Raw genomic sequence first — 49,884 nt, forward strand, 5'->3', positions numbered from 1 at the left:
CAAATATTATTAGAGCTTTCATTAATTAAATTTTAAAAATAACAAAATTAGTTTAATATCGTGAAGTCCACTTAAGATAAATCTTCTCTTGCCATAATAAAAAACAGCATAAACAGCGGCTTATCTAAGCTTATATGTTTAAATTATCTCCATAACTTTATTTTATCAGGGTATATAAGGTTGATATTCATCATGTTAAGGGCAGATTGTCATTCTGTAATTCATTGTTTTTAAATGATATTTTTTATTTGACTGCTTTGTATGCAATTGATGGTCGAGTATTTGTGAGTCAAGCCACATAACATCGGTATCACTATTCGTTATGATCTGCGGCATGGAAATTAATTAGGCGCAGAACTTCATGGACAATAATACATTACCTAAAACACAACAGTTGCTTGTCTTTCAGGAAGTGGTGAGGAGTGGTTCATTTGGTTCTGCTGCAAAACAACTTAGTCTGACTCAGCCTGCGGTCAGCAAAATTATTAGTGATATGGAAGCCTATTTTGGCTTAGAACTTATCATCAGAAAAAATACCGGTGTAAAATTAACCGAAGCAGGCAAAGTTCTACTGACTTACTCAGAGTCCATCACACGTGAGTTGAGAAATCTGTGTAGTGAAATGAATCAAATGGTCGGCAACGGTGTGGTCGATGTTTCATTCGGTTACCCCTCTCTGATTGGTTTTACTTTTTTGCCAGGGATGATGAAAGAGTTTAAAGAAGTTTTCCCACAGGCTCAGGTTTCGATGTTCGAAGCTCAACTGTCCTCTTTCTTACCTGCAATCCGCGATGGTCGTCTGGATTTTGCGATTGGTACATTGAGCGACGAGATGTTGTTACAGGATCTGCATATCGAACCATTGTTTGAGTCAGAGTTCATTCTGGTAGCGAACCGAACCCGGAAGATTCAAGGGACAACAACGCTTAGCGATCTGACGCAAGAACAATGGGTGTTGCCGCAAACGGAAATGGGATATTACAGTGAACTTCTCACCACGCTGCAAAAAAATAATATTAAGAGTGAAAACATCGTTAAAACAGACTCAGTCGTCACGATTTATAATCTCGTATTGAATGCTGATTTCCTGACGGTCATTCCACGAGATATGATTTCTCCATTTGGCTCCAACTCATTTATTAAAATCCCTGTGGAAGATAAATTACCCATCGCTCGTTATGCCGCCGTATGGTCTAAAAATTATCGAATTACTCAATCGGCAGCAACATTAGTTGAGCTTGCGAAAAAACATTCATTACGTACTCGGTTTCAATTTAATCAATTAACTGAAGTAGCTTAATTAAACTCAGTAATTGAACTGAATTCTATAAACAATTCCCAGTGATAATTTGATTATATTATCACCGCCTATATTTCTGTTTTTAAAATGTTGAGGTCAACATGCATATCGACTATGAACTTCCTGTCACTATTATTGATGTACTAGAAGCAAAGAAAAGACTTGCTGGTTATATCTATAAAACAGGAATGCCACGCTCAAATTATCTTAGCGAATGCTGCAAGGGCGAAATATTTTTAAAGTTTGAAAATATGCAGCGTACCGGTTCATTTAAAATACGCGGTGCCTTTAATAAGCTGAGTTCTTTAACCGAAGAAGAAAAAAGCAAAGGGGTAGTAGCGTGTTCTGCAGGTAACCACGCGCAGGGTGTTTCACTATCTTGTGCCATCCTTGGTATTAACGGCAAAGTTGTGATGCCTAATGGCGCACCAAAATCTAAAGTTGCCGCAACCTCTGACTACTCTGCCGAAGTTGTGATGCACGGCGATAACTTCAACGACACTATCGCCAAAGTGAGTGAAATCGTTGAGATGGAAGGACGTATCTTCATTCCACCGTATGACGATGAAAAAGTGATTGCTGGTCAGGGGACTATCGGCCTCGAAATCCTCGAAGATTTATACGACGTCGATAACGTGATTGTACCTATTGGCGGCGGTGGTTTAATTGCCGGTATTGCGCTGGCGATTAAATCCATTAACCCGACAATTAATATCATCGGCGTTCAGGCTGAAAACGTGCATGGTATGGCAGCCTCGTTCTATAAAGGTGAGCTTATGTCGCATCGTACATCAGGTACTTTAGCTGATGGTTGTGATGTTGCGCGCCCTGGCCGAATCACTTATGAAATTGTCAAGAAATTAGTGACTGATATTGTATTAGTGAGTGAAGATGATATTCGTAATAGCATGGTGGCACTGATTCAACGTAATAAAGTCGTCACTGAAGGTGCTGGCGCATTAGCCACTGCGGCATTATTAAGCGGCAAGTTAGATCACTATATTAAAGGGCGTAAGACAGTCAGTATTATTTCTGGCGGGAACATCGACCTTTCGCGTGTTTCGCAGATTACAGGCTCAGTAGATTAATCCCCCTAATAATTAAAGCTGCATCACAGATAATAGCGATGCAGCTTGAAATATAACGCGTATAAAATTACTTAAAGGAATTTTATTATGAGTAATACAGATGCAACACTTGTTGGTCAAAAAGTTACATCGCAATGGCGCAAATCTGACACTACCTGGACATTAGGCTTATTTGGAACGGCCATCGGTGCCGGGGTTTTATTTTTCCCTATTCGTGCCGGTTATGGCGGTTTAATTCCAATTCTCATCATGTTGTTTCTTGCCTTTCCGATAGCATTCTATTGCCACCGGGCGCTCGCGCGTTTGTGTCTTTCAGGCAGCAATCCCTCCGGAAATATCACTGAAACAGTTGAAGAACATTTTGGTAAAACAGGTGGTGTGGTCATTACCTTCCTGTACTTTTTCGCCATCTGCCCATTGTTGTGGATATACGGTGTCACCATCACCAACACCTTCATGACATTCTGGGAAAACCAGCTCCAGCTCATGCCGCTTAACCGTGGTGTGGTGGCACTGTTCCTGCTGCTGTTAATGGCTTTTGTTATCTACTTTGGCAAAGACCTGATGGTCAAAGTGATGAGCTATTTGGTGTTCCCTTTCATTGCCTGCTTAATCTTGATCTCCGTGTCGCTGATTCCTTACTGGAACTCTGCGGTTATCGATCAAGTCAGTCTAAGTGATATTTCGTTTACCGGCAGTGATGGCATTCTGGTGACCGTATGGCTGGGTATTTCCATCATGGTCTTCTCCTTTAACTTCTCACCGATTGTCTCTTCGTTCGTGGTTTCCAAACGTGAAGAGTATGAGCAAGATTTTGGCAAGCAGTACACTGAAGACAAATGTTCGAAGATTATCTCTCGCGCCAGCATGCTGATGGTTGCCGTCGTGATGTTCTTCGCCTTTAGCTGTCTGTTCACGCTTTCTCCACAAAATATGGCGGAAGCCAAAGCGCAAAACATTCCTGTGCTTTCATACCTGGCGAACCACTTCTCCTCAATGTCTGGCACAAAATCGACTTTCGCCACCACGCTTGAATATGGCGCATCGATTATTGCTCTGGTGGCAATTTTCAAATCCTTCTTTGGTCACTATCTTGGCACCCTCGAAGGGCTCAATGGCCTGGTCCTCAAGTTTGGCTACAAAGGGGATAAAACCAAAGTATCCGGTGGGAAGCTCAACCTCATCAGCATGGTGTTTATCATGGGGTCGACCTGGGTTGTGGCTTACGCAAACCCGAACATCCTCGATTTAATCGAAGCCATGGGGGCACCGATTATCGCTTCACTGCTTTGCCTGCTGCCAATGTATGCGATTCGCAAAACACCTGCGCTGGCGAAATATAAAGGAAAAACTGAAAACATTTTTGTCACAGTAATTGGTTTGCTGACCATTCTTAATATTGTTTACAAGCTTATCTAATTATTTTCGATACCCGTCATACTTCAAGCTGCATGTGCGTTGGCTTTCTCGCTCACCCCAGTCACTTACTCAAGTAAGTTTCTGGGGATTCCCTGCGTCGCCGCCTTCCTGCAACTCGAATTATTTTGGGTATATTGGCTCAGGATGAGTGGGATTTAAAAATGAATGATTATCCGGTAGTGTTGACGATTAACTGTGGTTCTTCTTCGGTTAAGTTCTCAGTATTAGATGCAGAAACTTGCGATGTACTTTTAGCCGGAATTTGTGAGGGTATTAATACTGAGAAAGCTTTTTTAACGGTCAATGATGGAGAGCCAGTTATTCTGGCTCACCAGAATTATGAAGAAGCGCTTTCTGCAATAGCCGCTGAACTTGAAATACGGAATTTAATCGATAGTGTGGCTTTTGTCGGTCACCGTATTGCCCACGGTGGATCTTTATTTAGTGAGTCAGTCTTAATTACCGATGAGGTTATAGAACAGATTCGCCAGGTTTCACCGTTGGCACCATTGCACAATTACGCCAATTTACACGGGGTGGAATCTGCGCGGACTCGTTTCCCGGATGTTCCACAGGTCGCGGTATTTGATACCAGTTTCCATCAGACATTAAAGCCTGAAGCTTATCTGTACGGCCTGCCATACCGCTATTTTGAAGAGTACGGGGTTCGCCGTTATGGGTTCCACGGCACGTCGCATCGCTATGTCTCCCAGCAAGCGGGTGAGTTACCTGGCTTGAACCCAGTAAATTCAGGGTTGGTGATTGCTCACTTAGGAAATGGAGCTTCGGTTTGTGCGGTTCAAAATGGTGAAAGCGTTGATACCTCAATGGGTATGACACCGCTCGAGGGGCTGATTATGGGCACCCGTTGCGGAGACGTGGATTTTGGCGCAATGGCCTGGCTTGCTCGTCAGACCCAGCAATCGATGGACGACCTTGAACAAGTCGTCAATAAAGAGTCCGGCCTGCTGGGTCTTTCGGGTTTATCGTCAGATTTGCGCACTCTGGAAAAAGCCTGGCATGATGGCGATGTGCGTGCGCAATTAGCGATTAAAACTTTTGTTCACCGCATTGCCCGAACCATAGGCGCCCATGCTGCTTCGTTAAATAATTTTGATGGCGTTATTTTTACCGGCGGTATTGGTGAGAATTCAATACTGATTCGTCGCCTGGTGGCAGAACGGTTGCGTGTATTTGGTATCGACCTGGATATTGAAAGAAATAACCAACCTAATCGTATCGGGCAGCGAATTATTTCCAGCGACAGCTCTGCCATCGTTTGCGCGGTCATTCCGACTAACGAAGAAAAAATGATTGCGCTTGATGCCCTGCATTTAGGAAAAGAATGTCGTATCACGGAATACGCCTGAATTAATAATGTTGTACAGAGGATGAAGTAATGAAAGTGGATGTTGATATTACCAACGAAAATTATTCCCATGCCTGGCAGCAATTCTCGGGCGTTGAATGGAAAACGGCAATTAATGTTCGGGATTTTATCCAGCAGAACTATACGCCGTATGAGGGTGATGAATCATTCTTAGCGGGCGCAACTCCGGCGACCACCGCACTGTGGGAAAAGGTGATGGATGGCATTCGCATCGAAAATGCTACCCATGCGCCAGTCGATTTCGATACCAATATTGCCACGACGATTACTGCGCATGCTCCGGGTTACATCGTCAAAGAACATGAAAAAATCGTCGGTTTGCAAACCGACAAGCCGCTGAAACGCGCCTTACATCCGTATGGCGGCATCAACATGATCAAAAGCTCGTTTGAAGCTTATGGTCGTGAAATGGACTCAGACTTCGAATACCAGTTTACTTCGTTGCGTAAGACACATAATCAGGGTGTGTTTGACGTCTACTCACCAGATATTTTGCGCTGCCGCAAATCGGGTGTTTTGACCGGCCTGCCGGACGGTTATGGGCGCGGTCGCATTATTGGCGACTATCGCCGCGTGGCGTTGTACGGCATCGCTTATTTAGTGCGCGAACGTGAGTTGCAGTTTGCTGACTTGCAAAATCAACTGGAGCGCGGAGAAAAGCTTGAGGATGTCATCCGTCTGCGCGAGGAGCTGTCGGAACATCGCCGTGCTTTGTTGCAAATTCAGGAAATGGCGGCAAATTACGGCTTTGATATTTCTCGTCCGGCAGGCAATGCGCAGGAAGCATTGCAGTGGCTCTATTTTGCCTACCTGGCCGCGGTGAAATCACAAAATGGTGGCGCGATGTCACTGGGCCGCACTACCTCGTTTATCGATATTTATATCGAGCGTGACCTTAAAGCGGGTGTGCTGACAGAGCTTCAGGCACAAGAGTTAGTCGATCATTTCATTATGAAGATCCGTATGGTGCGTTTCCTGCGTACCCCGGAATTTGACTCTCTGTTCTCCGGCGACCCAATTTGGGCGACAGAAGTTATCGGCGGTATGGGGCTTGATGGGCGCACAATGGTCACCAAAAACGCCTACCGCTATTTGAACACGCTTTACACCATGGGGCCGGCACCAGAACCGAATCTGACTATCCTGTGGTCGGAAGCTTTACCGAAGCCGTTCAAGGTTTATGCGGCCAAAGTGTCCATCGAAACTTCATCGTTACAGTACGAAAACGACGATCTGATGCGCTGTGATTTTGACAGTGATGACTACGCTATTGCCTGCTGCGTCAGCCCAATGGTGATCGGCAAACAGATGCAGTTCTTCGGGGCACGTGCCAACCTGGCAAAAACGCTGTTGTATTGCATCAACGGCGGTATGGACGAAAAGCTAAAAATCCAGGTTGGGCCGAAAATGCCGATGTTGCTGGATGACGTGCTGGACTATGACAAGGTGATGAATAGCCTCGATCACTTTATGGACTGGCTGGCGACGCAATACGTGACTGCGCTCAATCTTATTCACTACATGCACGACAAATACAGCTACGAAGCGTCGCTGATGGCACTGCACGACAGAGATGTTTATCGCACTATGGCGTGTGGAATTGCCGGTTTGTCAGTCGCGGTGGATTCGCTTTCTGCGATTAAGTACGCCACGGTAAAACCGGTGCGTGACCAGACTGGGCTGGCGGTTGATTTCGTTATTGAAGGTGAATATCCGCAATATGGTAATAATGACGATCGCGTTGATGCCATTGCCTGCGATCTGGTTGAGCGCTTTATGAAGAAGATCCAGGCGCTGCCAACCTATCGCAATGCGGTGCCGACACAATCGATCCTGACGATCACCTCAAACGTGGTGTATGGACAGAAAACCGGTAACACGCCAGATGGCCGTCGTGCCGGAATGCCATTTGCCCCGGGCGCAAATCCGATGCACGGCAGGGATCGTAAAGGTGCGGTCGCGTCATTAACCTCTGTCGCTAAACTTCCGTTCAGTTATGCGAAAGATGGCATCTCTTACACTTTCTCAATTGTGCCTGCCGCGCTGGGACGAGATGACGCAGTGCGCCAGTTAAACCTGGTGGGTCTGCTGGATGGATATTTCCATCACGATGTAAGAACCGAGGGCGGGCAGCACTTGAACGTTAACGTGATGAACCGTGAAATGCTGATGGATGCCGTCGAGCACCCAGAAAATTACCCGACGCTGACCATTCGCGTTTCTGGATACGCGGTGCGCTTTAATGCGTTAACGCGTGAACAGCAGCAGGATGTGATTTCTCGTACCTTTACGCACTCGATTTAATCTCTCATCCTGAAATCGCAGAGAAGTGAGTGCCATTTTAAACCCCGCCTTGTGCGGGGTTTGAGACTGATGACAAACGTCTTCGTAGGTCGGATAAGCGCAGCGTCATCCGACACAACTGGCGTAAATGGTGGATGACGCTAACGCTTATCCACCCTACAAAACACATTTATCACCCTTTGTCAGCAATCTGAAACCCTGCCTTGTGCGGGGTTTGAGACTGATGACAAACGTCTTCGTAGGTCGGATAAGCGCAGCGTCATCCGACATAACTGGCGTAAATGGTGGATGACGCTAACGCTTATCCACCCTACAAAACACATTTATCACCCTTTGTCAGCAATCTGAAACCCCACCTTGTGCGGGGTTTTTTGCATTTTTGTGGCAAAATTGTGACTAAGTTGGCATATTCTATTGTTTTGTTTAATCTTTAAAGTCTCTGTTGTGCCTTTGAGGCGCAGAATTTTGGTAATGACAAGGAACAGTGAATGGAAGATCTCAACGTAGTAGACAGTATTAATAATGCCGGAGGCTGGTTGGTGCGCAACCAGGCGTTACTGCTGAGCTATGCCGTCAACATTGTGGCGGCACTGGCGATTATTATCGTCGGGATGATTGTCGCTCGCGTGGTTTCCAATACCATCAACCGCGTGATGGTAGCGCGTAGTATTGATGCCACTGTAGCTGATTTCCTTTGTGCTCTGGTGCGTTACGGCATCATCGCTTTCACTTTAATTGCCGCTTTAGGGCGCGTGGGGGTCCAGACTGCGTCCGTCATCGCGGTGTTGGGTGCCGCAGGTTTGGCCATCGGCCTGGCGCTGCAAGGTTCGCTCTCTAACCTGGCGGCTGGCGTACTGCTGGTTACCTTCCGTCCATTCCGTGCGGGCGAGTATGTCGATCTCGGCGGTATTGCAGGCTCGGTACTGAATGTGCAGATTTTCTCCACCACGTTACGCACACTGGATGGCAAGATTGTCGTCGTGCCAAACGGCAAAATTATCGCCGGGAATATCATTAACTTCTCCCGCGAACCGGTGCGCCGCAACGAATTCATCATCGGTGTGGCATACGATTCGGATATCGACAAGGTTAAACAAATTCTGACCGACATCATCACTAGTGATGAGCGTGTGCTGAAAGACCGGGATATTACCGTGCGACTTAATGAGCTTGGGCCTTCTGCGATTAATTTTGTGGTGCGTGCCTGGAGCAACAGCAGCGATCTGCAAAACGTCTATTGGGATGTGCTGGAACGTGTTAAACGTGAGTTTGATGCGCAAGGGATCAGCTTCCCTTACCCGCAAATGGATGTGAATTTCAAACGCGTGAAAGAACCTGCGCAAGAGTGATTTTTCTGGGCCAGCTTCGGCTGGCCCCTGTTTTATTAGTTCTGCTTATAAACCATTAAAATTATCCATTTCCTCTAATAATATTTCCCCACTAAACTCTTCTTCAATTGATACAAATTGAAGAGTAAATCACCGTGTTATCTTATTTCTTTCAAGGTCTTACATTGGGTGCTGCGTTAATTCTGCCTCTCGGGCCGCAAAACGCTTTTGTTATGAACCAGGGGATTCGTCGCCAATACCATCTGATGATTGCTTCGCTTTGTGCAATCAGCGATTTGCTGCTGATTTGTGCTGGTATCTTTGGCGGTAGCGCGCTGTTGATGCAGTCACCGTGGTTGCTGGCCATTGTGACCTGGGGCGGCGTGGCATTTTTGCTGTGGTACGGTTGGGGCGCGTTGCGTACCGCGATGAGCAGCAGCGTGGAACTGGCTTCAGCGGAAGTTCTGAAACAGGGACGCTGGAAAATTGTCGCCACTGTGCTGGCTGTCACCTGGCTTAATCCGCATGTTTATCTGGATACTTTTGTAGTGCTCGGTAGCCTCGGTGGGCAACTGGCCGATGAACCAAAGCGTTGGTTTGCGTTGGGTACCGTGAGTGCATCAATTCTGTGGTTCTACGGCCTGGCCCTTCTCGCCGCCTGGCTTGCTCCCCGGTTACGCACTGCTAAAGCGCAGCGTATTATTAACGGCGTTGTCGGGTTGGTGATGTGGTTTATCGCATTGCAACTGGCGGCGGATGGGGTGCACCATATTTCTTCGCTGATAGGCTAATTCGCCTTAATCCGATAGACAAGTTACCATTGCAGGCTAAGCTTGCTGCCAGACGCCCGTGGATTTTACGGGCGGAATGACAGTGGAATGTAGCATGGAGGTATTACAGTGAAGTTGAAAACTCTGGCATTAGCCGCTTTAGTTGGATTTGGTTCGGTTCCGGCATTGGCCGATGAGTTGCCAAATGGCCCGCATATCGTAACATCCGGCACTGCAAGCGTGGATGCTGTTCCTGACATTGCCACGCTCGCCATTGAAGTCAATGTGTCTGCTAAAGATGCGGTATCCGCTAAGAAACAAGCTGACGATCGCGTTGCACAGTATCTGACCTTCTTGCAGCAAAGTGGTGTCGAGAAGAAAGACATCAATGCCGCCAACCTGCGCACTCAACCAGAATACGAATATCTGAAAGATGGCAAAACGCAGCTGAAAGGCTATCGTGCCGTGCGTCAGGTTGAAGTCACACTGCGTAAACTCGACAAAATGAACGAGTTGCTTGATGGCGCGCTGAAAGCGGGTCTGAACGAAATTCGTTCCGTATCGCTTGGTGTAGCAAACCCAGAACAATACAAAGATAAAGCGCGTAAAGCGGCTATCGACGATGCATCTCGTCAGGCGAAACTGTTAGCCGAAGGCTTCAACAGTAAGCTGGGGCCGGTATATAGCGTGCGTTATCATGTTTCTAACTATCAGCCGGCGCCGATGGTGCGGATGATGAAAGCTGACGCAGCTGCACCAGTTTCTGCTCAGGATACCTACGATCAGCAGACTATTCAGTTTGATGACCAGGTTGATGTGGTGTTTGAACTGGGAGCGGCTTCCGCTCCGGCTACAGCCCCAGCAGCACAGTAAGACATTGATAGATGGTGGATGACGCTTGCGCTTATCCACCCTACAAAAGCGCAAAATTGTTGGTCGGATGATGCTTGCGCTTATCCACCCTACAAAAGCGCAAAATTGTTGGTCGGATGATGCTTGCGTTTATCCACCCTACAAAATCGTAAAATCGTAAAATCGTAAAATCGTAAAATCGTAAAATCGTAGGTCGGATAAGCGTTAGCGCCATCCGACAAAAAAAAGGCCGCTATTGGATTGCGGCCTTTTTCTATTCTGCGTCCTGCCGTAGAACTTTATGCCCGTACTCAAGCAGCGCGTCGGTGACATTTCTCATCATGCGGCTTTCTGGTGCGAAGCGGTGCCAGTACAGCATGCGGCGCTGCATCAAGCCTGGCGTCAGGTCGATCAATTCGCCGTTTTTCAGCTCTCTTTCGATTTGCAGATGCGGGATCATGCAGCATGTGGTGCCCTGACGCGCCAATTGTACAAACGCTTCCGATGAGTTAACGATGTGGCACGGGACGCTACCCGGCGACAGATCGAAGTTCTGTTGTAAGAACGCCTGGTGCATATCATCGAGATGGTCGAACGCCACGGCAGGGGCTTTTAACAGTGCCGAGCGGGTAACTCCGTTCGGGAAATAACGTGCGGCAAAGTCTTTCGAACCGACAAACAGATAATCCAGCGCTCCAAGTCTGTCGACCAGGCAGCTTGGCAATGGCTGTGGTTGAATGGAAACCGCGCCAACCACTTCACCACGGCGCAGGCGTTCCTGGGTTCGGGTTTCATCTTCAACCTGAAGATTCAGACGAATAGGGGAGTCGGCCAGAACCGGCGCTAAAGCAGGCAGCAACCAGGTTGCCAGGCTGTCGGCGTTGACCGCAAGTGACAGCAGCAGCGGGGTAGAACCGGTTTGTTCATCACCAAGCCACTCTTCTTCAAGCAGTTCGACCTGACGCAGTAATGCCAGCAACTTTTGCCCTTGCTCGGTTGGACGAGGCGGAACAGTGCGTACTAACAATGGCTGGCCGAACATATTTTCCAGTTGCTTGATACGTTGCGAGACGGCGGATTGAGTAATACAGAGTTTTTGAGCGGCGCGCTCAAACCCTCGTTCACGAATTACGGCATCCAACGCCTGTAGCGTTCTATAGTCCGGGCGTTTCATTGTTGTTTGCTGACTCCTGTTTTTGTTATGGCTGCACTATGACATAAATTTGCCGCTGATCCAGACCAAATCCGCAATGTTCGTCCGAGTTCTGCGCCAATCGCAGGACATTTTTTGGCGGCTTGCTCTATAATGCGCGTCAGTTTTCACAGCACAGGCAATTAACCATGACGCAGGATGAACTGAAAAAAGCAGTCGGCTGGGCAGCATTACAATACGTGCAACCAGGCACTATCGTCGGTGTGGGTACCGGCTCAACCGCCGCACACTTTATTGATGCTCTTGGGACTATCAAACATCAGATTGATGGTGCCGTTTCTAGCTCCGACGCTTCCACCGCCAAACTGAAAAGCCTTGGTATCACTGTTTACGATCTCAACGAAGTGGATACCCTCGGTATCTATGTCGATGGTGCAGATGAGATCAACGGCCAGATGCAAATGATTAAAGGCGGCGGTGCAGCACTGACCCGCGAAAAGATCATCGCGTCTGTCGCGGAAAAGTTTATTTGTATCGCCGATTCGTCCAAGCAGGTAGGCATCCTGGGTAACTTCCCACTGCCAGTGGAAGTGATTCCAATGGCTCGTAGTTGCGTGGCGCGCGCACTGGTCAAGCTGGGCGGTCGCCCGGAATACCGCCAGGGCGTAGTAACCGATAACGGCAACATCATTCTTGATGTTTACGGCCTCAGCATCGTTGAGCCTATCGCGCTCGAAAATGCGATTAACGGCTTGCCAGGCGTGGTCACCGTGGGGCTGTTTGCTAACCGTGGTGCGGATGTTGCGTTGATTGGTACTGCTGATGGTGTGAAAACCATTGTGAAATGATCTGGGGGGCGTTTTATACCCGTCATACTTCAAGTTGCAGGGGTGTTGGCTGCACTCACAAACCCGAATCACTTACCTGAGTAAGCTCATCGGGATTTGTTCACTTGCCGCCTACCAACAACTCGAATTATTTTGGGTATATACGCCCCATATCCATATAAAAAATGACAAAATAATCTAACGCTAAATTTGGTGACATATGTCACATTCCTGCCAACCACCTGCTGTTCATTCCTGATTCTCTCTGCTACTCAGAGTTTTGTGCTGCCCCATGCCGCTTATTCCTTTTTTGCTTTGCGGACTGCGCAATCGTTTATATTGCCCCGCCCGTATATTTTGATATTTTGGCAGAAGGGTGTCTTATCACACAGCACAACATCAGTACTAAAAATAGGGTCGGGAAATGGCAAAAGTATCACTGGATAAAGACAAGATTAAATTCCTGCTGGTGGAAGGTGTACACCAGAAAGCCGTGGATAACCTTCGCGCAGCAGGCTATACCAACATCGAATACCATAAAGGCGCGCTGGACAGCGATGCCCTGAAAGAGTCGATCCGTGATGCGCATTTCATCGGTCTGCGTTCCCGTACCAACTTAACTGAAGATGTTCTGGCCGTGGCTGAAAGGCTGGTGGCTGTCGGCTGCTTCTGTATTGGTACAAACCAGGTCGACCTGGATGCTGCCGCTAAACGTGGCGTTCCGGTGTTTAATGCCCCATTCTCTAACACGCGTTCTGTAGCAGAACTGGTTATCGGCCAACTGCTATTACTGCTGCGTGGCGTTCCGGAAGCTAACGCCAAAGCACACCGTGGTGTGTGGAATAAACTGGCGGTTGGCTCTTATGAAGCACGCGGTAAAAAACTCGGCATTATTGGTTACGGCCATATCGGGACTCAGTTGGGGATTCTGGCTGAAGCGCTGGGTATGCACGTTTACTTCTACGATATCGAAAACAAACTGACGCTGGGTAACGCGACTCAGGTTCAGCATCTTTCTGACCTGCTCAACATGAGCGATGTGGTGAGTCTGCATGTGCCTGAAAATGCCTCTACCAAGAACATGATTGGCGTCAACGAACTGGCGCTGATGAAGCCGGGCGCACTGCTGATCAACTGCGCACGTGGCACGGTTGTTGATATTCCTGCATTGTGTGATTCGCTGGCGCGTAAGCATCTGGCAGGTGCTGCAATCGACGTATTCCCGACTGAACCGGCAACTAACAGCGATCCATTCACTTCGCCACTGTGTGAGTTTGATAACGTGATCCTGACTCCGCACATTGGCGGCTCGACTCAGGAAGCACAGGAAAACATCGGTCTGGAAGTGGCTGGCAAACTGGCTAAATATTCCGATAACGGTTCTACACTCTCTGCGGTGAATTTCCCGGAAGTTTCTCTGCCGTTACACGGTGGCAGCACCAGCCGTTTACTGCACATTCACGAAAACCGCCCGGGGATTTTGACCGCGCTGAACCAGATTTTTGCCGAGCAGGGTATCAACATCGCCGCTCAGTATCTGCAAACCACTCCGCAGATGGGCTATGTGGTTATTGATGTCGATGCCGAAGAAGATGTTGCTGAAGCTGCGCTGAAATCGATGAAGGCGATTCCGGGGACTATCCGCGCCCGTCTGCTGTACTAATTAAATAATTGGGGAGCTAATCTGGCTCCCCACTTGACTCTCAAAATCCGTTTCCTGAGTTGTTTTTTTCGCGTGTCCCACTGATAGTTAAGCTTTTAGTCATACGGCGAAGCTACATGACCAGTACATTCTTAAAATCCGGTGCCTTTATACTTCTGCTGATTCTCATCTATACGGGGTTTAGCACTACGGATCGGCTCACCTGGCTGATGGAAGTGACTCCAGTCATTATCATTGTTCCTCTGCTTTTAGCGACCCACTCGCGTTTTCCCCTTACGCCATTGCTCTATTTTTTGATTTTCCTGCATGCCATTATTTTGATGGTTGGCGGTTTATACACCTACGCCAAAGTGCCGATGGGTTTTGAGGTTCAGGAGTGGTTGGGTCTGAGTCGTAATCCCTATGACAAGCTTGGCCATTTTTTCCAGGGGCTAGTTCCTGCGCTGGCGGCACGTGAGATTTTGATTCGTGGTGGCTATGTTCATGGGCGCAAAATGGTCGCGTTTCTGGTGTGCTGCATAGCACTCGCCATCAGTGCCGTATATGAACTGATTGAATGGGCGGCAGCGCTGGCATTGGGGCAGGGGGCCGACGAGTTTTTGGGGACTCAGGGTGATATTTGGGACACGCAATCAGATATGTTTTGTGCGCTTCTTGGCGCACTGACCACGGTCTTCATATTGCAATACTGGCATACCAAACAACTGCTCAAGCTGCGTATCGCCTGACGCTACCATTCCCAAACTCGCGATGGCGTCACCACTGCGGGCAAGGGAATATCCCACTCTTCAGCGGGTAAGGCCGGAACATGCTGGCAATCATGTGCCAGCCCAACCGGCCACAAACCATGCTGCTGCCAGTTTTGCAACGTCCTGTCGTAGAAACCACCGCCCATTCCCAGCCTTTGTCCTTGCTCATCAAACGCGACTAATGGCGTAATCAGCACATCCAGTTTATCCAGCGGCAATACATCACGGACATCAAGCTTCGGCTCAAGAATTTTCAGGCGATTCATCACCAAATGGCTATTTTCGCTATAGCGCAAAAACAACAGGTTGCCTTTGCTGAATGGATGAAGCACCGGTAGATAGACCGATTTTCCTGCTCGCCATAACGCACGGATGAGTGGTGTGGTGTCCAGTTCGCCATCAAATGACAAAAACAGGGCGACGGTACCGGCATCGGTTACCGGCTGATATGCCAGCATTCGTTCGGCTGCAAGATGAGCAAAGTGTTGTTGTTCAGTGGGGGTAAGCGCACGGCGTCGTTGCCGAATGTGTTGTCTGATTTCTTGTCGAAGCGATGGAATTAGCTGAATTTTCGTCATAGCGATGACTGGTTGGTAGAAAGAGGGAATCTCCGAGATGCCGCCGCAGGCTGTAACCCTTGAACCCTTGGTTCAAGGTGAATGCAGCGTCAGAATCATCAGGCTTCTCGGACGGACCGAGCATGCTCACAGAATCTGGAGCACCACATTCTTGTGGTATGAAATATCGGCTCAGGGGACTGGCCCGCATGCAAACATCTCAGAGAAATTTGGTCTTCAAAGTTACTCTACCATAGGTAACCGTGAAGTGTTATTCAAAATTTGGACCCTGTCTTTCAGTTATGCGACCTTGCTCAAGCAACGCTTGTTCGATGGTCTGCTGTAACATCCGAATACGTTCTTCCATGTTAGAAGCGTAGTCGCGGGTTTTCGATTTTTCCTGAGCCAATTCGTAGCAAATGTTCAATGCTGCGATGAAAACTAACTGCTCAGTATTTGTGACTCTAGTGCGAACTTTTAAATCTTGCAACCGCTGATCAAGCTCTTGAGCCGCAAGATTCAGTGCATCCTGTTGTTCAGGCGGACAATTCACGCGCAATGAACGACCGAAAATTTGGATATCGACTGGTTGTGCAGACATGCCACCTTCCTGCTGTTAACTCGCCTGCCTCTCGCTAACCTGTGCCAGGCTACGAAAGGGGCGTCACTATAGCTATCCCGAAATGAAGATACAAGCCCTTTTCTGGTGCCTTGGGGTCCCTGGTGGTAGCATAACATGAACTCTCACAGCCAACGATGGCGAATGCGCATGTCTATACAGAACACTATGCCTGACTACGACTTAGTCGGCCAACTATTGAACCAACAAGGTGTCGGTATGACGCCTTCAGAAATGCACGGCTTAATCAGCGGTATGCTATGCGGTGGTAATCAAGACACCAGCTGGCAACCGCTGCTTCATGACCTGACAAACGAAGGCCTGGCCTTCAGCCAAAACCTTGCGGATACTCTGCGCCAGATGCATGGTGCAACCGGTGATTCGCTTGAAGATGACGGTTTTCTGTTCCAGCTTTACCTGCCAGATGGCGACGACGTAACGGTATTCCAGCGAGCTGATGCGCTGGCGGGGTGGGTAAACCATTTCTTACTTGGCCTGGGTGTCACGCAACCTAAGCTCGATAAAGTGACCGGTGAAACCGGTGAAGCTATCGACGATTTGCGTAACATCGCGCAATTGGGTTACGACGAAGACGAAGATCAAGAAGAGCTGGAAATGTCGCTCGAAGAGATCGTCGAGTACGTGCGCGTGGCGGCATTGCTGTGTCACGACACCTTTACCCGCCCGGTTCCGACCGCGCCAGAAGTGCAAAAACCAACGCTACACTAAAAATAATAAGCTTCAGGAGGTGTGATGAATCAGCACGAATTTCTCCGGCGCCGCCAGGCGTTGTTGGCCAAAATGGCTCCGGCAAGCGCCGCGCTCATCTTTGCCGCTCCCGAGGTAACACGCAGTGCCGACAGCGAATACCCGTATCGCCAGAATAGCGATTTCTGGTACTTCACCGGTTTTAACGAACCTGAAGCGGTATTGGTGTTGATTAAAAGCGACGAAACCCACAACCACAGCGTTCTGTTTAACCGCCTGCGCGATAAAACCGCTGAAATCTGGTTTGGTCGCCGTCTGGGTCAGGAAGCCGCACCAGAAAAACTGGGCGTTGACCGTGCGCTGGCGTTCTCCGAAATCGGCGAACAGTTGCACCAACTGCTTAATGGCCTCGATGTGGTTTACCACGCGCAGGGCGAATATGCCTGGGCTGACACCATCGTTTTTGCCGCACTCGATAAACTACGCCGCGGTTCTCGCCAGAATCTCACCGCTCCGGCTACAGTAACTGACTGGCGTCCGTGGGTTCACGAACAGCGTCTGTTTAAGTCAGAAGAAGAAATTGCGCTGATGCGTCGTGCCGGTGAAATCACCGCACTTGGGCATACCCGAGCGATGGAAAAATGCCGTCCAGGGATGTTTGAATATCAGCTCGAAGGTGAAATCCTTCACGAATTTAACCGCCACGGTGCGCGCTTCCCGTCTTACAACACCATTGTTGGCAGCGGTGAAAATGCCTGCATTCTGCATTACACCGAAAACGAGAGCCAAATGCGCGATGGTGATTTGGTGTTGATCGATGCCGGTTGCGAATACCACGGCTATGCGGGCGATATCACGCGTACCTTCCCGGTGAACGGTAAATTTAGCGCACCGCAGCGGGCGATTTACGACATCGTGCTCGAATCCCTCGAAACCTCTCTGCAACTCTACCGTCCAGGCACCTCAATGCAGGAAGTCACCGCGCAAGTGATTCGCATTATGGTGACGGGCCTGGTCAAGCTCGGCATTCTTCACGGTGACGTAGATAAGTTGATCGCCGAAAACGCGCACCGTCCGTTCTTTATGCATGGTCTGAGCCATTGGTTAGGGCTGGATGTTCACGACGTCGGCGTTTATGGCGCGGATCGTTCACGCAAGCTTGAGCCTGGAATGGTGATTACCGTGGAGCCTGGTTTGTATATCGCGCCTGATGCAGATGTTCCCGCCGAGTACCGCGGTATTGGGATTCGTATTGAAGACGACATACTCATCACCGCCACCGGCAATGAAAACCTGACAGCCAGCGTAGTGAAGTCGGCAGACGACATCGAAGCGTTAATGGCGGCGGCGCGTCACTCATGAGCGTGATTATTGTCGGCGGAGGCATGGCTGGGGCGACGCTGGCGCTGGCTATTTCCCGTTTAACTCACGGTAAGTTGCCGGTTCATTTAATTGAAGCGGTGGCCCCGGAATCTGCGGCGCATCCTGGTTTTGATGCGCGAGCTATCGCGATTGCGCAGGGGACTTGCCAGCAATTGACGCGTATCGGCGTGTGGCCTGCCATCAAAGACTGTGCAACCCCGATTACCACGGTTCATGTTAGCGATCGCGGCCATGCCGGTTTCGTCACGCTGGATGCGCAGGATTATCAGATTCCGGCACTCGGGCAAGTCGTGGAACTGCATGATGTCGGGCTGCGTTTGTTCGCTTTACTGCGCAAAGCACCGGGCGTGGCATTACATTGCCCGCAGCGCGTTGCCTCGTTCACCCGTGAAACCGATAAAGTCAGCGTCCAGTTGGATAACGGTGAGCGTATTGAAGGTAAATTGCTGGTGGCGGCGGATGGCTCTCGCTCGCCGCTCGCCGCGCAATCTGGCATTACCTGGCAGCAACAGGATTACCATCAGGTTGCGGTGATCGCCAACATCACCACTTCACAACCGCACAACGGGCGCGCGTTTGAGCGTTTTACCGAGCACGGCCCGCTGGCGATGTTACCGATGTCCGACGGACGTTGTTCGCTGGTGTGGTGTCATCCATTATCCGCACAGTCTGAAATTGCCCAGTGGGATGACGAGCAATTTTGTAATGAACTGCAACGCGCATTTGGCTGGCGGCTTGGGCGAATCACACATGCGGGCGCGCGCGCGCAATATCCACTGGCACTGACCACGGCGACGCAGTCGGTTTCTCACCGCGTTGCGCTGGTGGGCAATGCTGCGCAAACGCTACATCCGATTGCCGGGCAAGGCTTTAACCTCGGCCTGCGCGATGTGATGTCGCTGGCTGAAAACCTCGCCGCTGCACATGAAGCAGCCCAGGATATTGGCAGTTATGCAGTTCTGGCTGAATATCAGCAACGTCGTAGCGAAGATAAAATTGCCACCATTGGCGTGACCGATGGCTTAGTCCAGGTATTCGCTAACCATTGGGCTCCACTGGTGGTGGGGCGCAATCTTGGGCTGATGGCGATAGAACATTTTACCCCAGCGCGAGACGCGCTGGCTGAGCGTACTCTCGGCTGGGTTGCGCGTTAAAACAGGTTTGTTAAAGGAGAGTAATTTGCAAAGCGTTGATGTGGCGATTGTTGGTGGTGGCATGGTGGGTCTGGCGGTTGCCTGCGGCCTGCAAGGCAGCGGTTTGCGTGTTGCGGTACTGGAGAACCATCTTCCACAGCCGCAAGCACCTGAATCTGCCCCGGCTTTACGTGTCTCGGCCATCAATGCCGCCAGCGAAAAGTTGCTGACTCACCTTGGCGCGTGGCCGAAAATTATCGCCCAGCGTGCCAGTTGTTATCACGGCATGGAAGTGTGGGATCAAGACAGCTTTGGGCATATCGCTTTTGACGATAAAACCTTTGGCTTCAGTCACCTTGGTCACATCGTCGAAAACGCCGTTATCCATCATGCTTTATGGCAACGCGCGGAACAATGCAGCGATGTCACCCTGATGGCGCCTGCCGAATTGCAGCAAGTCGCATGGGGTGAAAACGAAGCGTTTATTACCCTTAAAGACGGTGCGATGCTGACTGCACGCTTAGTGGTTGGTGCTGATGGCGCAAACTCCTGGCTGCGTAACCAGGCGGATATTCCACTGACGTTTTGGGATTATCGCCATCATGCGTTGGTGGCGACCATTCGCACTACTGAACCCCATCAAGCGGTGGCTCGCCAGATATTTCACGGCGAGGGCATTCTGGCTTTCCTGCCGTTAAGCGACCCACATTTATGTTCGATTGTCTGGTCGTTGTCACCGCTGGAAGCGGAACGTCTGCAACAGGTGAGTGCTGAAGAATTTAACCAGGCGCTGTCGGTGGCATTCGATATGCGCCTTGGATTGTGTCACGTTGAAAGTGAACGCCAGGTGTTCCCGTTGACTGGCCGCTACGCGCGTAATTTTGCCGCGCACCGTCTGGCGCTGGTGGGCGACGCCGCACACACCATCCATCCGTTAGCCGGGCAGGGTGTGAACCTTGGGTTTATGGATGCCGCTGAACTGATTGATGAAGTGCGTCGTTTGCACCGCCAGGGTAAAGACATCGGCCAGTATTTATATCTACGGCGTTACGAGCGCAGCCGCAAGCACAGTGCGGCGATGATGCTTGCCAGCATGCAGGGTTTCCGTGACCTATTTGCCGGTCAACATCCGGCGAAGAAACTGCTGCGTGATATTGGCCTGAAACTGGCTGATACCCTTCCTGGTGTGAAATCAAAGCTTGTCCGTCAGGCGATGGGGCTACACGATTTACCGAGCTGGCTTCGTTAAACACTCCTCATACTTGCGAGTTGCAGCCGCAGCGCTGTAACTCGCATGACTTAGCGCATCCAGTGTGACTGAGATCACCTTCCCTCATTTGAAAAATTCTAATCTCACCCCTTATCTCGGATTACTTTTTCTCATCCCACGTTTTTAGCGTTGTAGTGAAATTGTTTCTGAAATGGTCGTAAATGTTAGCTAACACTAAATTTTGACTTAAACACTTCTTAATTATGCGCAGCGTCTCGCATTTTTGCAGTCGAATACTCTGCATCATGCCTCCCTGGTTTTGGTCATAAGCTAATGCAATGACGGTTTGTGCCTTATGGTTTACTCCCCCATTCAGTGGTAAGTTCAGACAAAAGGTAACGTTTGCGTCGCCCTCGGGATCGATGGTGATGCTGGGTTTCGTCTGACGAAAAGGAAAGCGAACAGCGCTTTTCAACCAGATGGTTAAAGAGGAAAAAATGACTCAAAAGACCCCTTTGTTTGAACAGCACAATCTCTGCGGTGCACGTATGGTGGATTTCCATGGCTGGATGATGCCATTGCACTATGGGTCGCAGATTGATGAGCACCACGCAGTGCGCAACGATGCCGGTATGTTTGATGTTTCACACATGACCATTGTTGATCTTAAAGGCAGCCGTACCCGCGAATTCCTCCGTTACTTAGTGGCAAACGACGTTGCCAAACTGACCCAGCCGGGTAAAGCCCTCTACACCGCCATGCTCAACGCCTCCGGCGGTGTCATCGATGACCTGATTATCTATTTCCAGAGCGAAGATTATTTCCGCCTGGTGGTGAATTCCGCCACGCGTGAAAAAGACCTGGCCTGGATTAATCAACACGCCGAACCGTTCAGCGTTTCTGTCACCGTGCGTGATGACCTGGCGCTGATTGCCGTTCAGGGGCCAAACGCTCAGGCCAAAGCTGCGCAGCTGTTTACCGAAGAACAGCGTAAAGCAGTGGCAGGCATGAAACCCTTCTTCGGTGTTCAGGCGGGTGACCTGTTTGTTGCTACCACCGGTTATACCGGCGAAGCGGGTTACGAAATTGCTATGCCAAATGAGAAAGCGGCCGAATTTTGGGCGCAACTCGTTGAGGTTGGCGTGAAGCCTTGCGGACTGGGCGCGCGTGACACACTACGTCTGGAATCCGGCATGAACCTCTACAGCCAGGAAATGGATGAAAGCGTTTCTCCACTGGCCGCCAATATGGGCTGGACCATCGCCTGGCAGCCAGAAGACCGCGATTTCATTGGCCGTGAAGCACTGGAACTCCAGCGCGAGAAAGGCACCGAACAGCTCGTTGGCTTGATCATGACCGAAAAAGGCGTATTACGTAATGAGCTGCCTGTTCGCTTTACGGATGAATCAGGCAACATTCATGAAGGCGTAATCACCAGCGGGACATTCTCACCAACGTTGGGCTACAGCATTGCTCTGGCACGCGTTCCTGCGGGCATTGGCGAAACAGCCATTGTGCAAATCCGTAACCGAGAAATGCCGGTAAAAGTGACTAAACCTATTTTTGTTCGCGGCGGTAAAGCTGTCGCGCAGTGAATTTCGAAATCAGGAGAAAAACAATGAGCAATGTGCCGAACGAATTGAAATACAGCAAAGAACACGAATGGCTGCGTAAAGAAGCTGATGGGTCTTACACCGTAGGTATCACCGAACACGCGCAAGAGCTGCTGGGCGATATGGTGTTTGTCGACCTGCCAGACGTTGGCTCCACGGTCAGCACTGGCGATGATTGCGCCGTGGCTGAATCTGTAAAAGCGGCCTCTGACATTTACGCACCTATCAGCGGTGAAATCATCGCTGTGAACAACGAGCTGAGCGATACGCCAGAGCTTATCAACAGCGAGCCATACACTGGCGGTTGGATCTTCAAAATCAAAGCTAGCGACGAATCCGAACTGGACGAATTGCTGGATGCAACGGCGTACGAAGCGCTGTTAGAAGACGAGTAATCGACACCGACTCATCCCCTGGCCCCTTTGGGGAGAGGGTTAGGGTGAGGGGAATATCAGCACATCAACCCTCACCCCGGCCCTCTCCCTGAGGGAGAAGGGGGAAACACACATCAGGAATCACCGCTCATGACCCAGTCTTTACGTCAGCTTGAAAATCACGAAGCGTTTATCGACCGTCACATTGGACCGAACGCACAACAGCAACATGAAATGCTGGAAACAGTAGGTGCTCGTTCGCTTAACGAGCTGATTGCTTCAATCGTTCCTGCTGATATCCAGCTTGCTGAGCCACCGCAGGTGGGTGAGGCTGCTACGGAATTCGCGGCCCTGGCTGAATTAAAGACCATTGCCGGACGTAACAAGTGTTTTAAAACCTACATCGGCATGGGTTACACAGCGGTGCAAACGCCACCTGTCATCTTGCGTAACATGCTCGAAAACCCAGGCTGGTATACCGCGTACACCCCGTACCAGCCTGAAGTTTCACAAGGCCGTCTTGAAGCTCTGCTTAACTTCCAGCAAGTGACTCTGGATTTAACCGGTCTTGATATCGCCTCGGCTTCTTTGCTGGACGAAGCAACCGCTGCCGCAGAAGCGATGGCGATGGCTAAACGCGTCAGCAAACTGAAGAACGCCAACCGCTTCTTTGTTGCCGCCGACGTACATCCACAGACGCTGGACGTAGTACGCACCCGTGCTGAAACCTTCGGCTTCGACGTCATCGTTGATGACGCGGCGAAAGTGCTCGATCATCAGGACGTGTTTGGCGTGCTGCTGCAACAAGTGGGTACCACCGGTGAAGTCCATGACTACAGCGCTCTGATTGTTGAGCTGAAACAGCGTAAAGTCATCGTGAGTGTTGCCGCTGACTTTATGACACTGGTTCTGCTGACTGCACCTGGTAAACAAGGTGCTGACATCGTATTTGGTTCCGCACAGCGTTTTGGCGTGCCAATGGGTTACGGTGGCCCGCATGCTGCATTCTTCGCAGCCCGTGATGAATTCAAACGTTCTATGCCAGGCCGTATTATCGGTGTTTCCCGCGATGCTGCGGGCCGGACTGCGCTGCGCATGGCGATGCAAACTCGCGAGCAACATATCCGCCGCGAAAAAGCCAACTCCAATATTTGTACTTCCCAGGTTCTGCTGGCAAACATCGCCAGTCTGTATGCGGTGTTCCATGGCCCGGCTGGCCTGAAACGTATTGCCGGGCGTATCCACCGTCTGACCGATATTCTGGCGGCTGGCCTGCAACAAAAAGGTCTGGTGCTGCGTCACAAACATTGGTTCGACACTCTGTGTGTTGAAGTCAGCGATAAAGCCGCTGTGTTGGCACGCGCCGAAGCCAATGAAATCAACCTGCGTAGCGATATTCTGAACGCGGTTGGCATCACGCTGGATGAAGCGACTACCCGCGAAGATGTGCAGGCGCTGTTCACGGTGTTGCTGGGCGATAACCACGGTCTGGACATCGACAAATTAGATCAAAACGTTGCGGGTGACAGCCTGTCTATACCGGCAGCTATGGTGCGTAATGACGAATTCCTGACGCATCCGGTGTTCAATCGCTACCACAGCGAAACCGAAATGATGCGTTATATGCACTCGCTTGAGCGCAAAGATCTGGCGCTCAACCAGGCGATGATCCCACTCGGCTCTTGCACCATGAAGCTGAACGCGGCCGCTGAAATGATCCCAATCACCTGGCCGGAATTTGCCGAACTGCACCCGTTCTGCCCGGCAAACCAGGCGGAAGGTTACCATCAGATGATTTCCCAGCTGTCTGACTGGCTGGTGAAACTCACCGGTTACGATGCGCTGTGTATGCAGCCAAACTCCGGTGCTCAGGGCGAATATGCGGGCCTGCTGGCGATTCGTCGTTATCACGAAAGCCGTAACGAAGGCAGCCGTAATCTGTGCTTGATCCCAAGTTCTGCTCACGGCACCAACCCGGCGTCAGCGCAAATGGCTGGCATGGAAGTGGTCGTGGTGGCGTGTGATAAACAAGGCAATATCGATCTTCACGATCTGCGTCTGAAAGCCGAACAGGCTGGCGATGCGCTGTCTTGTATCATGGTGACTTACCCGTCAACCCACGGCGTGTACGAAGAAACGATCCGTGAAGTGTGCCAGATCGTGCATCAGTTCGGCGGCCAGGTTTATCTGGATGGCGCGAACATGAACGCACAGGTGGGGATCACTTCTCCGGGTTACATCGGCGCGGATGTTTCGCACCTTAACCTGCACAAAACCTTCTGCATTCCACACGGCGGTGGCGGCCCAGGTATGGGGCCAATCGGCGTGAAAGCGCACCTGGCACCGTTTGTACCAGGCCATAGCGTGGTGCAGATTGAAGAGATGCTGACTCAGCAGGGCGCGGTTTCCGCAGCACCATTTGGTAGCGCATCTATTCTGCCAATCAGCTGGATGTACATCCGCATGATGGGCGCGCAGGGTCTGAAGAAGGCAAGCCAGGTGGCAATCCTGAATGCCAACTATATTGCGACCCGCCTGAAATCTGCTTTCCCGATTCTCTACACCGGGCGCAGTGGGCATGTGGCGCATGAATGTATTCTCGACATTCGTCCATTGAAAGAAGAAACCGGCATCAGCGAGCTGGATATTGCTAAGCGCCTGATTGACTTCGGTTTCCACGCGCCAACGATGTCGTTCCCGGTAGCGGGTACGCTGATGGTTGAGCCAACGGAATCTGAAAGCAAACTGGAGCTGGATCGCTTTATCGACGCGATGCTGACTATTCGCACCGAAATCGACCGCGTTGCGCGTGGTGAATGGCCGCTGGAAGATAACCCACTGGTTAACGCACCGCACACTCAGGACGAAATCGTTGCTGACTGGACGCACCCGTACACCCGCGAACTGGCAGTGTTCCCGACAGGCCATGGCAACAAATACTGGCCGACCGTGAAACGCCTGGACGATGTGTTCGGTGACCGCAATCTGTTCTGCTCTTGCGTGCCGATGAGCGAATATCAGTAAGTTTTAACACCACCCTCACCCTAACCCTCTCCCTGATGGAGAGGGGACCCGTTCGGTTTTCTCCCTCTCCTGGGGGAGAGGGGCGGGGTGAGGGCGCTACAACGTTGGAGGTAAAATGGCCGTCGCATTAGTCACCGGCGCAAGCCGTGGTATCGGTAAAACCACCGCCATCATGCTGGCGCAATCTGGCTACAAAGTCGTCGTAAACTACCAGCGTAATAAACAAGCAGCCGATGAAGTGATTTCAACTATTCACGCGGCGGGCGGCGAAGCTATTGCTATCAAAGCGGATATCGCCGATGAACTGCAAGTCATGGCAATGTTTGTGGAAATCGACAACGCCTTCGGCCCTGTGACCGCGCTGGTCAACAACGCGGGCATTCTGTTCCAACAATCCACCATCGAAGAACTCACTGCTGAACGCATTAACTGCGTGTTAGCGACTAACGTCACTGGTTATTTTCTTTGTTGCCGCGAAGCCGTCAAACGCATGGCAATTCGCCATGGTGGAAATGGCGGGGCGATAGTTAATGTCTCGTCGGCAGCATCACGTCTGGGCGCACCTGGTGAATATGTTGATTATGCGGCGTCAAAAGGTGCGGTTGATACCCTGACAACAGGGCTTTCTGTGGAAGTTGCGGCGCAGGGGATTCGTGTCAATTGCGTGCGTCCTGGTTTTATCTATACCGAAATGCATGCTTCGGGTGGCGAAGCCGGGCGAGTTGATCGGGTAAAAGATCTCTTACCGATGAAACGTGGCGGCCAGCCAGAAGAAGTCGCTCAGGCCATCGTCTGGCTGCTTAGTGATAAAGCCTCCTATGTGACAGGCAGTTTCCTCGATTTAGCCGGCGGTAAATAAAAAAGGCAGTTGCCTGAAACTTCAGGTGAACTGCCTTTTCCTGCAAACGGTTTTAGTTAACCGGATAAGGCGTGTAGACACCGTTTAGCGTATTCAGAAAAGCCACAATGTCGTCGACATCGCTTTGCGGTAAGCTAGTTCCTACCTGATATTTCAGCATCAGCTTCACTGCTTCATCCATCGTTTCGACATCTCCGCGGTGGAAGTAAGGCGCAGTCAGGGCGACGTTACGTAACGTCGGGACTTTTTGGCGCAGACGGTCGCGCACATCGTTAGTGACATTCATGCGCCCGATATCTGCGGCAGTGACCTCACCAAAACCAAAGTCTTTCTTCAGTCCAAGCGGCTCAAACGAACGCCCGCCAAGTATTTTCCCGCTATGGCAGGTGGCACATTTATTGTCTTTAAATAGCTGATAACCGCGTTTCTGTTGCGATGTGATTGCGTTGTCATCCCCGCGCAGATAATTATCAAATGGCGAGTCCGGCGTAATAAGGGTCTTCTCAAACTCGGCAATCGCATCCGTTATGGACGTTCCCGAGAACCCTTGTGGATACACGGCGGTGAAGTCGCGTGTCAGGATCGGGTCTTTATTTAGCTTGTCGGTAATTTCATCCCAGGATTTCGAAGCCATTTCGATAGGGTTAAGCGGAGGTCCACCCGCCTGAGCCTGAAGATCGGCGGCACGTCCATCCCAGAATTGTTCGATATTGAATATCGAGTTATAGACGGTAGGAGCATTAATCGGGCCAATTTCACCACCAACACCTCTGGATGTTTTACGTCCGTCCACACCACCTGCACCAAGCTGATGACAATGTGCACAGGAGATGGAGTTGTCGCCAGAGAGTCGTGGGTCATGGTAAAGGCGCATTCCCAGTGCGACCTTTTGAGCATCGACTGGCAAAGATTTGGGGATAGGTTGCACCGGTTCATTACGGCGATTATCTGCCATATCCGACGTAGTGTAATAATTCAGCCGCTGCTGTTTCACCCAATCAAGTAAAACGTTACGTTCCTCTTGATTCATCACACCAGCCCAATGCAGAGCATTATAACGGGTCGGAGGCATGGTCTGATGTCCCATAACCCACTCAATTTTAGTGATATCACTTTGCGGCGCTGCTTTATTATCAAGCAGGCTTTCACGAACCTGGGTCAGGTTAAACGATTTGTAACCGAGTTGAATATCGTACTCCATAAGCTGTTTTGCCACAGGGAATGAAGCATAAAAGGGCAATTTGGTCGAAGGCGTGTGGCAATAGTCACAACCTTTTTCCTGCAATATATTCAGGACTTTTACATTATGTGGTGAAGGATTGGTTTGCGGAGGGAATGCTGCAGTTCTTTGATTATCATGGTGATAAACATAAGCCACCAGGCTAAAATAGCCGACGACTACACCCGCAATGGCTATCCCGGATAGTGTTATTATTTTTTTCATCTGGTTGTCCTTTCCATAGGTTGTCATACGCTTTTTATGCGTTTCCCATCATGTGAAAGAAAAGGATCTGACTCCTTGAGGATTATCAATCTATATAATTGGCAAGAGCTATTGTTTAAATAGGATTCGCCGATGAGCGAAAATAAGCTGAGTGTTTTCCCCTAAGATTGATAAATTAGAAAGTCAAAATGGCAGTTGCCTGAAAATTCAGACAACTGCCATTATCCTGATGTTGGTGTGAGAATTACTTTTTACCCATCTCGTCTTTAGACATGCCATCTTTGGCCATAGAATCTTTAGACATAGAGTCTTTAGACATATGATCCTTAGACATGGAATCTTTCTTCATACCATCTTTAGCCATGCAATCTTTCTTCATGCCATCTTTGCCGCAGTCGTGAGACATTGCCATATTATCTTTAGACATATTATCCGCAGCATTAGCGCCAGCTACGCCAAAGAATAATGCTGAGCACATCAGAGCAGTGTAGAGTTTTTTCATTTTGTCTTTCCTTTACGTTTCATTAACTACATTGATTAACTTCCGCCAAACCAGTTATAACCCTGGTCTTCCCAATAACCACCGGGATAGCGGTTGGTGACTTCTATAACTTGAATATGTTTGGGGTTTTTGTAACCCAACTTGGTGGGCATTCTTAATTTCATCGGGAAACCATACTTACGCGGCAATATTTCACCATCGTAAGTCAGAGCAATAATGGTTTGTGGATGTAGTGCGGTAGCCATATCAATGCTGGTGTAATAATCATCAGCACATTTAAAACTGACATAACGGGCATTTAAATCAGCGCCAATTCCTTTAAGGAATAAAGAAAACGGTACGCCGCCCCATTTACCAATCGCACTCCAGCCTTCAACACAGATGTGGCGTGTGACCTGGCTAACCTGCGCCATCTGGTGCAGCTGTGCCAGCGTCCACGGGCGCTTATCTGCCACTAGTCCCGCAACCTCCAGGCGATAATCGTCGCCGTTAATGTTCGGCGCTTCGTCTTCGCTGTAAAAAGCATTAAAAGGGAATGGACGCGTCATCATGCTTTCGGGATAAACCGGTGCCAAATCATTGGCGTTAAATAACCAGCCTTGTACGCGGTCATTGAATCGTGAAATACGGCTTAAGCTATTTTCGACTGATTCATTACTGCTAATATCGCAGCCGGTCAGCATCATTAAACCACCGAGGGTTAAACCTTGCTTCAAAAAACGACGACGGCCTTCAGACGATAACTGTTTATTAATTTGCTGTGTCGCATCCTGAATAATTGCGGCCTTGTCAGAATCAGAAAAAATCTTATTATTTTTGCTCATTATTTTTCCCTATCGGCCACGCAACATCGCGAGTAAAGTTCGTGGAACCAGCGCCACCATAATCAGATGGATGACGACAAACCCCACCATTGCGGACATGGCATAAAAATGAATAAAACGTGCATTGTCATAACCGCCGAGTAATTCCCGCAATAACGGAAACTGTACTGATTTCCACACCACCAGACCTGAACTCACCAGAATGATCCCGTCGATCATCACAAACAGATACGCCAGTTTCTGCACAGTGTTGTAGTGGCTGAGATCCTCATGAGCCAGTTTTCCCCGTAGTGCGGCAATAAAATCATTGGCTAATGCACGCGGCGACAGAGGCCAAAATTTGTGTTTCAGGCGGCCGCTGAAAATATTAATCAGCAGGTAAATCACGCCATTAATACCAAATAGCCACATGCCTGCGAAATGCCACTGCAAGGCACCGCCTAGCCAGCCACCGAGCGTTAATTCAGCTGGAAAGGTAAAATTAAACAACGGTGAAGCGTTATATATCCGCCATCCACTTGTCACCATAATCAGCATGGCAAGGGCATTCAACCAGTGGCAAATCCTCAGCCACAGCGGATGAACCAGGGCGGGTTTAACCTGAAATATTGGCCTTTCCATCGTGTAATTCCGGTTATTGCGTTGAAATGATTGTGGCTGAAATCTGTTCTCCAAAACCTCACGAAAAGTTAAATTAAATGTGATAACTCGATGGGTGAATGTTGTATAGACTTGCTATCAACAGCGGATATAAGGCAGAAGTGATGAAAACCAAAAAATTATTAATCGTTGAGGATGACGAAAATATTGCTGAACTTCTGCAACTGCACCTGCGGGAAGAAGGCTATGAAATTGTGCATGCAGCAGATGGCACCCTCGGGCTGGAATTGCTCAAACAGGGTGGTTGGGATGCGCTGATATTGGATCTTATGTTGCCGGGCGTTGATGGGCTGGAAATCTGCCGCCATGCGCGAACCATGACGCGTTACACGCCGATCGTCATGATCAGCGCTCGCTCAAGCGAAACGCATCGCGTATTGGGGCTGGAGCTTGGCGCGGATGACTATCTGGCAAAACCTTTTTCAATGCTGGAACTCGTGGCGCGAGTTAAAGCGCTGTTCCGCCGCCAGGAAGCGATGAGTCAGAACCTGATGCAGGATGCCGGAACGCTGACTTTCGATCGGCTAACTATTGATCCCCTGGCTCGCGATGTGCGCCTCAGACAACAGCCTGTTGAGCTGACACCGCGTGAGTTCGATCTGCTGTGGTTTTTTGCCAAACATCCCGGCAAAGTTTTCTCACGGTTGAATCTGCTTAACCAGGTTTGGGGCTATCAACACGAAGGCTATGAACACACAGTTAACACCCATATCAACCGTTTACGCATCAAGATTGAAGACAACCCCGCAGAGCCTGAATTCATTCTTACTGTGTGGGGAAAAGGGTATAAATTCATCGCACTGCGCAACGAGTAAACCATGCGAAAACTCTCTCTTTCACAGCGCCTGACTCTGGTCTTTGCCCTGCTGCTCATCACCTCTTGCTCTTTGCTGGGGTGGCTGCAAATCCGCACCAGTACGCAGTACAGCCAGGCGGTGGTTCAGCAACTTTCTGGCTCGCTTGCCGAGCATATCAACCAGAGCTACCCGCTGCTGGGGGAAGACGGGCTGAATGATGATTCAGTGCGCCGCTTGTTTGATCATTTGATGACGGTAAACCCAAGCGTTGAAGTTTATCTGCTGGATGAGAAAGGCGATATTATCGGCGACGCTGCGCCACCAAATCACATCAAACGCCATCGTGTAGATCTGCAACCAATTTTGACGGCACTCAACGAGAAACAATATCCGATCTACGGCGACGATCCTCGTAGTGTTGATGGCAAAAAAGTGTTCAGCGTGGCACCGATGTACCAGAACGGGGTAGTGAAAGGCTATTTGTACATTATTTTGTTGGGCGAAAATTACAATGTGCTGGCTAGTGATGCGCAATTTAATACGTTATTAAAAGTGGTTTTGCTTTCGATAAGTCTGGTTGCCTTGCTGGGACTTATCGTTGGCTGGCTGGCATTTCGCTGGATTACTCATCCGTTACGTTCGCTTTCCTGCCAGGTAAATGCACTGGAAGCCGGCGGCATGACCGAGATGAAGGCGATGGCCGAGCTGCCGCTGGAAAAAGTTCCGGGCCATGACGAAATCAGCCTGTTGCGCCAGGGGGTGATTATGATGGCCCGACGTATTTCAGATCAGTGGCATCGTCTTTCACAACAAGACCAGCTGCGTCGTGAGTTTATTGCCAATATTTCCCATGATTTGCGCACACCATTAACCTCGATGCACGGTTATCTGGAAAGCTTATCGGTGATGTCATCGACGCTTTCTGAAGCGGAAAAGCAACGTTATCTGGAAACCGCGTTAGCACAGAGCCAGAAAGTCCGCATCCTCGCACAGTCACTGTTTGAATTAGCTCGTCTTGAGTATGGCGTGGTGAAGCCGCAAAAAGAGCACTTCTGCCTCAGTGAGTTATTGCAGGATGTCTTCCAGAAATTCGAGCTGATGACGCAAACACGGCAGTTAAAGTTAGTGGCTGATATCCAGCCAGAGCTGCCATTAATTGACGCGGATTTGGGGATGATTGAACGGGTGCTAACTAACCTGCTGGATAACGCAATTCGTCATACCCCAGAGCAAGGTACAGTTGCGGTGCGCCTGTGGAAAGAGGGGCAAAAAGTGATGGTACAAATCAGTGACAGTGGGCCGGGCATCCCGCATGAGCTGAAAGAAGGATTGTTTGTGCGGCCTTCGATTATGAACCAGTCGCAGGTGAGAGTCGGCGGTTTAGGGTTGATGATTGTACGCCAGATGTTGCAGCTACACGGCAGCGATATTGCGTTGGTAGAAAGGCCGGAAACCGGAGCGTGCTTCCGTTTTGCTTTGCCGACCTGAATAAAAACGCCCCGTAAACGGGGCGTTCAGGCGAGCAAATCAATCAGAGTTTTTCACCGTTACTGGCAATCACTTCTTTGTACCAGTTAAAGCTCTTCTTGCGCGAACGAGACATATCGCCGGTGCCATCGTCGTGTTTGTTCACATAGATAAAGCCGTAGCGTTTGTTGTATTGACCGGTGGTGAAGGAAACGCAATCGATGCAGCCCCACGGGGTGTAACCCATCAGATCCACACCATCGTAAGTGACCGCTTTCATCATCTCTGAAACGTGCGCTCTCAGATAATCAATGCGGTAGTCATCATTGATTGAGCCATCTTCTTCCACTTTGTCGTAAGCACCGAAGCCGTTTTCAACGATAAACAGCGGTTTCTGGTAGCGTTCATACAATTCGCAAAGTGCGTAGCGCAGGCCAACAGGGTCAATCTGCCAGCCCCAATCGGACGCTTTCACGAACGGATTCGGCACGCTGCCCTGGAAGCCAGATAATGCATCACCGGTGCCGCCGTCAGCTTTCACCGCGTTGGTCATGTAATAGCTGAAACCGAGGTAATCACACACGCCTTCACGCAGGATTTGCTCGTCGCCCGCTTCCATTTTGATGTTGAACTCGCGGCGTTCCCACTCGTTCAACACATAAGATGGGTAGTAGCCACGCAATTGCACGTCTGTAAAGACATAACGCTCACGCATGGATTCCTGCGCGTACATCTGATCTTCTGGTTTGCAGGAGAACGGATACAGCGGCACCATCGCCAGCATGCAGCCAATCTGCATTTCAGGATTAATGCGATGGCCAATCTTCACCGCCAGAGCACTGGCAACAAACTGGTGGTGCAGAACCTGGTACATCACTTCTTCAGGGTTATCGTGCTCGGTGTAAACCACGCCAGAACAGCAGTAGCCGAATAACGGTGCGCGCCAGTTACGCTGGTTGTTGATCTCGTTAAAGGTCATCCAGTATTTCACTTTGCTCTTGTAGCGTTCAAATACCACTTCGGCAAAACGAACAAAGAAATCAACGACTTTACGGTTAGTCCAGCCACCGTATTCGGTGACCAGATAATGTGGCATTTCAAAGTGGGAGAGGGTGATGACAGGCTCAATGTTGTACTTCAGCAGCTCATCGAACATGTCGTCGTAGAACTTCAGCCCTTCTTCATTGGGTTGCAGTTCGTCACCTTTCGGGAAAATGCGCGTCCACGCGATTGAGGTGCGGAAACATTTGAAGCCCATTTCAGCAAACAGTGCGATGTCTTCTTTGTAATGACCGTGGAAATCGATGGCTTCATGGTTGGGATAATATTTGCCTGGCACCACTTCTTGAGTGATTTCACGCGGTACGCCGTGTGCGCCACCGGTCAGCACATCACAAATACTTGGGCCTTTCCCTTCTTTGTTCCAGCCACCTTCTACCTGATGTGCAGCAACCGCACCGCCCCATAAAAAGTCTTTTGGTAAGGTCAATTTTTTCATATTTGTTAATCTCACTGTCAGTGCCAGAAATAATGTGGGATACATCACAAAATGGCAGTGTATTAATACGTTCTATTCTGGAGTCTAACAAATGAGAATTAATTGTCACGATATAACAAATCACGGTTAATGTGATTTGTTACATAGATAAAACAGGCTGTTTTTTTACGCCATTTTTTTAGCCAATTTACGGCCAATGGTTTCTAAAATATAAATAACCGGGATTTGCGTGGTGATGTCATAAACGCCACCAACACGGGTAAGCGGAATATGCCAGGAGATATTAAAGTCGGCAAGTTTTGCCAGTGAAGAGTTTTCGTGGCTGGTGATGGAGAACACCTTGCAGTTATGCAGACTGAACTGGCTGGCGAAGCGCAGGATCTCTTCAGTTTCACCGGAGACAGAGAGGACAATCGCCAGTGCATTTTTAGCCATATCGTTGGTAACCGGAAAATAAGGGTCATCAATGTGGTTACTAAATTTACCGACATTAGAAAAGAAACGTGCACCATATTTAGCTAATGCGCCAGAGGTTCCTGCTCCGACAAATATAATACGTTCGGATGAAAAAATAATATTTACCGCCTGGTCAATTAAATTATCAAACTCTTCATTGTTAGTGCTTTTAAAAAAGCTGATGATTTCGCTCGGGCCAAAATTAACCAATTGTTCATCATTTTGTTCAAGATATAATTTAAAACGAACGCGAAACTCGGAATAACCATCGCAATTTAACTTGCGGCAAAAACGCAGCACGGTAGTGGTAGAAACGCCGGTCGCATCGGCTAACTCGCGGATAGTCATGTACATCACTTTGTCACGGTTTTTAATGACATAGTTGTAGACCATCATTTCTAGTCCGTTGAGATTAGCAATTGCCGCATGAGTAAACATGGTATCTCTTCCTGAATGTTCCAAAGGATTAAGTGTCAGTAACAAGATTGTATCGGTGTAGTGGATTGTATCGGTAATTGTTATCACATCTGACAGATTTATTTTAGCGTACATGTGTTCGCTGGAATCGTTCTCAGCTATTCTGGTCGAGATGAATTTTCCATCTATTGTTTCACCTGGAGTAGCCAAATGGCTGACAAACCATTGATCACTAAAGGATATTCACTGGCGGAGGAAGTCGCCAACAGCATTAGCCACGGTATCGGACTGGTTTTTGGGATTGTTGGGCTGGTTTTGTTACTGGTACAGGCGGTGGAATCCAACGCGAGTGTAACCGCAATAACCAGTTATAGCCTGTACGGCGGCAGCATGATCTTGCTGTTTCTCGCATCCACGTTGTATCACGCCATTCCCCATCAACGCGCCAAGCGCTGGCTCAAGAAATTTGACCACTGTGCTATTTACTTATTGATAGCCGGGACTTACACGCCATTTTTACTTGTTGGGCTGGACTCGCCTTTGGCGCGTGGGCTGATGGTCGTTATTTGGGGGCTGGCACTCGCCGGCATTCTTTTTAAGCTGACCATCGCGCATCGATTTAAAGTCTTATCGTTAATGACCTATTTACTGATGGGCTGGTTATCGCTGGTGGTGATTTACCAGATGGTGATTAAACTCGCTCCGGGCAGCGTAACGTTATTGGCTGCAGGCGGCGTGATTTACTCGTTAGGCGTCATTTTCTACGTCTGTAAACGTATTCCGTTCAACCACGCTATCTGGCATGGTTTTGTGCTGGGCGGCAGCGTTTGCCACTTCCTGGCGATCTATCTGTATATCCGTTAATCGTGGGTATGTATCAAACAAACAATACCCTAAATAATTCAAGATGCAGGCAGGCGACCAGGCCGTAAGTCCCCAGGAGCATAGCTAACTATGTGACTGGCGCGCGCGGGTGCAGTCAACGCACCTGCAACTTGAAGTATGACGGGTATTTTATTCATCTTCTAACGAATAAGGCAGCCGCTCGATAACAAGGTGGCTGCTGTTATCATCACGCACTCGCAACACACTGTCGGCTTCTAAATCGTTGTTCATCACGACTTGTACTAACACGCGGCCATCATCCAGTTGGCTGGCGGCGAGTACGGTGCCGGTGCGGCGCCAGTTGTCACCCATTTTCAGTTCCAGATCTTCACCAGCTTCTGGTAAGCGGCTGGCTTTCCCGGCCAGGAACCACAGAGCACGTTTGTTAGCGCCACGAAACTTCGCGCGAGCCACCATTTCCTGACCGGTATAACAACCTTTTTTGAAGCTGATACCGCCCAGAGCCTGAAGGTTGGTTGCCTGCGGAATAAACTGTGCGCTGTTAACCGGTTCAATAACCGGAATACCCGCTTCAATCTCTAAAGCCAGCCATTGTTGGCTGTCATTACGTTGTGCTTCGCCCTGCAATTTATCGGCCAGTGCCTGCGCGGTGGCTTCATCGGTGACCAGCATAAAACGCTCGGCGGGCAGGTTAAACCATAGCAGTGTTGTCGCGCCTTCCTGAACCACTGGGTTTTCCGCGTCCGGCAAGGTTGTGAAAACATTGGCGAGTGCCGCACGAGCCTGGAACCCTGCAACGCCCAGAAGCACACTTTCATCATCAGGTGTGATGGTCACTTTGGAAAACACAGCATACTTTTTGAGTTCGACAAGCTGCGCGTCACGCAGATTACGACGTTCAATCAGCGCATAACCTTCGCCACGATGGAACAGGCGCAGGTTGCTCCACATTTTCCCTTTCGCGTCACAATGCGCGCAAAGCGTGTGCTGGTTTGCTGCCAGTTGTGCAACATCAGTGGTGACCTGACCTTGCAGGTAGGTTTCTGCGTCGTTACCCGTCACGCTTGCCAGTGCCCAATCATCAAGCGTCATGAGTGTTAGCGGCAGGCGGGCTGCAGCCGTTGGCTGACGTGGAGGAAATGGAGTGAAAGCCATAATGATGTCCCTGGGTTTTGAGCATATGAATTGGCTCAATGGTAAAAGAGCCATTTGCCAATGCAAGCAGTTTGATAAGGTGAATTGTGCACTTACGGGATTTCTCGCAAGGTTAATGCAACTGCAACGCACAATAAAAATTTCTCACGATAAAGCGCGCAAACGGTAACATTCAGTTAATACGTGCCATGAAAACACGTTACACTAAGATTTGTACCTTCTTTGTCAGAGAACCAGGAAAGAGCACATGGATATCAATAACAAAGCCCGAATTCATTGGGCGTGCCGCCGGGGAATGCGTGAGCTTGATATTTCGATTATGCCATTCTTCGAATATGAATATGACTCGTTAAGCACTGAGGATAAGCAATTATTTGTCCGTTTGCTGGAAAGTGATGATCCTGACCTGTTTAACTGGTTAATGAATCATGGCAAACCAGCAGATACAGAGCTGCAACGGATGGTGACACTGATTCAGACACGGAATAAAGAACGTGGTCCTGTGGCAATCTGATCTTCGGGTCTCGTGGCGTGCACAATGGCTGTCCCTTTTGGTTCACGGTTTAGTGGCACTCTTTGTGCTGCTGATGCCGTGGCCGATGAGCTACACGCTAATTTGGATGCTGTTGCTTTCGCTGGTGGTATTTGACAGCGTTCGTAGCCAGCGCCGGATTCATGCTTGCCAGGGCGAAATGAAACTCCTGACCGACTACCACCTGCGGTGGCAAAACCAGGAGTGGGAAATGGTTGGTGCGCCATGGGTATTACGCAGCGGCATGATGCTGCGTTTACGCCGCGTGGGGCGCAAGCGCAGTCAACACTTATGGTTATCAGCCGACAGTATGGATACTGGCGAGTGGCGTGATTTACGCCGCCTGATGCTGCAACAACAGGCAAGCGGGAATGGGGAAGTTTGAGTCGCTGTCAGGCAAACTTCTCGGCCATTTCAGCGAGAATTTGCTCACACCAGTTTTGGATTCGCTCTTCGCTTAAATCGTACTGATTGGTTTCATCAAGTGCCAGGCCAACAAACAATTGCCCATCGGCAATGACAGGTTTCGGGCTAGTAAATTCATAACCTTCAGTTGGCCAGTAACCAATAAACTGCGCACCCCGTGGGGCGAGTTTATCGTGCAGCATACCGAGCGCATCAAGGAACCATTCGCCATAGCCGAGCTGGTCGCCCATGCCATAAAGCGCTACCGGCTTACCTTCGAGATTCAGATTATCCAGTTGATCCCAAATGGCCTCCCAGTCTTCCTGTAATTCACCGAAATCCCAGGTCGGGATGCCGAGAATCAACACATCGTACTGTTCCATCATGGCTGGAGCATCATCTTTAAGATTGTGTAGTGTCACCAGTTCTGGGCCAATGATGTCACGAATTTTTTCGGCAGCCATTTCGGTGTAACAAGTGCTGGAGCCATAAAAAAGACCAATGTTCATCGCATTAACAACTCTTTTAAAAACGTGCAGGATGGCAAGTGTACCAGATCCCATTGTGCATCAGGCATAATGGACACAATTCGCCAAAGGTGAGGCAAGTAAGTGAGGCTGTAGTGGAACAAGATCAGGCCCGAATAGAACAATTTCTTGATGCGCTCTGGCTTGAAAGGAATCTGGCACAGAACACGTTGGACTCCTATCGCCGGGATCTTAAAATGGTAGCGGAGTGGCTGGAACGCCACGATCTTGATTTGTTGAAGGTGCAAACCGGCGATTTACAGTCGCTGTTTGCTGAACGTCTTGAAGGCGGCTATAAAGCAACAAGTTCGGCGCGAATGCTGAGTGCGATTCGTCGATTATTTCAGTATTTATACCGTGAAAAATTGCGTGATGACGACCCAAGTGTGATGCTTTCATCACCAAAATTGCCACAGCGTTTGCCAAAAGATCTCAGCGAAGCGCAGGTCGATCGTTTGTTGCAAGCACCTTGCATTGACCAACCTATCGAGTTGCGTGATAAAGCGATGCTCGAATTATTGTATGCTACTGGCCTGCGCGTATCGGAATTAGTGGGGCTGACCATGAGTGATGTCAGCTTGCGTCAGGGAGTTGTGCGAGTCATCGGTAAAGGCAATAAAGAACGCCTGGTGCCGATGGGTGAAGAGGCTGTTTATTGGCTGGAAAACTACCTGGAACATGGGCGACCATGGTTGCTCAATGGCGTGTCGATTGATGTGGTCTTCCCCAGCAATCGCGCGCAACAAATGACGCGTCAGACATTCTGGCACCGCATCAAACATTACGCAGTGCAGGCGGGTATCGATAGCGAAAAGTTATCACCCCATGTCCTTCGGCACGCATTTGCCACGCATTTACTGAATCATGGTGCGGACCTGCGAGTCGTACAGATGCTGCTTGGACATAGCGATTTGTCCACCACCCAAATTTATACGCATGTCGCGACGGAACGTTTACGTCAGCTGCATCAACAACACCACCCACGAGCGTGAGTGGTAGAAGATAAAGGAATCATCATGAAAAAGAGTTTATGGCTGCTCCCATTATTAGCGGCCTCTTTGTCCGGTTTTGTTCATGCAGACGATGCTGCAATCAAGCAATCTCTGGCTAAGTTAGGCGTGCAAAATGCTGATATTCAGTCAGCACCTGTAGCGGGCATGAAAACGGTATTAACCGATAGCGGTGTTTTGTATGTCACTGAAGATGGAAAACACGTTATCCAGGGGCCACTGTACGATGTCAGCGGTGCGCAACCGGTGAACGTCACCAACAAATTGCTGGTGGGCAAACTGAACGCGCTCGAAAAAGAGATGATCGTTTACAAAGCGCCGCAAGAGAAACACGTCATCACGGTATTTACCGATATCACCTGTGGCTATTGCCACAAGCTGCACGAAGAAATGAAAGACTATAACGCACTGGGGATCACCGTGCGTTACCTGGCCTTCCCGCGCCAGGGTCTGCAAAGCCAGACTGAAAACGACATGAAAGCCATCTGGTGTGCAAAAGACCGCAACAAAGCGTTCGATACTGCCATGAAAGGTGATGCCGTCGCTGGGGCAACTTGTGACATGAATATCGCCAATCATTACAACCTCGGCGTACAGTTCGGTATTCAGGGAACCCCTGCGATTGTACTGAGCAACGGTACTGTAATCCCTGGTTATCAGGGGCCGAAAGAGATGAAACAAATGTTGGATGCGCACCAACAACTCACCAACATAGGCGGGTAGTTAACGGGTGAAACAGCAAACACAACTTCGCCGTCGTACGGTCGATGAGTCAGTGGTGTTACCCCAGCAACTGCATCCACTTTTAAAGCGCCTTTATGCCAGTAGAGGCGTAAGCGGCGAGCAAGACCTGGAACGTGGCGTGAAAGGGATGCTGCCGTGGCAGCAACTTAATGGCATGGATAAAGCCGTTCAGATACTGCACGATGCTTTCCGTGAAGGCTTGCGCATTATCGTCGTCGGTGACTTTGATGCCGATGGCGCAACCAGCACCGCTTTGAGCGTGCTGGGGCTGCGTAGCCTTGGCTGCCAAAATGTTAGTTACCTGGTTCCCAACCGCTTTGAAGATGGTTACGGCTTGAGTCCAGAAGTGGTGGATCAGGCGCATGCGCGTGGCGCACAACTGATTCTGACCGTCGATAACGGCATCTCTTCGCATAGTGGTGTTGAGCGTGCTCATGCGCTGGGAATTCCGGTGGTGGTCACCGACCACCATTTGCCTGGGCCGGAGCTTCCTGCGGCTGAAGCCATCATCAACCCGAATCTGGTTGATTGCGAGTTTCCGTCAAAATCCCTCGCCGGTGTGGGCGTTGCCTTTTATCTGATGCTGGCGCTGCGTGCGCATTTACGCGATTGCGGCTGGTTTGAACAACAAGGCCTGGCGATTCCCAACATTGCAGAACTGCTGGATCTGGTAGCGCTAGGTACCGTGGCAGACGTTGTGCCGCTTGATACCAATAACCGTATTCTGACCTGGCAGGGGCTGAGCCGTATTCGTGCTGGCAAATGCCGCCCAGGCATTAAAGCTTTGCTGGAAGTGGCTAACCGCGAGCCGCAAAAGCTGGCGGCTAGTGATTTGGGCTTTGCCCTTGGGCCACGCCTGAATGCCGCTGGTCGTCTGGACGATATGTCCGTCGGTGTGGCGTTATTGCTTAGTGAAAACATTGGCGAAGCCCGCATGCTGGCTAATGAACTGGACGCGTTAAACCAGACGCGTAAAGAGATTGAGCAGGGCATGCAGGTTGAAGCGCTGACGCTCTGCCAACAGCTTGAACACAGCCATGATGAGTTACCGTATGGCCTGGCGATGTACCATCCCGAATGGCATCAGGGTGTTGTCGGTATTCTCGCCTCGCGCATTAAGGAACGGTTTAACCGCCCGGTTATCGCGTTTGCGCCCGCAGGCGACGGCACTTTGAAAGGCTCAGGCCGTTCGGTGCAAGGTCTGCATATGCGCGATGCCCTTGAGCGGCTTGATACCTTGTATCCTGGCATGATGCTGAAATTTGGCGGTCACGCGATGGCGGCTGGGTTATCTCTTGAAGAAGCGAAATTCGAAGAATTCCGTCAACGCTTTGGCGATTTGGTTGGGGAATGGCTTGATCCTGCGTTGTTGCAAGGCGTGGTTTGGTCAGACGGAGCAATCAGCGCGCAAGAAATGACGCTCGAAACCGCCGAGATGCTACGCGATGCCGGGCCGTGGGGGCAGATGTTCCCGGAACCTTTGTTTGACGGTAAATTCCGTCTATTACAGCAACGGCTGGTGGGCGAGCGCCATCTTAAAGTGATGGTTGAACCGGTCGGTGGTGGGCCATTAATCGACGGCATCGCCTTTAACGTTGATACCGCGTGCTGGCCGGATAACGGCGTGCGCGAAGTTGAGCTGGCCTTTAAGCTCGACGTAAACGAGTTTCGCGGAAATCGCAGTGTCCAGTTATTAATCGACCATATTTGGCCAATCTAGCCTGCTGACCTGGCTATAAGCGACTATAAAAAGCACCGTAAATCCGGTAAACTTTCCGGTCTACGACCGCATTTTCGTCTTCTGTCATCAACATAAGATAATACAGACCATGTTTGAAATTAACCCGGTAAAAAACCGCATCCAGGACCTCACAGAGCGCAGCGACGTTCTTAGGGGGTATCTTTGACTACGATGCCAAGAAAGAGCGCCTGGAAGAAGTAAACGCAGAGCTGGAACAGCCTGATGTGTGGAACGAACCTGAACGTGCACAAGCGTTAGGTAAAGAGCGTTCTGCGCTGGAAGCCATTGTCGATACCTTAGATCAAATGACTCAGGGTCTGGAAGATGTTAACGGCCTGCTGGAATTGGCTATCGAAGCCGACGACGAAGATACCTTCAATGAAACCATTGTTGAAATAGACCAGCTCGAAGCCAAACTGGCACAGCTAGAATTCCGTCGTATGTTCTCCGGCGAGTACGACAGTGCTGATTGCTATATCGACATTCAGGCAGGTTCTGGTGGCACCGAAGCGCAAGACTGGGCCAGCATGTTGATGCGAATGTATCTGCGTTGGGCAGAAGCGCGTGGCTTCAAAACTGAAATCATTGAAGAATCCGAAGGTGAAGTTGCCGGGATTAAATCGGTGACCATTCGCATTCAGGGTGAATATGCCTTTGGCTGGTTGCGTACCGAAACTGGCGTGCATCGCCTGGTTCGTAAGAGCCCGTTCGACTCTGGTGGCCGTCGCCATACCTCCTTTAGCTCCGCTTTCGTGTATCCAGAAGTGGATGACGATATTGATATCGAAATCAATCCAGCGGATCTGCGTATCGACGTTTACCGTGCATCGGGAGCCGGTGGTCAGCACGTTAACCGTACAGAATCTGCGGTGCGTATTACCCACCTTCCGACCAACACCGTAACCCAGTGCCAGAACGACCGTTCGCAGCATAAGAACAAAGATCAGGCAATGAAGCAGATGAAGGCGAAGTTATACGAGCTGGAAATGCAGAAAAAGAATGCTGAGAAGCAGTCGCTGGAAGATAACAAATCGGATATCGGCTGGGGCAGCCAGATTCGTTCTTACGTACTGGACGACTCCCGTATCAAAGACTTGCGTACCGGTGTAGAAACCCGTAACACGCAGGCGGTACTGGATGGCGATCTGGACAAATTTATCGAAGCAAGTTTGAAAGCAGGGTTATGAGGAACCAACATGTCTGAACAACAAGTACAGGGTACCGAAGCGGTCGATTTAAATAATGAACTGAAAGCCCGCCGCGAGAAGCTGGCTGGCCTGCGTGAGCAGGGCATTGCTTTCCCAAATGACTTCCGTCGCAATCATACCTCAGACCAATTGCACGCAGAATTCGGCGCTAAAGAAAACGAAGAGCTGGAAGACCTGGGCATCGAAGTGTCCGTTGCTGGCCGTATGATGACTCGCCGTATCATGGGTAAAGCTTCCTTCGTCACTTTGCAGGACGTCGGTGGCCGCATCCAGCTTTACGTTGCGCGTGACGATCTGCCAGAAGGCGTTTACAACGAGCAGTTCAAAAAATGGGACCTCGGTGACATCCTCGGCGCTCGTGGCAAACTGTTCAAAACCAAAACCGGTGAGCTCTCAATTCACTGTACTGAGCTGCGTTTGCTGACCAAAGCATTGCGTCCGCTGCCAGATAAGTTCCACGGTTTGCAGGATCAAGAAGCGCGTTATCGTCAGCGTTATTTGGATTTGATCTCCAACGATGAATCCCGCAAGACCTTTAAAATTCGTTCTCAGATCATGGCTGGCGTCCGTAACTTCATGGTTAACCGTGGCTTTATGGAAGTTGAAACGCCAATGATGCAAGTCATCCCTGGCGGGGCTTCTGCGCGTCCGTTCATCACTCATCACAATGCGCTGGACATCGACATGTACCTGCGTATTGCACCGGAGCTGTACCTGAAACGTCTGGTTGTCGGTGGCTTCGAGCGCGTATTCGAAATCAACCGTAACTTCCGTAACGAAGGTATTTCCCCGCGTCATAACCCAGAGTTCACCATGATGGAACTCTATATGGCGTATGCGGATTACAAAGATTTGATCGAACTGACTGAATCTCTGTTCCGTACACTGGCGCATGAAGTGCTGGGTACTGCACAGGTGAAGTATGGCGAAGAGCTGTTTGACTTCGACCAGCCGTTCGCAAAACTGACTATGCGCGAAGCTATCAAAAAATACCGTCCGGAAACCGATATTGCGGATCTGGACGATATGGCTAAAGCACTGGAAATCGCCGCTTCCATTGGCATTAAAGTCGAGAAGAGCTGGGGTCTGGGCCGCGTAGTGACTGAGATCTTTGAAGAAGTGGCAGAAAGCCATCTGATTCAGCCGACCTTTATCACTGAATACCCGGCAGAAGTTTCTCCGCTGGCGCGTCGTAACGACGAGAACCCAGAAATCACCGACCGCTTCGAGTTCTTCATCGGCGGCCGTGAAATCGGTAATGGCTTCTCTGAGCTCAATGATGCAGAAGACCAGGCTCAGCGCTTTGCAGACCAGGTTTCTGCAAAAGACGCAGGCGACGACGAAGCGATGTTCTTCGACGAAGACTACGTGACGGCTCTGGAGCACGGCTTGCCACCAACAGCAGGTCTGGGCATTGGTATCGACCGTATGGTTATGCTGTTCACCAACAGCCACACCATCCGCGACGTTATCCTGTTCCCGGCTCTGCGTCCGGTTAAGTAAGTCGTTCAAGGGAGATGACCAGACTATGGTCGTCTCCCTCGCCCCTTTGGGGAGAGGGCCGGGGTGAGGGGATAAAAATACGCCACTCTCAGGCACTTTTTTGTTTTGCTATGATTTTAAGAGGATTAGTTTGCGCAAGGAAAGCACAGTCAGAAAGTGGGCACCGAATGCCATCGTCCTGCTAATCAGCCTGTTTCTCGTCGCTTGCTCATCAGATAAAGCGGGCACCACTAAAGCATCCGCAGGAAGCTACAACGGCCCTGTTTACACCGTCAAACGCGGTGACACACTCTATCGAATCTCGCGCATGACCGGCTCAAGTGTCGGCGAACTGGCGCGTCTCAACGGTATTTCAGCCCCTTATACGCTGGAAGTTGGGCAAAAAATCCGCATTAAAAGCAGCTCTGGTTCTTCTTCCTCGAAAAAAACCGTCGTTGCGAAAACCTCTAAGCCAAGCTCCACTTCGACAAGCAGTGTTGCGAAAGTTGCACCACCTCCTGTTGGCTCAAAATGCTGGCGCTGGCCCACCAGCGGCAAGGTGACGGTGCCGTTCTCTAATAGCGATGGCGGTAATAAAGGTATCGATATTGCCGGGAAGCGTGGGCAACCGATTTACGCATCAGCCGCCGGAACGGTGGTCTACGTGGGCAACCAACTTCGTGGCTACGGCAACTTAGTGATGATTAAACATAACGAAGAGTACATCACTGCTTATGCTCACAACGAAACAACGTTGGTCAACACTAGCCAAAAAGTCATTGCCGGGCAGAAAATAGCCACCATGGGTAGTAGTGGTTCAGACTCGGTAAATTTACACTTCCAGATTCGCTATCGCGCGACCGCAATTGATCCGCAGCGCTATCTGCCGCCGCCAGGCAGTAAACCATCCTGCTAATTGTGAATTGCGTTGATTATTCAACGCAATGTCACCATGCGTCATCACCAATAATTTCTTCGGCTGGAATTAATCCAATATTTTTCAGAGGGTTTCATAGCCGATTCCGGTTTTGTCAAAATTAAACAAGTTAGCGCTATTTATTATATTCAGCCTGATTAAAAATTAAGCGGTGGACTTTGCTCCCTTTCACCACTACAGGACTGATTTATATGAAAAACTACTCTTTAATCCTTGGTGTTGTTTCTTGTTTGTTTTTCCTGACGGCAATGGCGTTTCTGCTGCTAAAAATTTCAGCCATTCCCGTATAACGCAGGAGAGGGCATTCACTATTCAATAAAAAGCAGGGGAGGTAAGCCTTGAGCATTGCTGTTCCTGGTGCCGCAAATAAAAACAATCGCTTAATAATCCATCACATAAACTAAAAATGCGCTTGCCAGTACAAGCTGAGCGTCTATAATGCCTACGCACTTCAAAGCGGGTGTAGTTCAATGGTAGAACGGCAGCTTCCCAAGCTGCATACGAGGGTTCGATTCCCTTCACCCGCTCCAGAATCTCCCCTTGCGTCACCGTTCGAAAACCTCCAGTTCTTTCACTATGTATTACCTAAACAACCGCAGTCTCATGCAACAATTTCCACTTCATATCGGTAAAGACGACGGTAGAGTAGCGCAGCGTGGGCTCTTGCCCTGGCAGGGTTTGCCTTTCGCTGTAGCTAACCAGCGCCCCAGTCAGCCAGTCTTCAACGATCTTAATTTCTTCGACGACAATTTTTAGCCCCGGTTTCGCCGCACTTTGCCCGCGGAAAAAGGCACTCAGCATCGCAAAATCCAGCTTTACACCGCTAGTGGTGATCATGGAAAACGACGGGGCGAAGCGTGCCAGCAGCGCTTCCACGTCACCTTCACCTTTGCCCAGCCAGTTTTCGATTGCGACGTGGGCATCAATGACTTCTCTGATATACGGGTTCATCTTTATTCCTTTTGAGCGTTAAGTTGGCGCACGATGGCGCGGTTGGGGATACGCAGACAGAGCACCGCAGGGATCAGCGCACTGGCGGCTGCCAGGTAAAAGCACCAATGCCAGGCTAACGTTGCAGGCATATTTTCCTGCAACTTATTAAGCAGCAAGCTTAATAGTGCTATACCCAGGCAGAAGCTGAGCTGGCGATTGATATTCCACAAGGCGCTGGCCTGGGCAAGCTGCGCATCGTTCACTTGCAGGAAGGCGCAGCTTTGCGCAGTGCTGCTGCATAGGCTCCCACCAAATCCCATCATCGCAAACGCCAACAGCAGCAATGGATACTGTTGTGCGCTCCCCACTTGGGACAGCACCAGAATCCCTAATCCTTGCATAATGCAGCCGGTAATCAGCAGAGGGCGCGGGCCAAAGCGGTTGAACTGTTTTCCGGTAAACGTTATCGCCATAAACGACGCCAGCGACCAGGGGATCATCAGGCTGCCGACATGCGCGGCATTCATGCCAAGCTGGTTCTGCAAATACAGCATTGCGACCAGATTTACGCCAATAAAGATGCCAGGAATGGCCTGGTAAATCATCATGGCGTTGCGCAAAAGCGGGTTCAGTACCAGCCGCAGATTAAGCAATGGATGGGAATGCCGCAGGCTGTGGCGCACATAACCTGCCAGCATCACCAGGCCACCGGCAAGCATAACCAAACCGGAAGCCAGCCCGTCGCTCTCGGCAAGCCGGGTTAACCCGAGCAGAATTAGCAGCAGGGCGCTACAACCGCTGAGCAGGCCGATGGCATCAAGCGGCGTCCGCGTCTGTGTGCTGGATTCTCTGCGCAGCCAGAGTGCGGCAAGCAGTAGAGCAAGCAACGCCAGCGGCAGGTTGGCAAAAAAGACCCAGCGCCAGAAAAGCGTATCGACAATCAGCCCACCGAGTGCGGGAGAAATCGCCGGAGCAAGCAGGCCAACGAGCATAATTGCCGCCGACAGACCCGCTCTTTCGTGGGGGCGGTAAAGCTGGTAGGCGAGAGTCTGCCCAACGGGGATGAGCAGGCCACCACCCATGCCCTGTAACAGCCGCCAGCCGATTAGCTGCCCTATACTTTGTGCACCGCCCGCGCCCAGCGTCGCAACCAGAAATATTCCAAGCGAAAGCAGAAACACCCGATGCCCGCCCACTTTTTCTGCCAGCCAGGCACTGAGAGGAATCACCAGCGTCAGCCCGAGAATATAGGCGTTGCTCACCCAGGTCAGCTCGCTGACCGATGCCCCCAACCCGTGGCCGATGGCGGGATAAGCGACGTTTGCGATAAACATATTGATTAAATCGACGAAAAAACCGAGCAGGTAGACAACGGCGACTTTAGTGCGATAGGGCATACCACCTCCGATTAGAGGGGAGGAGTGTAGCGACGCACAAAGGCAGGATAAATCACCGCCAGAGGATTACACTGTCAAAATTATTTTGACAGTAACAGAGTTCGAGATGCTTAATCTGCAAAGGCTAACGATATTTGTGGCGGTGGTAGAGGCGGGGAGTTTTACTGCTGCAGCCACGGCGCTTGGGCAAACCAAGGCAGCAGTGAGTTTTAATATCAAACAGTTAGAAGCTGAGCTCGGTGTGTCTTTGCTGGCTCGTAGCACCCGCCGGCTGTCATTGACCGACGTCGGAGAGCGCTTTTTCCTGCGTTGTCAGCGTTTGTTGGAGGAGGCGGAAAACCTGCTTGATAACGTCCAGCAGGATCATGGCGGGTTAAGCGGTGTACTGCGGATCACCAGCACGCCGGAATACGGTGCTAAGGTAGTGGTTCCTGCACTTGCTGCTTTCTCTCGCCTGCATCCACAGTTGCGTATTCAACACGTATCCTCTTCTTATCACGCCGATTTAATTGCCGAACGTTTTGACGTCGCCATTCGCCTGGGGCAGCTTGCGGATTCAAGCCTCCGGGCGGCTCCCATCGACAGTTTTGCTATTTATCCTGTTGCCTCACCTGTTTATCTCGCCGAACACCCGATAGCAAATTTGGCACAGTTAGCACATGCGTCCTGGCTTGCCCACAGCAGGCTTAGCTCACCGCTGAGTTGGCAGGTGGTGACCCCGGAGCAGCAGGCGGTTTTATTTAAGGTCGAGAACCCTCCTGCGATTGTCGCAGACAGCGCAGGCGCGCTGCTTGCCTTCGCCACGCAAGGCTCGGGAGTTGCGCTGTTACCAGAATGGTTGGTGCGCTCGTCTCTTAAGCTCGGTGAACTGATGGCCTTGTTGCCGGACCACCAGTTTCCGCGCCAGAGTATCTATGCCCTTTACCCCAATACCCGCCACGTCCCCGAGAAAGTGCGTGTGTTTATCGATTTTTTGCGTGAGTGGGTCGACGCGGGAAAATAATTCGTTATCCCACTGCGGTATCTGGTAAGCCGGGTATCGCCGTTGCGGGCAAGCTTTCTATTGGCGCAGGTTTGCCAATTAAGTAGCCCTGGACATAATCAATGCCCATGCGATAAAGCGTTGTGCGAATGTCTTCTGTTTCAACAAATTCGGCCACCAGAGTCATGTTCTTAATGCGGGCTAGCTCGCAAATTGACTGCACAATTTTGTAGTCCATTTCACTGGAATTAATATTGTGGATAAAGCTCCCGTCTATTTTGAGAATATCCGCGCGCATGGTTTTTAACCGAGCGTAGCTGGCATAACCGGTTCCAAAATCGTCAATTGCAATTTTACAACCCAGGCGTTGTAAAGCATCCAGTGTTTTCTCTGCCTGCAAATTATTGGTTAACTCATCGGCCTCGGTGACTTCCAGCACCAGTTGCGCAGGTGAAATACCATGCTTAATCATCAACCTCTCAATATGGTTTGCCATATCAGTGCGGCAAATTGATGCCGGTGTCAGGTTAATGGCGTAGCGATGGTTTGGCCGTGAGTGACGAGTCTCATCCATAAATTTCATGGTGTTATGTAAAACCCATAAATCAATACTCGATGACATGCCAAACTCATTCGCCAGTGGCAGGAAGGTATTGGGGAAAATGAGTTCGTCGTTATTGCCACGCATCCTCAACAGGACTTCGTGATAGCAATCTCCCTTTTTACTTTCAATCGGTTGCACCATTAATACAAAACGGTCCAACTCCAGCGCCCGCTGCAACTGGTTCATCATGTCGACTTTGGTTTTCACCTGGTTTTGCACCTGGCGGCTACTTTGCTTTCTCAGGTCGACAGGCAGATTAGTGGTAAGTGAAATTTCGGCCAGTGTTCGTAGTTCACCGATTAATAAATACAGGTGTCCCACGGGGTAATTAATTATGCAGTAGCTACAACCGATTTGTGGATACAGTTTTACGCCATCGCGGATAAAACGAAAATCTTTGGCTTTGCTATAGATTTCCGCAATGCGTTTCTCAGCATGTAGAGGGCAAATTCGCATCACTAAATCATGGCCTGAACTCATATAAATAAGCTCATCCTTATCCAGAACGGGTTCTAAGTAGCGTGCTAACTGTTGTTTATATTGCACCTGCATGAGCAAACCATAATTTCGCCCTAACAACTCAAGGTCAGGCATATACAATTGGCATAAGACTGAGACCGTGTTTTGTTTTAAATCCGCTTCCAGTGCCAGCAAATTGGGTAAATGCACAACTGGGTCAATATACATCAAGCGCTGAGTCTTTAAATTCAAGACTCGCTGACGAGAAATATTGATTGCCATCAGGGTAATGGTTATTGAAAAGGCAGAGAAACAGGACGTGGCAACCGCAAGATGTAATGTGTAGTAAGCATCATGTGGGATGAATCTTTGAATATGGCTGCATAACACAATCAGCAGCACCCACCACACAATCGAGATAGCCGCATGGCCCAGACGCAACGTACCCCATATCATCAGCGGCAGTAATAATGTCAGCGTATAAATAGAATTCATCAGCGGCAATGAATGGCTGAGTGGGGCAATCATCAGTAT

At 50.0% G+C, this 49,884-nt stretch carries 45 protein-coding genes, 1 tRNA gene and 1 other RNA gene; 32 read left to right on the forward strand and 15 right to left on the reverse strand.

Annotated features, from left to right (window positions below):
- The first annotated feature begins 361 nt into the window (after positions 1 to 361).
- The 8 genes from tdcA (at position 362) to MES37_RS08175 (ending at position 10,472) form a co-directional block, all read left to right on the forward strand.
- Positions 362 to 1,300, forward strand: coding sequence for a transcriptional regulator TdcA (gene tdcA, locus MES37_RS08140; protein ID WP_064543600.1), 939 nt, complete (start codon positions 362 to 364; stop codon positions 1,298 to 1,300).
- A gap of 101 nt (positions 1,301 to 1,401) precedes the next feature.
- A complete protein-coding gene (gene tdcB, locus MES37_RS08145; protein WP_064543602.1) occupies positions 1,402 to 2,388 on the forward strand; it encodes a bifunctional threonine ammonia-lyase/L-serine ammonia-lyase TdcB in 987 nt (328 codons plus the stop codon).
- Between the two features lie 87 nt (positions 2,389 to 2,475).
- Positions 2,476 to 3,807 carry a threonine/serine transporter TdcC gene (gene tdcC / locus MES37_RS08150; protein ID WP_064543604.1) on the forward strand — a complete coding sequence of 444 codons (1,332 nt, stop codon included), beginning with the start codon at positions 2,476 to 2,478 and terminating at the stop codon, positions 3,805 to 3,807.
- A 161-nt stretch (positions 3,808 to 3,968) separates the two neighbouring features.
- Entirely contained in the window at positions 3,969 to 5,177 is a 1,209-nt protein-coding gene (gene tdcD / locus MES37_RS08155; protein ID WP_121814920.1) for a propionate kinase, read from the forward strand.
- A gap of 29 nt (positions 5,178 to 5,206) precedes the next feature.
- A complete protein-coding gene (gene pflB / locus MES37_RS08160) occupies positions 5,207 to 7,501 on the forward strand; it encodes a formate C-acetyltransferase (protein WP_237930972.1) in 2,295 nt (764 codons plus the stop codon).
- 488 nt (positions 7,502 to 7,989) lie between these two features.
- Entirely contained in the window at positions 7,990 to 8,850 is an 861-nt protein-coding gene (locus tag MES37_RS08165) for a small-conductance mechanosensitive channel MscS (RefSeq protein ID WP_064543608.1), read from the forward strand.
- A 134-nt stretch (positions 8,851 to 8,984) separates the two neighbouring features.
- Positions 8,985 to 9,620 (forward strand): arginine exporter ArgO, encoded by a 636-nt coding sequence (gene argO, locus MES37_RS08170; protein ID WP_064543610.1) that lies wholly within the window; start codon positions 8,985 to 8,987, stop codon positions 9,618 to 9,620.
- 108 nt (positions 9,621 to 9,728) lie between these two features.
- On the forward strand, positions 9,729 to 10,472 hold the full coding sequence (locus MES37_RS08175) for an oxidative stress defense protein (RefSeq protein ID WP_064543611.1): 744 nt from the start codon (positions 9,729 to 9,731) through the stop codon (positions 10,470 to 10,472).
- A gap of 253 nt (positions 10,473 to 10,725) precedes the next feature.
- On the opposite strand, the gene argP is transcribed toward MES37_RS08175, so the two are convergent.
- A complete protein-coding gene (argP, locus tag MES37_RS08180; RefSeq protein WP_064543613.1) occupies positions 10,726 to 11,625 on the reverse strand; it encodes a DNA-binding transcriptional regulator ArgP in 900 nt (299 codons plus the stop codon).
- A 167-nt stretch (positions 11,626 to 11,792) separates the two neighbouring features.
- On the opposite strand from argP, the gene rpiA reads away from it, so the two are divergent.
- The 3 genes from rpiA (at position 11,793) to MES37_RS08195 (ending at position 14,822) form a co-directional block, all read left to right on the forward strand.
- Positions 11,793 to 12,452, forward strand: coding sequence for a ribose-5-phosphate isomerase RpiA (rpiA, locus tag MES37_RS08185; RefSeq protein WP_064543615.1), 660 nt, complete (start codon positions 11,793 to 11,795; stop codon positions 12,450 to 12,452).
- A gap of 403 nt (positions 12,453 to 12,855) precedes the next feature.
- Complete coding sequence (serA, locus tag MES37_RS08190; RefSeq protein WP_064543617.1) at positions 12,856 to 14,094, forward strand: phosphoglycerate dehydrogenase; 1,239 nt, start codon at positions 12,856 to 12,858, stop codon at positions 14,092 to 14,094.
- A gap of 116 nt (positions 14,095 to 14,210) precedes the next feature.
- Complete coding sequence (locus MES37_RS08195; RefSeq protein WP_237930980.1) at positions 14,211 to 14,822, forward strand: DUF2238 domain-containing protein; 612 nt, start codon at positions 14,211 to 14,213, stop codon at positions 14,820 to 14,822.
- 2 nt (positions 14,823 to 14,824) lie between these two features.
- Here MES37_RS08195 and MES37_RS08200 read toward each other — a convergent pair whose 3' ends face one another.
- The 3 genes from MES37_RS08200 to zapA form a co-directional block, all read right to left on the reverse strand.
- Positions 14,825 to 15,421 carry a 5-formyltetrahydrofolate cyclo-ligase gene (locus tag MES37_RS08200; RefSeq protein WP_064543621.1) on the reverse strand — a complete coding sequence of 199 codons (597 nt, stop codon included), beginning with the start codon at positions 15,419 to 15,421 and terminating at the stop codon, positions 14,825 to 14,827.
- 25 nt (positions 15,422 to 15,446) lie between these two features.
- Positions 15,447 to 15,630: non-coding RNA, 6S RNA (gene ssrS, locus MES37_RS08205), on the reverse strand.
- 41 nt (positions 15,631 to 15,671) lie between these two features.
- Positions 15,672 to 16,001 carry a cell division protein ZapA gene (gene zapA, locus MES37_RS08210; RefSeq protein WP_034498319.1) on the reverse strand — a complete coding sequence of 110 codons (330 nt, stop codon included), beginning with the start codon at positions 15,999 to 16,001 and terminating at the stop codon, positions 15,672 to 15,674.
- Positions 16,002 to 16,169: 168 nt separating this feature from the next.
- On the opposite strand from zapA, the gene MES37_RS08215 reads away from it, so the two are divergent.
- The 8 genes from MES37_RS08215 (at position 16,170) to MES37_RS08250 (ending at position 26,323) form a co-directional block, all read left to right on the forward strand.
- A complete protein-coding gene (locus tag MES37_RS08215) occupies positions 16,170 to 16,748 on the forward strand; it encodes a YecA/YgfB family protein (RefSeq protein WP_064543623.1) in 579 nt (192 codons plus the stop codon).
- Positions 16,749 to 16,772: 24 nt separating this feature from the next.
- Positions 16,773 to 18,089, forward strand: a complete 1,317-nt coding sequence (gene pepP / locus MES37_RS08220; protein ID WP_064543625.1) for a Xaa-Pro aminopeptidase — start codon at positions 16,773 to 16,775, stop codon at positions 18,087 to 18,089.
- Complete coding sequence (gene ubiH, locus MES37_RS08225) at positions 18,086 to 19,264, forward strand: 2-octaprenyl-6-methoxyphenyl hydroxylase (RefSeq protein ID WP_237930983.1); 1,179 nt, start codon at positions 18,086 to 18,088, stop codon at positions 19,262 to 19,264. The genes pepP and ubiH overlap by 4 nt, the downstream gene beginning before the upstream one ends.
- A 25-nt stretch (positions 19,265 to 19,289) precedes the next feature.
- Positions 19,290 to 20,492, forward strand: coding sequence for an FAD-dependent 2-octaprenylphenol hydroxylase (ubiI, locus tag MES37_RS08230; protein WP_064543629.1), 1,203 nt, complete (start codon positions 19,290 to 19,292; stop codon positions 20,490 to 20,492).
- Positions 20,493 to 20,950: 458 nt separating this feature from the next.
- Positions 20,951 to 22,048 (forward strand): glycine cleavage system aminomethyltransferase GcvT, encoded by a 1,098-nt coding sequence (gene gcvT / locus MES37_RS08235; protein WP_237930987.1) that lies wholly within the window; start codon positions 20,951 to 20,953, stop codon positions 22,046 to 22,048.
- Between the two features lie 23 nt (positions 22,049 to 22,071).
- Complete coding sequence (gene gcvH, locus MES37_RS08240; RefSeq protein ID WP_064543631.1) at positions 22,072 to 22,461, forward strand: glycine cleavage system protein GcvH; 390 nt, start codon at positions 22,072 to 22,074, stop codon at positions 22,459 to 22,461.
- Positions 22,462 to 22,590: 129 nt separating this feature from the next.
- Positions 22,591 to 25,464 (forward strand): aminomethyl-transferring glycine dehydrogenase, encoded by a 2,874-nt coding sequence (gene gcvP, locus MES37_RS08245; RefSeq protein WP_064543634.1) that lies wholly within the window; start codon positions 22,591 to 22,593, stop codon positions 25,462 to 25,464.
- Positions 25,465 to 25,579: 115 nt separating this feature from the next.
- Positions 25,580 to 26,323, forward strand: a complete 744-nt coding sequence (locus MES37_RS08250; protein ID WP_237930990.1) for an SDR family oxidoreductase — start codon at positions 25,580 to 25,582, stop codon at positions 26,321 to 26,323.
- Between the two features lie 52 nt (positions 26,324 to 26,375).
- Here MES37_RS08250 and MES37_RS08255 read toward each other — a convergent pair whose 3' ends face one another.
- The 4 genes from MES37_RS08255 to MES37_RS08270 form a co-directional block, all read right to left on the reverse strand.
- A complete protein-coding gene (locus tag MES37_RS08255) occupies positions 26,376 to 27,767 on the reverse strand; it encodes a cytochrome-c peroxidase (protein WP_064543638.1) in 1,392 nt (463 codons plus the stop codon).
- A 244-nt stretch (positions 27,768 to 28,011) separates the two neighbouring features.
- Positions 28,012 to 28,269: a pentapeptide MXKDX repeat protein gene (locus MES37_RS08260; RefSeq protein WP_237930993.1), complete on the reverse strand. Its 258-nt coding sequence runs from the start codon at positions 28,267 to 28,269 to the stop codon at positions 28,012 to 28,014.
- Positions 28,270 to 28,304: 35 nt separating this feature from the next.
- On the reverse strand, positions 28,305 to 29,093 hold the full coding sequence (locus MES37_RS08265; protein ID WP_064543642.1) for a molybdopterin-dependent oxidoreductase: 789 nt from the start codon (positions 29,091 to 29,093) through the stop codon (positions 28,305 to 28,307).
- A 9-nt stretch (positions 29,094 to 29,102) separates the two neighbouring features.
- Complete coding sequence (locus MES37_RS08270; protein ID WP_121814929.1) at positions 29,103 to 29,714, reverse strand: cytochrome b/b6 domain-containing protein; 612 nt, start codon at positions 29,712 to 29,714, stop codon at positions 29,103 to 29,105.
- Between the two features lie 143 nt (positions 29,715 to 29,857).
- Between MES37_RS08270 and MES37_RS08275 the strand changes: the two genes are divergently transcribed.
- The gene (locus tag MES37_RS08275) at positions 29,858 to 30,568 is read left to right on the forward strand and encodes a response regulator transcription factor (RefSeq protein ID WP_074388527.1); all 711 of its coding nucleotides are present in this window, start codon (positions 29,858 to 29,860) and stop codon (positions 30,566 to 30,568) included.
- A 3-nt stretch (positions 30,569 to 30,571) separates the two neighbouring features.
- Complete coding sequence (locus MES37_RS08280; RefSeq protein ID WP_064543647.1) at positions 30,572 to 32,038, forward strand: sensor histidine kinase; 1,467 nt, start codon at positions 30,572 to 30,574, stop codon at positions 32,036 to 32,038.
- Between the two features lie 43 nt (positions 32,039 to 32,081).
- Here MES37_RS08280 and MES37_RS08285 read toward each other — a convergent pair whose 3' ends face one another.
- A complete protein-coding gene (locus MES37_RS08285) occupies positions 32,082 to 33,515 on the reverse strand; it encodes a 6-phospho-beta-glucosidase (protein WP_237931001.1) in 1,434 nt (477 codons plus the stop codon).
- Between the two features lie 165 nt (positions 33,516 to 33,680).
- Positions 33,681 to 34,409, reverse strand: coding sequence for a MurR/RpiR family transcriptional regulator (locus MES37_RS08290; protein WP_237931022.1), 729 nt, complete (start codon positions 34,407 to 34,409; stop codon positions 33,681 to 33,683).
- Positions 34,410 to 34,598: 189 nt separating this feature from the next.
- On the opposite strand from MES37_RS08290, the gene trhA reads away from it, so the two are divergent.
- On the forward strand, positions 34,599 to 35,252 hold the full coding sequence (gene trhA / locus MES37_RS08295) for a PAQR family membrane homeostasis protein TrhA (RefSeq protein ID WP_064543654.1): 654 nt from the start codon (positions 34,599 to 34,601) through the stop codon (positions 35,250 to 35,252).
- A 150-nt stretch (positions 35,253 to 35,402) separates the two neighbouring features.
- Here the strand turns inward: trhA and ygfZ are convergent, their stop codons facing one another.
- Positions 35,403 to 36,389: a tRNA-modifying protein YgfZ gene (gene ygfZ / locus MES37_RS08300; protein ID WP_237931002.1), complete on the reverse strand. Its 987-nt coding sequence runs from the start codon at positions 36,387 to 36,389 to the stop codon at positions 35,403 to 35,405.
- Positions 36,390 to 36,636: 247 nt separating this feature from the next.
- Here ygfZ and sdhE point away from each other — a divergent pair, with 247 nt between their 5' ends.
- Both sdhE and MES37_RS08310 read left to right on the forward strand, forming a co-directional pair.
- The gene (gene sdhE / locus MES37_RS08305) at positions 36,637 to 36,903 is read left to right on the forward strand and encodes an FAD assembly factor SdhE (protein WP_064513590.1); all 267 of its coding nucleotides are present in this window, start codon (positions 36,637 to 36,639) and stop codon (positions 36,901 to 36,903) included.
- Positions 36,884 to 37,306, forward strand: a complete 423-nt coding sequence (locus tag MES37_RS08310; protein ID WP_064543659.1) for a protein YgfX — start codon at positions 36,884 to 36,886, stop codon at positions 37,304 to 37,306. The genes sdhE and MES37_RS08310 overlap by 20 nt, the downstream gene beginning before the upstream one ends.
- Before the next feature lie 7 nt (positions 37,307 to 37,313).
- On the opposite strand, the gene fldB is transcribed toward MES37_RS08310, so the two are convergent.
- Positions 37,314 to 37,835, reverse strand: coding sequence for a flavodoxin FldB (gene fldB / locus MES37_RS08315; protein ID WP_064543777.1), 522 nt, complete (start codon positions 37,833 to 37,835; stop codon positions 37,314 to 37,316).
- Between the two features lie 113 nt (positions 37,836 to 37,948).
- Between fldB and xerD the strand changes: the two genes are divergently transcribed.
- The 7 genes from xerD (at position 37,949) to MES37_RS08350 (ending at position 45,505) form a co-directional block, all read left to right on the forward strand.
- On the forward strand, positions 37,949 to 38,845 hold the full coding sequence (gene xerD / locus MES37_RS08320; protein WP_074388528.1) for a site-specific tyrosine recombinase XerD: 897 nt from the start codon (positions 37,949 to 37,951) through the stop codon (positions 38,843 to 38,845).
- A 24-nt stretch (positions 38,846 to 38,869) separates the two neighbouring features.
- On the forward strand, positions 38,870 to 39,586 hold the full coding sequence (gene dsbC, locus MES37_RS08325) for a bifunctional protein-disulfide isomerase/oxidoreductase DsbC (RefSeq protein ID WP_064543661.1): 717 nt from the start codon (positions 38,870 to 38,872) through the stop codon (positions 39,584 to 39,586).
- 7 nt (positions 39,587 to 39,593) lie between these two features.
- A complete protein-coding gene (gene recJ, locus MES37_RS08330) occupies positions 39,594 to 41,327 on the forward strand; it encodes a single-stranded-DNA-specific exonuclease RecJ (RefSeq protein WP_237931005.1) in 1,734 nt (577 codons plus the stop codon).
- Between the two features lie 109 nt (positions 41,328 to 41,436).
- Positions 41,437 to 42,535 (forward strand): peptide chain release factor 2 gene (gene prfB / locus MES37_RS08335; protein WP_133522190.1). Its coding sequence is split into 2 segments (ribosomal slippage): positions 41,437 to 41,511 and positions 41,513 to 42,535, totalling 1,098 coding nucleotides; the frame shifts between segments, so codons are not numbered across the junction.
- Positions 42,536 to 42,544: 9 nt separating this feature from the next.
- On the forward strand, positions 42,545 to 44,059 hold the full coding sequence (lysS, locus tag MES37_RS08340) for a lysine--tRNA ligase (RefSeq protein WP_064543668.1): 1,515 nt from the start codon (positions 42,545 to 42,547) through the stop codon (positions 44,057 to 44,059).
- A gap of 130 nt (positions 44,060 to 44,189) precedes the next feature.
- Positions 44,190 to 44,954: an amidase activator ActS gene (actS, locus tag MES37_RS08345; RefSeq protein ID WP_237931007.1), complete on the forward strand. Its 765-nt coding sequence runs from the start codon at positions 44,190 to 44,192 to the stop codon at positions 44,952 to 44,954.
- A gap of 477 nt (positions 44,955 to 45,431) precedes the next feature.
- Positions 45,432 to 45,505 (forward strand) — tRNA-Gly (locus MES37_RS08350).
- A gap of 55 nt (positions 45,506 to 45,560) precedes the next feature.
- On the opposite strand, the gene MES37_RS08355 is transcribed toward MES37_RS08350, so the two are convergent.
- A complete protein-coding gene (locus MES37_RS08355; protein WP_133522188.1) occupies positions 45,561 to 45,926 on the reverse strand; it encodes a DUF4440 domain-containing protein in 366 nt (121 codons plus the stop codon).
- 2 nt (positions 45,927 to 45,928) lie between these two features.
- The gene (locus MES37_RS08360; protein ID WP_237931015.1) at positions 45,929 to 47,305 is read right to left on the reverse strand and encodes an MFS transporter; all 1,377 of its coding nucleotides are present in this window, start codon (positions 47,303 to 47,305) and stop codon (positions 45,929 to 45,931) included.
- A gap of 106 nt (positions 47,306 to 47,411) precedes the next feature.
- Here MES37_RS08360 and MES37_RS08365 point away from each other — a divergent pair, with 106 nt between their 5' ends.
- Entirely contained in the window at positions 47,412 to 48,308 is an 897-nt protein-coding gene (locus tag MES37_RS08365) for a LysR family transcriptional regulator (RefSeq protein ID WP_121814958.1), read from the forward strand.
- Positions 48,309 to 48,312: 4 nt separating this feature from the next.
- On the opposite strand, the gene MES37_RS08370 is transcribed toward MES37_RS08365, so the two are convergent.
- A partial coding sequence (locus MES37_RS08370; protein WP_237931020.1) for an EAL domain-containing protein occupies positions 48,313 to 49,884 on the reverse strand: 1,572 nt, incomplete at its 5' end.

The organism is Buttiauxella sp. S19-1 (genome assembly GCF_022134725.1).
Classification (GTDB): Bacteria; Pseudomonadota; Gammaproteobacteria; order Enterobacterales; family Enterobacteriaceae; genus Buttiauxella; species Buttiauxella ferragutiae.

Excerpts from the sequence above, each read along its gene's own strand:
- MES37_RS08280 (WP_064543647.1), top strand. The coding sequence starts at position 30,572 with ATGCGAAAACTCTCTCTTTCACAGCGCCTGACTCTGGTCTTTGCCCTG.
- MES37_RS08250 (WP_237930990.1), top strand. The coding sequence starts at position 25,580 with ATGGCCGTCGCATTAGTCACCGGCGCAAGCCGTGGTATCGGTAAAACC.
- serA (WP_064543617.1), top strand. The coding sequence starts at position 12,856 with ATGGCAAAAGTATCACTGGATAAAGACAAGATTAAATTCCTGCTGGTG.
- tdcD (WP_121814920.1), top strand. The coding sequence starts at position 3,969 with ATGAATGATTATCCGGTAGTGTTGACGATTAACTGTGGTTCTTCTTCG.
- tdcB (WP_064543602.1), top strand. The coding sequence starts at position 1,402 with ATGCATATCGACTATGAACTTCCTGTCACTATTATTGATGTACTAGAA.
- MES37_RS08255 (WP_064543638.1), bottom strand. The coding sequence starts at position 27,767 with ATGAAAAAAATAATAACACTATCCGGGATAGCCATTGCGGGTGTAGTC.
- MES37_RS08360 (WP_237931015.1), bottom strand. The coding sequence starts at position 47,305 with ATGCCCTATCGCACTAAAGTCGCCGTTGTCTACCTGCTCGGTTTTTTC.
- MES37_RS08260 (WP_237930993.1), bottom strand. The coding sequence starts at position 28,269 with ATGAAAAAACTCTACACTGCTCTGATGTGCTCAGCATTATTCTTTGGC.
- rpiA (WP_064543615.1), top strand. The coding sequence starts at position 11,793 with ATGACGCAGGATGAACTGAAAAAAGCAGTCGGCTGGGCAGCATTACAA.
- ygfZ (WP_237931002.1), bottom strand. The coding sequence starts at position 36,389 with ATGGCTTTCACTCCATTTCCTCCACGTCAGCCAACGGCTGCAGCCCGC.
- argP (WP_064543613.1), bottom strand. The coding sequence starts at position 11,625 with ATGAAACGCCCGGACTATAGAACGCTACAGGCGTTGGATGCCGTAATT.
- pflB (WP_237930972.1), top strand. The coding sequence starts at position 5,207 with ATGAAAGTGGATGTTGATATTACCAACGAAAATTATTCCCATGCCTGG.
- fldB (WP_064543777.1), bottom strand. The coding sequence starts at position 37,835 with ATGAACATTGGTCTTTTTTATGGCTCCAGCACTTGTTACACCGAAATG.
- trhA (WP_064543654.1), top strand. The coding sequence starts at position 34,599 with ATGGCTGACAAACCATTGATCACTAAAGGATATTCACTGGCGGAGGAA.
- MES37_RS08275 (WP_074388527.1), top strand. The coding sequence starts at position 29,858 with ATGAAAACCAAAAAATTATTAATCGTTGAGGATGACGAAAATATTGCT.
- lysS (WP_064543668.1), top strand. The coding sequence starts at position 42,545 with ATGTCTGAACAACAAGTACAGGGTACCGAAGCGGTCGATTTAAATAAT.
- gcvP (WP_064543634.1), top strand. The coding sequence starts at position 22,591 with ATGACCCAGTCTTTACGTCAGCTTGAAAATCACGAAGCGTTTATCGAC.
- zapA (WP_034498319.1), bottom strand. The coding sequence starts at position 16,001 with ATGTCTGCACAACCAGTCGATATCCAAATTTTCGGTCGTTCATTGCGC.
- MES37_RS08200 (WP_064543621.1), bottom strand. The coding sequence starts at position 15,421 with ATGACGAAAATTCAGCTAATTCCATCGCTTCGACAAGAAATCAGACAA.
- MES37_RS08355 (WP_133522188.1), bottom strand. The coding sequence starts at position 45,926 with ATGAACCCGTATATCAGAGAAGTCATTGATGCCCACGTCGCAATCGAA.
- MES37_RS08265 (WP_064543642.1), bottom strand. The coding sequence starts at position 29,093 with ATGAGCAAAAATAATAAGATTTTTTCTGATTCTGACAAGGCCGCAATT.
- pepP (WP_064543625.1), top strand. The coding sequence starts at position 16,773 with ATGAATCAGCACGAATTTCTCCGGCGCCGCCAGGCGTTGTTGGCCAAA.
- tdcA (WP_064543600.1), top strand. The coding sequence starts at position 362 with ATGGACAATAATACATTACCTAAAACACAACAGTTGCTTGTCTTTCAG.
- gcvT (WP_237930987.1), top strand. The coding sequence starts at position 20,951 with ATGACTCAAAAGACCCCTTTGTTTGAACAGCACAATCTCTGCGGTGCA.
- MES37_RS08215 (WP_064543623.1), top strand. The coding sequence starts at position 16,170 with ATGTCTATACAGAACACTATGCCTGACTACGACTTAGTCGGCCAACTA.
- MES37_RS08270 (WP_121814929.1), bottom strand. The coding sequence starts at position 29,714 with ATGGAAAGGCCAATATTTCAGGTTAAACCCGCCCTGGTTCATCCGCTG.
- MES37_RS08290 (WP_237931022.1), bottom strand. The coding sequence starts at position 34,409 with ATGTTTACTCATGCGGCAATTGCTAATCTCAACGGACTAGAAATGATG.
- gcvH (WP_064543631.1), top strand. The coding sequence starts at position 22,072 with ATGAGCAATGTGCCGAACGAATTGAAATACAGCAAAGAACACGAATGG.
- MES37_RS08285 (WP_237931001.1), bottom strand. The coding sequence starts at position 33,515 with ATGAAAAAATTGACCTTACCAAAAGACTTTTTATGGGGCGGTGCGGTT.
- MES37_RS08165 (WP_064543608.1), top strand. The coding sequence starts at position 7,990 with ATGGAAGATCTCAACGTAGTAGACAGTATTAATAATGCCGGAGGCTGG.
- sdhE (WP_064513590.1), top strand. The coding sequence starts at position 36,637 with ATGGATATCAATAACAAAGCCCGAATTCATTGGGCGTGCCGCCGGGGA.
- ubiH (WP_237930983.1), top strand. The coding sequence starts at position 18,086 with ATGAGCGTGATTATTGTCGGCGGAGGCATGGCTGGGGCGACGCTGGCG.
- MES37_RS08195 (WP_237930980.1), top strand. The coding sequence starts at position 14,211 with ATGACCAGTACATTCTTAAAATCCGGTGCCTTTATACTTCTGCTGATT.
- MES37_RS08365 (WP_121814958.1), top strand. The coding sequence starts at position 47,412 with ATGCTTAATCTGCAAAGGCTAACGATATTTGTGGCGGTGGTAGAGGCG.
- dsbC (WP_064543661.1), top strand. The coding sequence starts at position 38,870 with ATGAAAAAGAGTTTATGGCTGCTCCCATTATTAGCGGCCTCTTTGTCC.
- tdcC (WP_064543604.1), top strand. The coding sequence starts at position 2,476 with ATGAGTAATACAGATGCAACACTTGTTGGTCAAAAAGTTACATCGCAA.